We start from the raw sequence: 57,671 nt of genomic DNA, 5'->3' as shown, positions 1-57,671 counted from the left end.
AGAAAAAGAATATGTCGGTGTATGCGTTGATTCACATGAAGTCGATTCAATTGCTGAAGGTGTAAACTATCTTTTAGATCACCCAGAAAAAAGAGATAAAATGAGTGTTAATTGTTTAGAAGCACGTCACCATTACAATTGGAATAATGAGAAAAAGATTTTTATCGATATATATGACAAAGTATTAAATGGTCAAAAGCTAGCGACTAATGTAGGATAAAAACTATTTACTTCCTAATACGGGGTGTAATTTAATGACAGTTTACAGTCTAAGCGTAATCTTAATTAATTTTAATAACGAAATGTTTATTAAAGATACAATTGAATCAGTAATAAATCAACGAATGAATAATTTAGAGTTGATTATAGTAGATGATGGTTCGACAGATGGTAGTTTAGAAATAAGTAGAAACTTTACTGAAAGACACTCTAATGTCAAACTCATTTCTCAAAAAAATAGCGGACCTAGTGCTGCTAGAAATACGGGAATCCAAGAAGCAACTGGAAAGTACATTACTTTTCTAGATAGTGATGACCTGGCAATTAAAGGTGCTTATGAAAAATTACTGGCAATAGCAAATGAAAATGATGCTGATACAGCAATCGGAAATTTTATTTGCTTTAATGATTTGAAAAAGTGGCGCCTAGCATATATGGGGAAGGTATTTAAGAAGAATCTACCTTCCATTAGACATGTAAGAAAAAATAGCGAACTACATTTTACACCTGCTGTTTGGAATAAACTTTATAAAAGAGAGTTTATTTTACAAAAAAATATTCAATTTGATGAATCATTAAGAATAGGCGAAGATTTACTCTTTACAGAGAAAAGCTTATTGCTTTCGAATAAAACAGTTGTGAAGGATATTGACATGATTCAATATCGGGTAAATGATTTAGATAGTAGTTTAGTAAAAAAAGTAAGTCTTAGCTTTTTCGAACAATTATTAAAAACCCAAAAAGAACTAACTAATCTTTATAATGAATTAGAGTTAATGCAAGAAATAAAAACAATAGAAAATAGACAATTTAGATTCTTTTTTGATTCAATTTATATGAAGGCTTCTAAATTAAGTAAAGAAGAACAATTTTCTTTATATAATATTTGTGTTGATTTTATTAACACAATTAACAATAAAGAGTTTTTTACAAATTTAAAAAATCGGGATTTGTTATTACTTCAATTAATATTAGATGAAAACAAAGATGGCTTTTTGAAGTTTTTAAATGTATTAACAAATAGTGAAGTCCCAAAAGACCAAATAAGAATGAATAGTGAGTATCATAAATACTTGTTAGAGCATTTTCCAGATTATGCTGTTGATTCATCGAAAAATACTTTTCTTATTGGTCAAACTATCAAAAATATTAGTTTAGAAAAAGGAATCTTTACAATTGGTGGTTCCATTTATTATGCGAATAGCCCATCAGCGATTAAAAGTATGGAAATGGTTTTTACCAATAACAAAAGTAGAGAAATAATCAACGTTAAATTAGTAGATCATGCAACGAATGAACGGAAAGAAACGCATTCCAAACAATACAAATACGTTGATTTTAATACAGTAGCGATTCCGATTCTATCGTATTTGTCATCAGGTGATTGGAAAGTCTCATTTAAGACGCAAGTCGAAGGTTTATTCTATCAGACTGATCTTCAAATTTTTAAAAGCGATAGGGGACACTTAAAGTCGTCAATTATAGGAAAACAACAAATTACACCTGTTTATGTAAATCATGAGTTAACTTTATCTATTAAAGAAGTAAGTACGAGAGGTAGAATTAAATTTTTAGGTAATAAGCTTAAAAATTTTACGAAAAGATTTGTATAAAGATATAAAATCTATTTAAATGATAGGGACCAAATAATTTGTATTAAAGATTTTATAAAAGTTTTATTAAGTGGATATAAAATTGTAAAATTTATATTATATTTCGTATTTGGGTAATACTGAAAATATTAATTTATTGTATTATTATTGTTACGGTGTATATCTATTTTAGAAAAAAATTATAAAATAGCATTAATGTAATTAATACAAATTAAGTGATTTTATTGAAAGAGGTAATCTAAATGAAAATTTGTACAATTGGTCTAGGATATATTGGTTTACCAACATCAGCAATGTTCGCGAAACATGGGGTAGAAGTAGTTGGTGTAGATATACATCAAAGTGTTGTTGATAAGCTTAATGCAGGGGAAATTCATATTGAAGAACCAGGATTAGCAGATGTAGTGAAAGATGTAGTGTCTAAAGGTTTATTTAAAGCTTCTTTAACACCTGAAGCTGCTGATGCGTTTATTATCGCAGTACCAACACCAAATAATGATGATGAGCATAAATCTTGTGATTTAACTTACGTATTAAGTGCAGTTAAATCGACGATTCCTTATTTACAAAAAGGAAATGTATTAATTGTAGAATCAACAATTGCTCCACGTAGTATGGATGACTTTGTAAAACCATTAGTAGAAGCATCAGGTTTTACAGTTGGAGAAGATTTATTTTTAGTACATTGTCCAGAACGAGTATTACCTGGTCAAATTATGCACGAATTAATATATAATAATCGTATTGTTGGTGGAATTACACCTCAATGTTCTGAAGCAGGAGCAAAAGTATATAGTACTTTCGTACAAGGTGAAATTATTCGTACTGATGCAAAAACTGCGGAAATGTCTAAGTTAATGGAAAACACATTCCGTGATGTTAATATCGCACTAGCAAATGAACTGACAAAAGTATGTAATACGCTTGATATCAATGTACTAGATGTAATTGAAATGGCAAATAAACACCCACGAGTTAATATACATTCACCTGGTCCAGGGGTTGGAGGGCATTGTTTAGCAGTAGACCCTTACTTTATTGTGGCAAAAGCACCTGATCTTGCTAAAATAATCAATCTTTCTCGTGAAACAAATTCATCTATGCCTAGCTATGTTGTTGAGAATGTTAAGAAAATTATTGGAAATGTTGACCATCCGAAAGTTGCTGCTTTCGGTGTAACGTATAAAGGTAATGTTGATGATATGCGCGAAAGTCCAGCAATGGATATCATTGAACTATTAAAAAATGAAGGCATTACTGTAGCAGCTCATGATCCACACGTTGCTAGTACAGAAACATTTACACTTCTATCTGCAGAAGATGCAGTAAAAGATGCTCATTTAATTTTAGTACTAACTGATCATAATGAATTCAAAAACATGAATTATGATGAATTAGCACCTTTAATGAAAAACCCAATCGTTTTTGATACTAAAAACTGTGTTAATTCTTCAAATAGTTCAAAAATGAATTTTGTAAACTATGGTAATATAAATAAAGTAATTAAAGAGAATGTGGTAAATCTATGAATAGTATAAAAACAGTTTTGCAAGAACAGATTAATAATCTATCACTCATATTCCGATTATCGTCATATGAGACGCGTAAAGAGTATGCTGATAGCCAACTTGGCGTTATCTGGGTTTTCTTAAACCCACTATTTCAAATTGCAGTATATTGGATAACTTTCGGTACAGGTATACGAGGCGGAGCTCCAGTTAATGGTATTCCATTTCTAATTTGGATGCTTTGTGGACTTATTCCTTGGTTCTTTATTAGTAACTCAATCATGCAGGGATCAAGTTCTATTTTCAATCGTATTGGGACCGTTTCAAAAATGAATTTCCCATTAAGTATCATTCCTACTTATGTGGTACTTTCAAGATTTAATACCCATGTATTTATGATGGGAGTACTATTTATTGGGGTTGTTATCAGTCAAGGTTTTGATCAAATGAATATTATTGCTCTGATTTATTTTATGATTGCAGGCTTAATATTTAATATTGTATTAGGGCTATTTACTTCTACACTTTCAACAATGATTAGGGATATTCATCTTTTTATTCAGTCCTTTACTAGAATGCTCTTGTATTTAACTCCTATTCTGTGGGAGCCATCTAGAGGTTCTGGTGCATCAAAAATTTTATTTTTTATAATGAAATTAAATCCTTTTTATTATATTGTAGAAGGTTATCGTGGAGCTCTTTTATATGGTCATTCTGATATTATCTTCTCAAAATATACAGTTTATTTTTGGGCAGTGTTAATAATCATCTTTACAATTGGCTCTATTTTCCATATCAAGTTCAGAAAGCAATTTGTTGATTTCCTATAGAAGGTGAACACAATGACAAAAAAAGTTATTTTTAAAAATGTTACAAAAAAGTTTAAAATGTATAGTAAGCCGACCGACAAGCTAAAGGATTTATTCTTTGGCGGTAAAGGTGGCGAATTCTTTCATGCCCTTAAAGATGTATCCTTCGAGGTTGAACAAGGTGAAATCGTAGGGATCATTGGATTAAATGGATCTGGTAAAAGTACCATGTCAAACTTAATTGCGGGTGTGACAATGCCAAATGAAGGTGAAGTAGAAGTAAATGGTGTTGCTTCACTAATTGCCATTCAAGCTGGTTTAGATAATCGACTAACTGGTTTAGAAAATATTAGACTTAAAGGTTTAATGATGGGTCTTACGGTAAAACAAATTGAAAAAATTACGCCTGATATTATTGAGTTTGCTGAAATTGGTAAGTTTATTAACCAACCAGTTAAATCCTATTCAAGCGGTATGAGATCAAGATTAGGATTCGCAATTTCCGTTAATATTGATCCAGACATTATGGTAATTGACGAAGCATTATCTGTTGGTGACCCAACATTTACAAAACGTTGCTTAGATAAAATGAATGATTTTAAAGAACAAGGAAAAACAATATTCTTTATTAGTCACTCATTAGGTCAAGTAAGGGATTTTTGTACAAAAGGATTATGGATTCATTACGGAAAAGTGGTAGAGTATGGAGACATTAGTCCTGTATGCGATAACTATCAAAAGTTCCTTACTGAGTACAATAAATTATCTACTGAAGAACGTACAAAAGATCGTGAAAAAAATATGCATTATAATTAATTAAATAGTTTATGGGACACCTAAGTTTGAAAAAGCTTAGGTTTCCTTGCATTATATATGTGAAATACTTTATTATTCAGTTGAGTGATGATTAAAAGCTTAATCTTTATTAATATAGACTATAAAAAATATTAGGTGATTATTGTGGAAAATAATAACAAAGTAAAAAAAGTACGTAAAGCCATTATCCCAGCAGCGGGATTAGGTACTCGTTTCTTACCGGCTACAAAAGCAATGCCAAAAGAAATGTTACCAATCGTAGACAAACCGACAATTCAATATATTATTGAAGAAGCAATTGAAGCAGGAATTGAAGACATTATTATCGTAACTGGTAAAGGTAAACGTGCAATCGAGGACCATTTTGATATTTCATTCGAATTAGAACAAAATCTATTAGAAAAAAAGAAATATGACATACTTGAAAGAGTACAAGAGTCTTCAAAAGTAGAGATTCATTATATTAGACAAAAAGAGCCAAGAGGATTAGGACATGCTGTATGGTGCGCTCGTAAATTTATTGGAGATGAGCCATTTGCTGTACTACTTGGTGATGATATTATTCAAGCAGAAGTACCAGGTGTTGAACAATTAATTCAGCAGTACGAGTTAACTCATTCATCAGTGATCGGTGTGCAAGAAGTTCCTGAAGATGAAGCGTATCGTTATGGTATTGTTGACCCAGTTGAAAAAGATGGACGACGTTACCAAGTACGCAATTTTGTTGAAAAACCAGCAAAAGGAACTCAACCATCAAACTTAGCAATTATGGGACGTTATTTATTAACTCCTGAAATTTTTGAATTCCTAGAAGAGCAAGAAGTTGGAGCTGGTGGTGAAATCCAATTAACAGACGCAATTCAAAAGCTGAATAAAATTCAACGAGTATTTGCATACGACTTTGAAGGTAAGCGCTACGATGTTGGTGAAAAATTAGGATTTATTACAACATCGATCGATTTTGCACTTCAACGTGAGGATTTAAGAGATGACTTATTAGACTTTTTAAAGCAAAAAGTTAATGAATTAGGCTAATAGATCAATTAGAATGAAAAAATCTATTTCTTTTAAAACATTTATTAAATACTGGATACCTGTGATCCTTATAGCCGGCATTATCTTTTATTCATCAGCAACACCGTATGAAAAACAAGATATAAGACCAGAAATAAGCCACATTACATTTTTATATGATTTAATGAAGCATTTTACCTTTGTCCACTTTAACTACGCTGGACATGAAGTAAGTATAAAAGAGCTTGGAGTGGCAGGATTTACAGAGTTCTTTATTCGTAAACTATCCCATTTTTCAATCTATCTTTTACTTGCCTTTTTTGCTACAAGATTAGCAAAGCTTTATGTGAACAGAGCCTTTTTAGTAGGCATATTTTTTTCAATCCTTTATGCAGCTTCTGATGAATTTCACCAATCCTTCACTGCAAACCGAACTCCGTTAGTTCAAGACGTAGTAATCGATTCAATCGGAGCACTAATAGGAGCATCTATATTTTTATTAATAAGTAAGAAGCTTAAAGCAAAAGTTCAAAAATCCATTCGAGTTTAATCGAATGGATTTTTTTTGTATGAGATAATAACGATAGAAAGAAGTTATAAAGACGAACCATTTCCAAAGTGTGAAATATTAACGTCAATAGACAAGACGTAAGTTAAGTGAACATTATTGATGATTAAAAAATGATTTTAAATATTTGTATGTTTAAGAAATTTTATTATAAACAATCTCTAGTAATTGTTTATAGTTTCGGAATTTAAAATATTAAGGTCTAATTTTTAGAAGAAAATTTCAAATGATTAGTTTATAAGTTATTGTTAGACTTACTTGAAATAAAAGCTAGTCAATGATCTATTATTACTCTAAGTAAAGGATATTAAAGTAGTTTTTTTATGCAGACTTATTTTGATGAATAAGTTGATTGGAACTAAAGGGATGCTCGACTCCTATGGGATAAGCGGGAAGGCTGAGAGCGCAGGCTTGCCGAGGAGGCTAAAGAATCCCGCCCCATGGAAAGCGAGCATACCGTAGTGGAAATCAACATCACTATACTCCTTTTACGAAAATTTGAGTTCTTTATTCACCAAAAAAATCTTACCTAAATTCAATTAGATAAGATTTCATTTTTCAAAGCTTTATAAAAGTAGGCTCTGTACCTGCTTTCTCTACATAACCGATCTTAACCGGATTCATTTGAATCAATACATAATTAGGATCCTCGGGACCTTCAAGCCATCTAGACAATTCCTCAGTCCATACTTTCTCCTCAGGACCTGCATTTTCAATTACTTCAGCTCTTGCAAACATCTCTACAAAGTTATCATCTAATCGGTCACCATCATGACCAAGTAGTATATGTACGTTTGGATTATTTTTTATATCTTCTACTTTTTGTGAATTCTTATTTGTAGCGATATAAGGTGTTAGGCCTTTAAAGAAAAATACCATATAACAACTATGCGGAAAGTCTTCACGAATGGTCGTAAATAGACCTAATTGTTTCGCCTTAAGCGCATTCATAATATTTTCTTGAATCATTTTTATTAACTCCCTCCTAGTTCAGAAGAAGGGAAGGTAGAAATCTATTCTACCAACCGAATCTCCAACATAAGTAATTCTAGTTCTCGAGGTCATAATCCTTTGAGCAATATAGGTATAATCGAAACTCTTATCCAAGTGATTGATGAACTTTGCCATCAACACTTTAAGTGTTTGTTAATTGTTTTACATTTAAACCTATTTTTTTAAGTCTTTTGCATATGATATTTATAAGGAATTTTATTTAGGAGGTAATTATGGCTCATCGTTTATTTTTTATTGTTACATTTATCGGTGTACCATTATCGGTAATTGGGGGCTTAATGCATTGGAGCGAGATTTTATTATTTATCATTTACTGTTTAACGATTATTGCATTAGCTGGCATTATGGGAAGAGCTACTGAAAGTTTAGCGATTGCAGCTGGCCCGAGAATTGGGGGACTTTTAAATGCAACATTCGGGAATGCGGTAGAGTTAATTATCGCGATTTTTGCATTGCAAAATGGTTTATCGGAAGTAGTATTAGCATCATTAACAGGTTCTGTAATAGGAAATTTACTTCTTGTAGGTGGACTATCCTTTTTTATTGGTGGATTAAAATATAAACGTCAAAGCTTTAATGTTTACGATGCAAGACATAATTCAGGCTTGTTGATTTTTGCAGTGGTACTAGCCTTTGTCATTCCTGAGATTTTTTCAGTTAAAATGACTGCAAATGATAAAATGACACTTAGTGTAGGCGTTTCGATTGTTTTAATGGTTTTATACTTAGCTGCACTTTACTTCAAATTAGTTACACATCGTGGGGTGTACGTAGCTAAAAATCAAGAGATCGTAGAAGAGCATGAAGAGGCTGAGTGGAAAACAGGGAAAGCCATGATTATTTTAGCGTTAGCTACTGTAGCAGTTGGATATGTTTCAGAGAAGCTAGTTCACACGTTTACGACAGTGGGTGATAAGTTTGGCTGGACTGAATTATTTATCGGTATAATCGTTGTTGCAATCGTTGGTAACGCGGCTGAACATGCTTCTGCAATTGTGATGGCATATAAAAATAAAGTAGGGGTTTCGGTAGAAATTGCTGTTGGTTCATCATTACAAATTGCTATGTTCGTAGCGCCAGTGTTAGTGATTTGTTCATTGTTTATTGGGGAAAGAATGCCACTAATATTTTCCATGCCGGAATTAATTTCGATGATTACTTCTGTATTTTTAACAATTGCGATTATGAATGACGGAGATACAAACTGGTTTGAAGGGTTAACCTTATTGGCTGCTTATTTGATTATGGGGATTGGTTTCTACTTACTATAAAAAAATTGAAGGTGGTAATACTTGAAAATAATAATAAGAATTCTATTTTATTTAATTGGATTACTATTTTTAACTTTAGGAATTAGTTTAGCGATTAAAGCTGGACTAGGAGCTAGTGCATGGGATGCATTAGCTGTTGGTGAGTCGAAAACCTTTGGCTTATCTGTTGGAAATTGGATTATCATTAACTCATCAATACTATTGTTTGTAAATGCTTTTTTACAAAAGAAAAGACCGGATTGGCTTGCTGCGATTACGTTTATTTTAATTGGACGATTTCTTGATTTTTGGCTAACTGTAGAGTCGGAGCATTTATTTGATTCAAATATGGTCACTAGATATATTCAATTAGTACTAGCTATTTTAAGTATGACTATAGGTATTGCGATTTATTTGCAAGCGAAGTTTCCGTTAAGTCCAATAGATGATTTAATGATCTCGCTAAACAAACGGTTCGGGGTAAGTTTAGGAGTGGCAAAAACGATCGGTGAAGTGTTTGCTTTAGTATTGGCATTTCTTCTAAAAGGTCCAATTGGAATCGGAACCGTCTTAATTACATTCAGTATTGGACCTATTTTACAGAAATTAAGAGGTCCTATCGAGAAACTATATATTAAGCTGACTTCATAGTAAAAATTTTTCATTTTAAGGAATACATATATTTAAATAAATTGTTCATGCTAAGAGTAATAATTTCCTTATTTGTGAAAGGGGCATGAATATGTCTAAATGGTTTAAGCCATTGGTTCTTGTTAATATAGCTATTTTAATTATTTCCTTAAATAATGGACAAACAACTTTTGCAGCTAATTCAGATATTAAAGTCCCACGTTCGGCTGCAAATGTGACAAAAGAGAATACTTACCCTAATCCAACTCAAGACCTGCCGGAACTTCAACCAGGGGGATTAGCTAAGCAGTTATTAGATTCGTCAAATGTAAAAATTGAGAATCCAAATCTAATTCGTATGTTTAATGAATCCTCTGTCAGCAAAGCACCATTTGCAGTAGGCTATAATGCGAAAATTTTCTTAGGGGTTTTTCCTTTAAATTACGAATCAAACGAGACAACAATCAATTGGCAATATAAAAAAATTAATACAAACTTTTTGGATAATAGAGGAGAAAAAGCGTACAGACGAATGAAATACTACCAAAATTCGCAACAGATTGTTAAAGGTGGATTAACTGCTAAAGTAAGGAATGCGGATGATGTGATTAATTTAATGATGCACGATGCATCAGAGAAAACAACTCTTCCACTTGCATTCCAAACAGTGGTTGGAGCTGGAACTAAAAACGAGAGAGTATATAATGTACCACCCAAGCAACTCGGCTATTTATATGCTTATGCTCCTGCAGTTAATGAAAAAGGAAAAGTTACATTTGGAGAAGTGTACTTAATCTTAAAAGGTAATAAAAGAAGCCTACAAGTTAAAAATATAGTATCACAAGGTGTAGGTGCATGGATTCCTGTTCAGGATTATGTTTCGTTTGGTTATTTCGCTTCACCACACCCTAGATAATAGAGAAATCCACAAGGTAAATCATTTTCCTTGTGGTTTTTTGTTTTTGAACAAACACTTAGCTATTTTTGTACAAAAAAACATGCCATAAATATGACATGCTCTTTTTTAAGTGTTTAATTTCCCTTTAAAATCTTAGTACTTTTATTCGAAAAATCAGTTTCAGGATAATAGCTGTTTTTTACAAGAATATTTGGACCTAAGCATTTAACTGCTGGACAATGACAGCTTAGTTCATTTGCAGTTTTTGATAATGTCCAAGTATCATATGCTTCTTGTAATGTATGGGTTTGAATATTTCCTAGATGAGGTACATCACCAAAGTCAGTAACGATGATGCTACCATCAAATACATTTACATTTAAGCGAGAACGACCATCAGGGTCATTTCGTAATGTTACATTTTTACTATTATATAATCTCTGAATGATGTCTAAATCGTTTTGATCATCACTACATGGATAAAATGGCAGAGTACCAAATAACATCCAAATATTTTCATCACGTACGTCAAGTAAAGTTGAAATTGCTTCGCGTAGCTCTGATTTTGTCAGGACTTCTAATGTACTAGCGAAATCGCTGGCATACATAGGGTGAACTTCGTGCCTCTGACATTTCATTTCGTCTATAATTTGACGATGGATTTTTTCTAAGTATGGAAGAGTACGTTTGTTTAACATTGTTTCAGCGGAAACCATAACTCCAGCATCAGCAAGTCTTCGGCTATTTTCAATCATGTTTTCGAATAATTTAGCACGCTGCGCATATGTCGGCTTACGTTCCATCATCGCAAATCCTGCTTCTACAAATTCATCAACAGTTCCCCAGTTATGAGAGATATGTAGTACGTCTAAATAAGGAATTATTTTTTCGTATCTTTCAAAATCTAATGTTAGATTTGAATTAATTTGAGTACGTACGCCACGTTCATGTGCATACTTCAATAAAGGCACAACGTATCCGTTCAACATTTTATTTGAAAGCATCGGTTCTCCACCAGTGATACTAATACAACGAAGCTTCTCAATCTCTTCTAAGCGATTTAATACTAGCTCAATAGGTAGTGGATTTGGATCCTTAGGTTGTAAAGTATATCCGACAGCACAATGCTCACAGCGCATATTACAAATCGTTGTAGTCGTAAACTCTACATTTGTAAGCATGTTCTTACCATATTCTTCAACATCTAAATATGCTTCCCAAGGATCATATGTAGGTGTTATTTGTTGTAATAATTTTTTCATGTGATTACTCCTTTAGGTACAAAACTGTACCCATAAGTATTAGACTAATTTAATTTTCCTCAACTATTATAAGAAAGAAAGTGAAACCTTGTATAGGAATAACTTCCTAAAATTTAAAAAAATGTCGAAAGTTTACGATATATAGGAGAATAAGGGTATAATATAAGTAGCAATTGTATTAGAAAGGACGATCATTTCATGTCAAACACAGAACAATTATCCTATATTAAAGAACGTTTTAATTCAGTAATGGAAACAATCGAATCATTAGAAGCTGAAGAAGTAAGCTTAGAAGAGCTAGATCAATTATTATCAGTTCTAGATGACTTAGAAAGTAAATGTCGTGAAGTAAATCGCCTAGATTGAGTCCATTGTAATGGGCTTTTTTTATTAGATCGTAATTGTTAACAATAAAAGTAGCTAAATATTTGCCCAAATCAGAAACTAATTCTGAAGGGCTTTTTTTATTCCGTTTATTAAAAATTGTATTATAATGAAGAGGGGAACATTCAGTATTTTTATAAAGGGTTTTAAGGGGGAGCATGAATGCAACACATACAGGAAAGTATTTATCAATTAATTGTCGAAACATCAACAAATCTACCAAAAGACGTACGTAAAGCAATCAGACAAGCTAAAGCAAGTGAAACTGCAGGTACAAGAAGCGCCATCGCATTGGAAACGATTACAAACAATATTATGATGGCTGAAGGCGATGTTTCTCCAATTTGCCAAGATACGGGTATGCCAACTTTTAAAGTGAAAACACCTGTTGGGGTTAACCAACTTGTGATAAAAGAAGCAATTTATGCTGCAATTGAACAAGCTACAAAAGATGGTAAGCTTCGTTCTAACTCTGTAGATTCTTTATTTGGTAAAAACAGCGGAAATAACTTAGGACCAGGTACTCCAGTTGTTAAATTTGAGCAACATGAGAGTGACTATATCGATATTCGCCTAATCTTAAAAGGTGGCGGATGTGAAAATAAAAACATTCAATACAGCTTACCATGCGAACTTGAAGGACTTGGAAAAGCAGGTCGTGATTTAGACGGTATCCGTAAATGTATTTTACACAGCGTATACCAAGCACAAGGACAAGGCTGTAGCGCAGGCTTCATCGGAGTTGGTATTGGTGGCGACCGTACTAGCGGTTATGAGCTAGCAAAGGATCAATTATTCCGTTTATCTGATGATGAAAATTCAATTCCAGAGCTTAAAGCAATGGAAGATTACATTTTGGAAAATGCGAACAAGCTTGGCGTAGGAACAATGGGCTTTGGTGGAGAAACAACTCTACTTGGCTGTAAAATCGGTGTAATGAACCGTCTACCTGCGAGCTTCTTCGTATCAGTAGCATATAACTGCTGGGCATTCCGCCGTTTAGGAATGAAAATCAATCCTGAAACTGGTAATATTTCAGAATGGCTATACCGCGAAGGCGAAGAAATTAGTTTTACAAATGAAACTGATGAAACGACAGAAGCACCACGCGAAGTAAAATTAGTAGCTCCAATTACAGAAGAACAAATCCGTGATTTAAAAGTTGGAGATGTAGTTTCAATTAGTGGCATGATGTACACTGGACGCGACGCAATCCACCATCATTTAAAAGATCATGATTGCCCAGTCGATTTAAATGGACAAATTATTTACCACTGTGGACCTGTAGTATTAAAAGATGAAGAAGGCAAATATCACATTAAAGCAGCTGGTCCAACAACAAGTATTCGTGAGGAGCCATACCAAGGCGACATCATGAAAAAATTCGGCATTCGCGCTGTAATCGGTAAAGGCGGAATGGGTGCAAAAACATTAAAAGCTCTAGAAGAACACGGCGGTGTTTATTTAAATGCAATTGGTGGAGCAGCACAATACTACTCACAATGTATTAAAGAAGTAAAAGACGTAAACTACCTAGAGTTTGGTATTCCTGAAGCTATGTGGCACTTACAAGTTGAAGACTTCAAAGCAGTTGTAACAATGGATTCTCATGGTAATTCATTGCATAAAGATGTAGATAAGAGTTCACTTGAGAAATTGGCTACTATGGCTGAGAAGGTATTTTAATAATTGGGTTTTAAGGGCAATGTCATTTTTTTGGCATTGCTTTTTTTTGTTTTGTGAAGAGAATTGCAGCTATTCGAACAGAGCTGCAAATAAAACATGGTAAGTGCAAATACCGGAATGAGAACTGCAAATAAAATTGTGGATAGTGCAAATAAAAAATACATATCTGCAATTAAAAATACGAAAACTGCAAATAAGCCCCGTCAAGAGTGCAAATAAGTAGTTAAATCATGAAGAAAAAGTCTAATTTTAGGGCAAATTAATGGTCAAACCAAAAAACCAATCCGCATCTCCTTTTCATCAAAAATCCTGGTTAGAAAAATTTAGTTTTATATCAAAAATACATGAATTCTTTTCATATTTCTAATTTATTTACAGATACTATTTTTAAGTGAGGTGAATGAGTTGAAAAAAATTATTGTATATATTCTTACTTTCTTCTTAGTATTTCCTAGTACAACATTTGCTTATAGTAATGCGCCACACGGCTGGGGGATTGTTCCTGCGAAAAATGAGACTCCACCTGATGCTGGTGAAAAACTTAATAAATTATTATCAAATACAGGTTCAGTTTATTTAGGAGATACTACAAAAAAAGATGTTTATTTAACTTTTGACAATGGTTATGAAAATGGCTTTACACCTAAGTTTTTGGATGTTTTAAAGAAGCATGGTGTTCATGGGACCTTTTTTATAACCGGGCATTATATTAAGGAAAATCCTGAATTAGTGAAACGAATGGTTAATGAGGGGCATATAGTCGGAAATCATTCGTGGAGTCATCCTGATATGACAACGATTGGTGATCAAAAGATTATTGAGGAATTAGAACAAGTTAAAATGGCATACCAGGAATTGACCGGCAAATCAGAAATGAAATATTTCAGACCTGCCAGAGGTGTTTTTAGCGAACGTACATTGAAACTAGTTAATAAGCAGGGATATGAAAATATTTTCTGGTCATTGGCATATGTTGATTGGAAGGTTGATCAACAAAGAGGTTGGAAATATGCTTATGATAATGTGATGAAAATGATTCATCCTGGAGCAGTTATATTAATGCATACTGTATCGAAGGATAATGCAGAAGCGATGGATGCAATTATTACTGGCTTACATAAACGAGGGTATCAATTTAAAAGTTTAGATGACTTAATGATGGAGAGAAGCGGATTTGATCCGAGCTTTTATCTACCTAAAAAATAAAAAGCTAATGATTAAGTAGTTTTATGAACTGCTTTAATCATTAGCTTTTTTACTCTTTAAGGACGAGTTTTTTAACGGTTTGCGATTGCTTCGTAGTTTAGTTTAGCATGTTGCTTAGGTGTTTTGATGACAAATGGATTTTCAACTGTATTTTCTAGGAACTGTTTATCTTTATTAGCGAATTTTTTTATTCCGTTAAGAACTTGCTCTTCTTCAGATACAACTTCTCCAAAAAGTAAGTCTTGTGTAATTGGTCCTTGGTTGTAATGCTCATAATAAAATCGCTTATAGTCAAACTGATAGAAAATAACTGGTTTTTCCATATATGAAAAATCAAATGAAACTGTTGAGTAATCAGTGATTAATAAATCTGATCTTTTTAATAGAGATTGGACAGTCTCTTCACCTTGACGGATCGTTTTTATTCTTTTATGGAAATCCGGAACATCCTTCATATAAATTTGAGTCTGGTAGTGCGGATAGAAAATAATATTTAAATCATTCTTTTCTAAGATTTGATGTAATTCGGGATTACTAAGTAAAGAAAAATAACGGTTAAAGTATTCAGAGTTCATTAATTGCTGAGTACTTTTATTCCAGTTTCTCCATGTTGGCATGATTAAAATGGTTTTGCCATTTCCTGTATTTTCAAGCGCATCCCATCTAGCCAATCCAGTAACGGCCACTTCATTTTCAGCATAACCGAATTCGTTAACAATATGATCCTTTTCAAAATCAGATGAAACGATAAACAGTGAATAGCCCATTCGATTTTTATTCAGTACATGATTTACACGACTTACTCCAATAACGCCATGTTGAATAAGAATTTTTTGATTTTGCTGCCACTCAGGATGACACTTTAAAACTTGTAAGTACTCGTGTGTGTACATGTTGGCACGCTCTGAATAGGCATTAATTGTTTTATCACAAGTTAATAAATAAAGTGTGTGCTTTAAGCTTCCATATTGTACAATGTTTCCGAATTCTTTTATATATTCGTAATCCTTTGCCTTTTTATCAATCAAGTAATAACAGTTATCTCTTATTTTATTTTTTTGAATGTACTTGAATAAATGGTATGAATTATCTTGTGCCGTATCTTTTCGTTCTCCAATTAACCAAATATGCTTATTTCGATAGTATCTTTGTGTTAAACGGTAAAGATAAAAAATAAGGAATGACTTCCATTCTCTTCTTAGTACAAGTAACCCAAATTCATAAACGATATCACGGAATGATTTTTGGATTTTTGTTTTTAATTTTCCAAATAGACCTGTTTTTTTGATCCGAATGTGTAAATTTTTCTTTGGAAAATAGGGTACGATACTATGTGTTTTAGTTGTTGCTGGTTTTGAATTTGCCTTTGTTGAAAAATAGAAAATATGAAGTGGTTTTTTTAATGAAATATCTCCAACTTTTACTGAAATAAACACTTCATAATCGCCATCAGGTAAAATTTTACTTAACTCAATTGTAGTTGTTTTATAGCCACCATCGCTATAATTAATACTATTTTTTGAGAAAAGATAGGACAAATCAGAACGCTCAAGAGTTTCAAGTGTAACTGTAATTAGCTGACCATTTGATTTATTTTTAAACTGTAATTCCTTAATAGAATCTAAATTATTAATTTCCTCGATAAATGCGAAGCCACCAACTTGCAAACGGTCACCTCGTAACGAAAGAATTTCAATTTTTTGATGTAAATTAAATTCCTTAATTTCTAGGTATTCTTTATATTTCGGAAAATACTTTGCAAAATAATGATAATATTTTCCCTCTATCATCACTGCTCCTTTTTGTAAAGTACGATCTGATAATAGAGTCATCAATAAATGAAATTCTTCTGGATTTTGATTAAGAAAAATAGTATAAAATACTTTACTAATTTTAGAAGTATTATTTTCCATTAGATTTTCAGATAAGTTTTTAGCAAAATCCGATGAAATCCTTAAAAGTTCATTGTACTGTTCTTTAGGGAAATAATATGCCTTTGTCAGTAAAGACGTTAAATAATAATCCCATAATTTTTTCTCAACATGTGAGTAATGAGAGGTGATATCTTTCAGATTATAATAGTTTATTAATTCAGTTTGAGTAACGAGAAGGTTATCAAAAAATTCTAACGTACTAGTTTGTTTAATAACATCACTGTTTGTTAAATCTCTCACTTTTATGACGATATCTGAGGTCACATAAACTTTATTTGAACAAATAAAAGATTGTTGAGTAAATAATAAATCTTGTTGTTCTGTTAAAAGCTCATTGAATTGCAATTCATTGTCGAGTATCAAACTTCTTTTAATAATCATATTTTTAATAGAAGGATTTAACAAAAGCTCTGGATGTTTATGAAACTCACGTAATGTTGGTAAATCTTTTTTTATGATTGATTTTAATTCATGGTGCTCCCATTTTCTTGTACCATTGAATAATTGTATATTTCCTAAAGCAATATCAGTATGATCCTTTATTGCACTGTTATATAAATTTTCATAGGCTGAAGGATTAACAAGATCATCCGCATCGATAAATGCCACAAATTCTCCAGTAGCTTCATGTAATCCAATGTTACGAGCTTTGTTTTTTGTCATTAGTTCTAATGATATGAAGCGGATATTTTTATGTGAATTTGAATATTTCTCAATTATTTCTTTACTATTATCAGATGAACCGTTGTCTATAATAATCGTTTCAATATCAGTTAATGATTGACCTTGTATACTGTTTAGGCAATCTTTTAAGACATCTTCATGATTATGTGCAACAACGACTACACTAACTTTTGCTTTTTCCATAATAGTCTTACCTCACTAGTCTCTACTTTCAATTAAATAGTTTATCATAAATTATAACCTAATGCGTCTTCGAAAGAACATAATTTACGAATGGTAAGTAGGTATCGTACTTGTATTATTTCCAATTATTAATAGAGATATTTTGGAAGAAGAGAGTAGATGTGAATAGTTTTGAGAGAGTAGCTGTATAAAGAATAGAAAAAAGAATCAAATTATTTTTATTCAAGACTTTACTTTGATAATGATAATCGTTATCATTTAAGTATAGCAAATATCAACACCGCTGTAGTGATATTTGATCAGTTTTGAAACCTGATTAGACTTGAAAGTTTCCCCATTCCCTTAAAATTTAATATGTCAAAGAAAGCTTGACTAGTCCCCAAGCTTTTTTTGCGTTTCAGACTGTTGACAAGCGCCCGCTTTCTTCGTTGCTTCGCCTGTCTGCGTTGCTCATTACCGGGCTTCGCGCCTCGGAAGACAAGCACTTGCAATCAGTCTGATAATCAAATTTTTAAAACTTTTTGCACACCTTAACTAGAGTACATTCTCTAGTTTTTTTGCGTTTGTCACAAATTTTCTTAAGAGGTACTTGTTATGCTATAATACACTTCAGAGTAATTAAGGAGGATCAGGTGAATGTGGAAGGAAGAGGTTGCTTTAGAAACACCATATCAATGGGAAGAAGTGTTAAAGAGATTAGAGCATGAGCCTACATTTACAGTGCATTCTGCTGAAAAGCGGTTAAGCATTCCACTGTATATTGATGGGGATCAAGCAGTTGTAAAGGTTAAAAAAATAAATGATGTTCCGGTTCAGTTTGAAGTCATTAGTGATCATGAAAATAAAGAGAAAATTCTCGAAGAAGTTGCGACTATTTTGCAATGGCAAACAGAATTTGATGAGCTACATCATCATTTAAGACAAACTACAATTTCTCCTCTAATTGACCTTTTTGGACATACACCAATTACCGTTTCAAATGATCCTTTTGCCTGTTTAATTACATGTATTATTCATCAACAAATACAGCGTACATTTGCAATCCAAGTAACAAAACGATTTGTTCGAATGTACGGTGAAAGAATTGGTAATTCGTGGTTTTTTCCATCTCCTGAAATAATTGCTAAATTAACAATAGATGAGTTAAGAGATTTGCAGCTTAGTACGAGAAAAGCTGAATATATGATTGGAATTGCTAAAGCTTGGAGTGAGGGAGATTTAAGTCATCAAGATTATCGGACATTATCATCAGAGGAAATTTCAAAAGAGTTAATCAAGCTTAAGGGAGTCGGTCCTTGGACAGTTGAAAACTTCTTATTATTTGGTCTAGGTCGAAAAGATATTTTCCCAGTTGGTGATGTTGGAATTCAAATCGCACTTCAAAAGCTTTTAAATTTAGATGAAAAGCCTTCAAAAGAAATAATGGATTATGTAAAAGAGCAGGTTTCTCCGTTTGGAAGCTACGCGGCCCTTTATCTTTGGAAGAGCATAGAATAATGGAGTTGTATATATGAGCAATCAGTTAGAAAATAAATTAGAAGTAGGACAATCCTTTCCTTTAACAATTAAACGAATTGGGATAAATGGTGAGGGGGTAGGTTACTTCAAAAGACAAGTAGTCTTCATTAAGGGAGCATTACCTGGTGAGGAAGTAGTAGCAGAGGTAACGAATGTTCGTGACGGCTTTGCTGAAGGGAAAATTCAGCGCATTCGAAAAGCATCACCAGATCGCGTAGAGCCGACTTGTAAAATCTACGAAAAATGTGGTGGTTGTCAAATTCAACATGCATCTTATGAAGGACAACTTCGATATAAACGCGACATTGTCATCCAAGCAATGGAAAAGTATGCGAAAGATTTACTAGAAAAAACACCAATTAAAGAAACGATCGGTATGGAAAATCCTTGGAATTACCGCAACAAAAGTCAGCTACAAGCAGGGCTAGAAAAAAATAAAATCATCGCTGGACTATATACACAAAACTCTCACAATGTTGTCGATATCGGCCATTGCCCGATCCAACATGAGGATTTAAATAAAATTACAGGAAAAGTGAAGAAAATTTTAACTCGTTTAAATATCCCTGTTTATAATGAACGAAAGAATAAAGGGGTAATCCGAACAATCGTAGCGCGAGTTGGTTTACGTACAGGCCAAATCCAATTAGTACTTGTAACTGGAACGAAAGATTTTCCTCAGAAAGATGAACTAATCAGTGAAATTAAAAAACGAATTCCTGAAGTGACAAGCTTAATGCAAAACATTAATAATCAAATGACTTCAGTGATTTTTGGTCGTGAAACGGTCTATTTATCAGGTGAAGAAGTAATTGAAGAAAAGCTTGGGGACTTATCATTCGAACTATCGGCGAGAGCGTTTTTCCAATTAAATCCCGAACAAACAGTTAAACTATATGATGAAGTCAAAAAAGCAGCGGCACTTACCGGAACAGAAAAAGTCGTAGATGCTTATTGTGGAGTAGGGACAATCGGACTATGGCTAGCAAAAGACGCAAAAGAAGTTCGAGGCATGGACGTAACGAAAGAAGCAATCATCGATGCGAAAACAAATGCCCTAAGCCATGGCTTTACAAATACTCATTACGAAGCAGGTAAAGCAGAACAAGTATTACCGAAATGGTTACAAGAAGGTTGGAAACCAGATGTTATTATTACTGATCCACCGAGAACTGGTTGTGATGAGGAGTTTTTGAATACGGTATTAAAGATTAAACCGAAGAAATTAGTATATGTTTCTTGTAATCCTTCTACTTTAGCTAGGGATTTAAAGGTATTGAGTAAGAGTTATGATGTGAAGTATTTGCAACCTGTTGATATGTTTCCGCATACTGCACATGTAGAGTGCGTTACACAACTCGTTATAAAAACTAAATAATACCAAATAAAAGGCAGCGGAAATTAATCCGTTGCCTTTTTCTTCTTTTAAGAGATTTGCCAAACTTAAGTGTTTTAGGGTCAGTTTTTTAGATTTTCAGATTCAAAAATTTTTACTCCTTCTATCCTTTCAAAATTCATCCTTCTAGCTCCAAAAAGTTTAATCTTCATAAATAAAAAAAAAGGATTTAGGGGATATTTACCACTATGGACTATTTTTCGGGTTACATAGGAGGTTTATATGATACTTAGTAATGAACAATTAAAAGAAAGAGGACGTGAGTTTGCTTTAACTCAGGAAATTTTTGTGAACAATTTTTTAATTGTTCGTTATTGGCCAGGATTTCGAAAAGATATGGCTAATCTACATACGTTTGCAGAAAAACTGAGTAACAATAAAGTGCATTGTAGGCAACCAGCGGAAGACTGGCTCCTAGATCACATTAATTTTATAGAGACTCAAGCTCAAGAAGTGTTAAGTAAGCTGCCACGGGAAACTCTACATAAACTACCAAAATTAAATTCTACTGGGATGCCAAGAATATATGCACTTTGCAATGATTACTTAGAGCATGTGGGTGGTCGATTTGAGGTCGACTCATTTGAAGGGTATATAAAGGCCTATCAAGAGGTATCTGTTCTAAAAGATCTAGAATGCTGGGCTTTGCCAAGTGCTATGCGAGTTACTTTAATACGCCGTTTGTCTGGAGCGATGGTTGAAGTACAACGTCGTCACGAAATATGTGATTCTATTACTTCAATTCTTGAAAAAATAACAAAGTTATCAGACGATAAAATTCGAATTTTATTGGATAGAGAAGCACGTAAAAAACCGTTTGGGCCAATTGAGATTGTACATTTAATAAGACATTTGAGCGAATTGGAACCAAATATGCATATCGTTCATGACTGGCTTGCAGCTCACATAGAGAATAGTGAATCTAGCCTGGAGCAGATTGTTTCGTTTGAGAACCAATTGCAAGCGGACTTGCAGGTAAGGTGTGGGAATCTAGTTCAAAGCTTACATAAGTTAGAGCGACAGCCATGGAGATTAACATTTACAAAAATTTCACATCTAGAACAATTTTTACTAACTGATCCATCAACTATCAATTATAAAAGTTTAGATTTAGACAGTCGAGACATAATTCGTGGACGTGTTGCAGAGATTGCAAACCAGTTAAAAGTACCAGAAATGTTAGTAGCTGAGACAGCACTACATCTGGCCAAATCGAAAATAGTAGAGCCAGATCAAACAAATGTAATGCCGAGAAAGGCTTATATTGATTATTATTTATTTGATGCCCAAGGAAACATAGAAATACGTAAAGCACTTTTGAAGAAAACTAGACCACGTATTCTTCCACAAATATCTTTACGAAAACAACCATTGTATTTGTATTTATCAACTGTAGCTTTATTGTTTATAGGAATATTGTTTCTCTCTGGTGGATGGATAACAGCTGGGGCATTCTTTCGACCTTTATCGTGGATAGCGATAATAGTAGCTCTTATATTACCTGTTAGTGAGTGGGCTATAACGATTGCCCATAAATTAATTTGTCGATATAGTCGCACTACAAAACTTTTAAGGTTTGATTATTCAGAAGAACTTCCGGAAGATGCGAGTACAATGGTCGTTATTCCAGTTATATGGTCAAGCACCAAAGATGTAGATGAAGTAGTGGATCAACTTTTAGTTCATTATCTTGCAAATCGTCAAAAAAATATTTATTTCGGTATTTTAGGTGATTTTACGGATGCGTTGACTGAATCAAAAGCTGAAGATCATGAACTATTGACACATGTTACTTCAAGGATCGATGCATTGTGTAAGGAATATGGGGAAGATAAATTTTTCTTATTTCACAGATCCCGCCTTTACAATCCAACAGACAATCTTTATATGGGATGGGAGAGGAAACGTGGAAAAATAGTAGAGTTTGTTGAGTTATTGTCTGGTAGTGATAATTCTAGTTTTACAACAATTCATGGAGATAAAGATATATTAAGGAAGATTCGATATGTATTTACAATAGACCAAGATACCCAATTACCAATTGGTGTTGTTGGCCGAATGGCTGGTACCATTCATTACCCGTATAATCGACCTCGATTAAATGCAGATGAAACACGCGTAATTGAAGGTTTCGGATTATTACAACCACGAGTAGGCGTGAGTTTTGACTCAACACAAAAGTCTCGCTTTACTTCTTTATGGGCAGGGGAGCCAGGAATTGACCCGTATTCTTTTGCCGTATCAAACGTATACCAAGATTTGTTTGGTCATGCAATTTTTGTGGGTAAAGGTATTTTTGATGTAGAATCATTTCAAAAAACCTTGGTAAATCGAATACCGGATAATCATGTACTTAGTCATGATCTACTAGAGGGTGGGTTTCTTCGAGCAGGACTAACTTCTGATATTGAAGTTGTTGAGTCGTATCCGAGTTCCTTTTATTCATTCCAACGTCGAGAGCATAGATGGATCCGAGGAGATTGGCAACTTATCAAATGGTTAGGAAATAATTGTGTAGATCGTAATGGTGAGAATAAACGAGTTGATTTATGTGGATTAACACGATGGCAAATTATTGATAATTTGCGCCGCAGTCTACTTGCACCAGCTCTTTTACTAATAGCCTTACTAGGATTTAGTGTATTACCGGGTAAAGCTTGGGTTTGGGAAACAATCGTACTTTTAACTATTTTTCTTCCCTTTCTTTTTTCACTTTTACAAGGTGCGATTGGGAGAGGAAGCATTCGTGCAATAAAGATTAATTTTATGCAGAATCTGGTTAAATTTGTAACATTGCCGTTTACATCGGTTCTTGTAGTAGATGCTACTTTACGAACTCTTTACCGGCTATACATTAGCCGACGTAATTTGCTAGAGTGGGTTACGTTTGCTAAGACTAGTAACAATCCTGCTACAAAAAGAGTCTTTATGTACGAGTCTATTGGATATGCAGTAATTATATTGTTTGGTATATTGGTATGGTTTTCCAAAGGTACTTTAAATCACATATTTGGTACTGTGGAACTAATTATGTGGTTTTTAGCAAGGCCAATCATACAGCAATTTAATCGACCGTTAAAAGTTGAAAGTAGAGTTTGGTTGGATAAAGCACGTGATGAATTAAAGGAATTAGCATTTCAAATTTGGTCGTTCTATGAAAAATATGTCACGTCAGAAGAATCTTGGTTACCACCTGATAATGTACAGTATCTATCGAATGAAACCGTTGCCCATCGAACATCGCCAACAAATATTGGACTATATTTAACTTGTGTTGTAGCTGCTCGTGATTTAGATTTTATTGATACATCTAAAATGCTTGATCGAATCGAATTATCAATGAAAACCATTTCTAATATGGAAAAATGGAATGGACATCTACTCAACTGGTATGATACATGCTCTGCAAAGCCGCTTTCTCCTCGATATGTTTCCACTGTCGATTCAGGAAACTTTATTGCTTATATGATGGTAGTAAGACAGGGACTAATAGAATGGAAAAAGAGAGAAGAAGAATTTCAATCTCGTATTGAAAATATTATTATTGAAATTAATCAACTCATTGAACTGACAGATTTCAGATCCCTATATAACAATGATGAACGCTTGTTTAGCCTTGGATATCACGTTGACTCAAATCATAAAGATACGATTCTATACGATTTACTTGCTTCAGAAGCTAGGCAAGCAAGTTTCGTAGGAATTGCACTTGGCCAGATTCCCGTTTCTCACTGGTTTACACTTGCTCGTACTATGACAATTTTTAATAAGAAAAAGACACTTTTGTCATGGTCGGGAACAATGTTTGAGTACATGATGCCAAGCTTGATTATGCGGACATTTAAAAATACCATTTGGGAATCAACTTATCGAGGAGCTATTGATCGTCAACGTCAATATGCAGATAAATATCAACTCCCGTTTGGTATATCAGAAAGCGGATATTACGCGTTTGATTATCAATTAAATTATCAATATCGTGCATTCGGTGTTCCAGGGCTTGGACTTGAACGAGGTTTAGAGCGAAATCTGGTGTTAGCACCTTATGCAACCATTATGGCTATTCCATATGCAGGTGATGATGCTCTTTTGGCCCTTCAAAAATTTAAAGAATATGGTGCAAAAGGTGAATATGGATTTTATGAAGCTGTTGATTTTACAAAAGCTAGAATGCCTAAGGGGCAAGAATATAAAGTAATACAAAGCTTTATGGCACACCATCAAGGTATGAGCATGTTAACCCTTGTCAATTTATTGACTGATGATATTATGGTAAACCGATTCCACCATGATCCACGAGTTTGTGCAGCGGACTTGCTACTCCAAGAAAGAGTGCCAGTAAAAGCAGCATTAATTGAAAAACCAATAGGAATTGATGCAAAAGCTCCTGAATTTGATGGTAATTTGGATGACACTGAACGTACCTTTACGGGGCCGAGCTCCATTCCAGAGGTTAATGTTTTGTCAAATGGACAATTAACTAGTGTAAACGCGAACGATGGAACAGGCATGATTTTATGGAATGGGTTAGCTGTCACAAGATGGAAAGAAGATCCTGTATCAGGAACTTCTGGGCCAATTATTTTTATTCATGATGTCAACTCTGAAGAAACTTGGAGTACATCAGGTTTCCCATATGAGACAACGATGGATATGAAAACACAATTTCGTTTTGACAAAACTACTTATGAAGGAACAAAAGAAGGGATATCTTATAAACTTGATTTGACGATATCTTCTGAGATTGACGCAGAAATACGACGACTTCAAATAGTTAACAACAGTAGTGAAAATCGTACATTAGAAGTAACATCTTTCTTAGAATTAGCGCTAGCAAGTCAGTCTGCAGATAGTGCACACCCAGCATTTAGTAAGCTTTTTATTGAAACTAGCTTCGATAAAAATGCACAATGTTTGCTAGCTAAGCGTCGTCCACGAGAGGATGAGGAGGATGAAATCTGGGCAGTTCACACAATTTTTGTAGATGGACGTGAGAAAGGAGATTACGAATTTGAAACAGATCGGGCAGAATTTATAGGTCGTGGTAATACGCTTGAAACACCAAAAGGTATTTACTCACATCTAAAGGGTTCAACTGGTTCCGTTGTTGATCCGGCGTTTTCAATGAGGCGTTCATTACAATTGGGAACTAATGAGACCGCTACTATTTATTTTGTTACTGGTGTTACAAAAAGTCATGAACAAGCGCTTGAAATTGTACAGCGCTTTAGTGATTCTAAACAAGTTGATCGAGCATTCCACTTGGCTTGGGTACGATCACAAATTGATCTTAGACATTTGAATTTAACACCTAAGCAAGCTACTGATGCAAATGTGTTGGCGGGAAGACTTCTATTTAACCCACCGTTAACAAAAATTCGTAGTGAGGCAATTTCACACAATACATTGGGACAATCTTCCTTATGGCCTCTTGGTATTAGTGGGGACACGCCAATTATTTTAGTTTCCATCAAAAAAGAGTCTGATTTGCCTTTTGTTACTCTTTTAGCTTGTCAGCATCAATATTTAGTGAAGATGGGGTTAGCTATTGATTTTGTGGTATTAGATGAGACAATTGGCAATTATCAAGATCAGTTCATGAGGACTTTAAATGAAAATCTTATTTCTCGTGGAATCTATCACATGAATCGAATTGTTGTATTGAAGTCAACCCAGTTGTCAGAGGATGAAAGAAATTTACTCTTAGCTGTTGCCCGAGTAGTATTGAAAGCTGGAGGGCCAAGTTTACGTGCACAATTACGTCTATTAGAAAAAGATTTACATCCATTACGGAAAATCAAGGTTTCAAAACAAATACAACACGAGAAGCAAGCGATTAGTATCCCTATTGGTGAATTTTTTAATGGTAGGGGTAGTTTTATCGATGATGGCCATGCGTATCAAATGATTGTAAAAAACGGAGAGCATTTACCTAGACCATGGAGTAATGTAATTTCTAATCCAAGATTTGGATGCTTATTAACTGAATTAGGTACTGGATATAGTTGGTGGCGAAATTCCCGTGAATGTAAACTTACGCCTTGGAATAATGATCCGGTCCTCGATCCTCCTGGTGAATGTCTTTATATAAGAGATCTTGGAACAAATCAAGTTTGGTCAGCTACTCAAAAACCTGCGGGTGGTGATCGAACATATAAGGTTATACATGGTAGGGGATATAGTAGTTTCGAACAACTTGATGGAGATGTAGTTTCTACTATGGATACAACAGTTCCGTTAGATGATCCGTTGAAAATTATTAGACTTCGATTATTTAATAAAAGTGATGAATTAAAGATGATAGCCATAACGTATTATGCTGAATGGGTTCTAGGGGTACTTAGAGAGGCTCAAGCACCATTCATTGTTACAGAATGGAATTTAGAAAATAGTACACTACTTGCACAAAACAAGTACCAAGAAAAGTTTCGTGACGCGATTGGTTTTATACATATTGCGCTTCCAGAAACGATAGCAAAATCTCATCATACGTATTCTTGGACGAGTGACCGTACAGAATTTATTGGGCGGGGCAATACATTAGAGTGTCCAACAGCATTATTAGAAGAAACACTTAACAAGAAAACTGGTGTGTTTTCAAATTCTTGTGGGGCCGTACAAACTGTTATCGAACTTCCAGCTAACGAAGAAGTGACGATTAGCATATTGCTTGGTTGTGCAGCTTCCAAACAAGAAGCGTGTTCACTAGTACAGCAATACGGAAGGCCTTCTGCGTATGAAGAAACAATTTCAAACGTTAAAAAGTACTGGGAGAGTACTCTTGGACAAGTGAAAGTTAAAACACCTGATCGAGCGATGGATATAATGATGAATGGGTGGCTTCTGTACCAAGCACTTAGTTGCCGATTATGGGCTCGCACTGCTTTTTATCAGGCAGGAGGCGCATTTGGTTATAGGGATCAATTGCAAGATTCACTAGCCTTTTTACATGTTGATTCGACAATATTAAAAAACCAAATACTTATAAACGCAGCGCATCAGTACCTTGAAGGTGATGTTCAACATTGGTGGCATGAAGAAACTCACAAAGGAATTCGAACGATGTTTTCTGACGATTTACTGTGGCTACCATATGCTGTTTCACGTTACATAGAACAGACAGAAGACCTAGAAATTCTCCAAAAAGAGGTACCATTTTTGTATAGTGAAGTGCTAAAAGAAGGAGAATTGGAGCGCTATGAGGATACTGTTGTGTCTGATGAGAAGGGGTCAGTGCTAGAACATTGTCTACGCGCGATTAAACATTCTTTGAAGTTTGGTGAACATGGTATTCCATTAATGGGAATAGGTGACTGGAATGATGGAATGAGTAGGATTGGTGCTAAGGGACGTGGGGAAAGTGTGTGGCTAGGTTGGTTTTTATTAGATATTTTAAAGAGGTTTTTGAAATTTGAAGAGGGTATCCTTTCACAAGATATCGTAAAGCAATTTGAACATGAAGTAGCTCAATTGGAAATAAATATGAATAAAAATGCTTGGGATGGTACTTGGTTCCGCCGTGCATTTACTGACGCAGGAACATGGCTTGGCTCAATGGAGAATACAGAGTGTCGAATTGATGCTATTGCCCAGTCTTGGTCAGTTATTGCTAACGGGACAGCAATCGATCGTCAGGAAAGAGCAATGCGCTCATTTGATCGTGAACTTGTAGATCGAGATTTGAATCTGGCACGTTTACTAACAAAAGCATTTGATAAAACATATCCAAGTCCGGGGTATATACAAGGCTACCCACCTGGAATTCGAGAAAATGGTGGGCAATATACTCATGGAGTTATTTGGGGAATTGTAGCTTGGGCAATCTTAGATCGTCGTGATAAGGCATTTGATCTGTTCTCTATTTTAAACCCAATCTCACATACAAAAAATATTCGTGATATTAAAACATATGGAAATGAACCATATGTAATGTCGGCCGATGTCTACACAGCAAATCCACATGAAGGACGTGGAGGTTGGTCATGGTATACAGGTGCTTCTGGTTGGATGTACCAAGCAGGTCTAGAATATATTCTGGGAATCAAGTGTAGAGGAAATCGTTTATATATACAACCTTGTGTTCCTATAGAGTGGGACTCATTTAGTATTGATTACAGATATGGTGATTCGGTCTATTCAATTGAGGTTTTTTGTGGCCAAAACCAAGATGGACCAACATGGTTAGTTGATGGAAAAAAACAAGAAAATAGCGAGTACTTATTTCTCGAAAATGATGGGGAAAATCATCAAGTAGTAGTTTATGTAGGTATACAATATTCTAAAGTAATATAATTGAATATAAAAAAAGGAGTGCATTTTTTGCACTCCTTTTTAGTTGTTTAAAATTTATAAGTAGATTTATTTTTTTAGAATCACTTAATTTATCATCTTTTAATACCAATTCTTTTAAATATTTTTCAAGCGGTTTTTTAAGTTCGGTTCTCTTTAAAGCAAAATCAATCGATGCTTGTAAAAAGCCAAATTTGTCACCTATATCATATCGATTTCCTTGTATTAAATAAGAAAAGACTGGTTCTTTTGTAAGTAATAAATCAATGGCTTCTGTTAATTGATATTCGCCTTTCAAATCTGGTTTGATTTGTTCTAGCATTTCAAAAATTGTAGGAGTTAAAATATACCTCCCAACAATGGCTTGTGAAGAAGGGGTAGATTCTACATTTGGTTTTTCGATAAGACCTTTAACTTTAAATATGTCTTTCTTGAACTTGGAATAATTTACGATGCCATATTTGTTTACATCTTGTAGTGGAACTTCCTTACAACCAAGTATACTTGGTTGTACTTCATTATATTTATGAATCATTTGCTTTAATGCAGGCGTTTTACTATCTATAATGTCATCGCCTAGCAACACAGCGAATGGCTCATTTCCAATAAATTTTTTTGCACATAAAATGGCGTGGCCAAGTCCGAATGGCTCTTTTTGACGAACATTGTGAATATCCGCAAGTGTTGAGATATCTTGAATAATTTTAAGTGTATTTATTTTTCCAAAGTTTTCTAATAAAAGCTCTAATTCTAATGATTTATCAAAATGATCCTCAATCGCTCGTTTATGCTGCCTTTAGTATTTTTTATTTGCAAACTATTTACCTAACCATTTAGTCTATGGAAGTACATAACTATAACAACATTTAATGGTAATTTTAAAATAAAATGGGTAAATCGAAGGGATGAGGGTCGGTTAATTAGTGTGAATGATTTTAAAGGGTTTGTGAGGATATATAATAAAAATTGATATAGAGATATGATAACGCATACTGCACACGTGGAGTGTATCTCGCAACTCATTTTAAAAGAAGGCAACTAACCCTTGTGGTTGTTGCCTATTCTTGTTCTTCGAAAGGATTTACAAAGTTGTAATAAATACGTAGATTACCTTCAATGCTACAGGTTATTTTATTCACCAAAGAGTGCAAGATTTGAGGAGTTAAATCATCTAGTAATGAAACGTCTTTAAGCTTTTTTCCTAAATCAATTGCATAGTTCTCACTTTCGCACTCTTCAAACTTTTCTTGATACTCAATCTTGGCTGTTTCGAGTTCAGCTACTTTCTGGTCTATCTGCTTTCTATATTCAACCAGTTCTTCTCGAGATATAATTTGGTCAGCGTACATATCAAGGTAATCTCTCTTTCTAGAACGTAATTTATTTGCTTTATTTTTGATTTTTGTTAGTTCGTTTGAAATCGAAACCTTCTTTTGATCCAATCTTTTGTGTAAACTCTTTATAAACTCATCATCTTGAATGGAATGGAATAACTCCTGTAGATCCTCTAGGATAATGTGTTTTAGTTCTTTCTCACGGATAACAACTCTATTTAAACAGAAAGGATCACCGTACTTAATATTACCTCCGCAACTATACCCTTTTTGATTTGCCTTGTACCACATTCCTTTTTGGCAATTTTCACAGAACAATACATTAGTGAACAAATGGCTTTTTGGAGCAGTACTTGTACGTGTTCTAGTTTGAAGCATTTTTTTAACTGCCTGAAAAGTCTCCTTTGAGATGATCGGCTCGTGAGTGTTTTCTTGAATTGAAGCTTGGGCTACATACATCAAGAGTTCTTCGTTTTGTTGTCGTTACTGAGATTGTTTCTGTTCTGTTTTGAACAAGGTCACCACAGTAATGTTGATTGTTTAAGATATTCTTAATAGTAGTAGCGTGCCATAAAGGTGATGCATTAGACTTATTAGCAATTTGTGAAGGTGTAGGAACTTTTTCTGCTGTGAATCTTTTTGCTATTGAATCCATTCCTTTTCCATCCAAGTATTCTCTAAAGATTCGTCTAACAATTTCTGGTGTGTTATCTTCACGAATTTTTAGCTTACCGTTGTCAGAATAGTATCCATAAGGTGGATTAGAACCTACAAATAACCCTCTGTTAGCTTTTGTGCGTTTGGCTACCTTATTTCTTTTACTGCTGTTATCTGACTCGATTTCATAAAGCCAAGCATACAATCCAAAGTTTTGAACGTCCCCGGTAATGGTATTGATTGACTTATCTAGGCATACAATATGAATATTATTTTGCAAGCAGATGTCCCGTAACTCATATGATAACTTGCCGTTACGAGCTAATCTAGAAAAGGATGGCATATTAGTTTTATAATCTTGTAGGATTACTTCTACAAATATTTTTATCCATCAGGATTTGAATAATTAATATCAAGTTTATTAATCTTTGCAACATAATCTCAACCAGAATTAATCATCTGTCTAGATGCAGAGTGCCGAAAAAAAGTGAAGAAAACAAAAAATAACTCTAAAATCAACTTTTATTGTATATTTTGGAGTTACTTGACGTTTATGATCATCATAAGGATTTGCCTCTTTCCCTACATTCCTTATCTCCGAATTTGTCCATTTCCACGAATCACGTATTTTGTAGAAGTCAATGCAGGAAGTCCCATTGGTCCCCTTACATGTAGCTTTTGCGTACTGATGCCGATTTCTGCACCAAAGCCGAATTCAAAACCATCAGTAAAGCGAGTCGAAGCATTATGGTAGAGCGCCGCGGCATCTACGGACGTGAAAAACTTGTTCACACTTTCTTCCCTTTCTGTAATAATTGCTTCGGAATGCATGGATCCATAAGTATTGATGTGGTTAATAGCTTCTTCTACAGAGGAGACCATTTTGACTGCCAGCGTGAGAGACAAAAATTCAGTTCCCCAGTCTTCTTCTGAAGCAGGTACAATAGAAGAATCGATAGCCAGTGCCTTCTTATCTCCACGTAGCTCTACTCCTTTTTCCTTTAAGGAAGAAAAGAGCTCGGTACCAAATCGGTGCGCCCACTCCTCATGAAGTATAATTGTTTCAATTGCATTACATACAGATGGTCGCTGTGTTTTTGCATTTATAATAATATCAAATGCCATCTGTTTATCCGCTGTTTCATCAATGAAAATGTGACAATTTCCCGCACCTGTTTCCAATACAGGAACAGACGCTTCTCTCACTACAGTATCTATTAGCTGTTTGCCACCTCTTGGGATAAGAACATCCAAATACTCATTTAACGTAAACAGCTGCTTTGCACTATATCGCGACGTATCTTCAATGAGCTGTACGCTTTCTGGAGGCAAGCTCGTTTGTTTAAGAGCTCGGTGAATGACAGCTACGATGGCTTTGTTAGAATAAGTAGCGGAAGAACTGCCACGCAAGATCACTGCGTTTCCTGTTTTCAAGCAAATTGTGGCCGCATCAACAGTTACATTCGGTCGCGCTTCGTAAATCATCCCGACAACACCTAGTGGCACACGCATTTCTTGAATAGACAATCCATTCGGTCTTTCCCATGTGGTTACACATTCTCCAACAGGATCACGCAAATTAATTAGCTGCCGGATACCCTCTGTCATATCAATAATGCGCTGTTCATTCAGCGTAAGGCGGTCAAGTATAGAAGCAGACATTCCTTTTGCTTTACCTACTTCAATATCTCTTTTGTTCTCCTCCAAAATATAGGGTATTTCTATTATCAATTGATCCGCAATCGCAGCAAGTGCCTTGTTTTTTTGAACTGTGGATTTTAGAACAAGTTCTCCAGCTATCTTTTTCGCTTTTTGTCCCTTTTCTAATACTTCATTCATCTTCATTTCCTCCTTTTAAAGATTCAAAATATAAAAACTTGAGGCATGTTTAACTTTGACAACTTGGAACGATTATCCAAGACTCTTTTACATAGATATTAGGTGTATCAATCAGATTTAGGACGGAGGATTTCGCCCTCTTCACTTGAACGGATCCTCTCTATTCTTTAAATGAAACCCAATTATCCCTATGAATGACTTCATAGCTATCTCTTACGCCTTGAGCCTGAATGACGTGACTCTGCATCCCTTTTATATCCTGTAGTTCCTCTGCACTATATCTACACTGACCTTTCCCTATCAAGAGTCCTTGTTGTGTAATGACCTCCACAACTTCGCCCGCTCGAAAGAACCCAGACACATTAGTAACACCAGCAGGAAGAAGACTTTTTCCATGATGAATGATGGCAGAGGCTGCCCCAGCATCTACTTCAATTTGTCCACTAACAAGCGAATGTAGCGCGATCCATTGCTTGTTCATCTTAATCACTTTTTGAGGAGCATTACCGATATACGTTCCATCACCTTTACCCTTCAAAACATCTAAAAACTTCTCCTGTCCAGATCCTGTTCCGATAAATACACTCACTCCAAGAGATAGTGCCGTCTTTGCAGCATCGATTTTTGATCTCATACCGCCAGTTCCAAGTTTTGAGCCCGCATCTTCAGCAAGAGAAGCAATTTCTTCCGTAACCTCAGGGAGGAAATAATACTTTTTCGCATCCGCATTTTTCTGAGGGTTTTGATCATATAAACCGTTCACATCTGTAAAAATCATGAGCATATCCGCCGAAACAAGCCCACTCACTAAAGCTGACAGCATATCATTATCACCAAAAGTGAGCTCCTCTAAAGAAATTGAATCATTTTCATTGATTATTGGAAGAGAGGAACGATTTAGTAGCTCTTCTAAAGTGGCATATGCATTACTGTATTGATCTTTTCTAGAAAAATCAGTTCTCGTCAGCAAAAGCTGCGCGGTAACGATACCATATTTACGGAATTCCTCCGTATACGCCTGCATTAACAGACTTTGTCCTACAGCCGCGGCAGCCTGCTTCCCTTTAATTGTTACAGGTCGACTTGGATACCCAAGAGCAGAAAAACCTGCAGCAATTGCCCCAGATGTAACCAGCAACACTTCATGTCCTTCCTGTTTCAATTGCGCCAAAGCAGCAACATGATCAGAAAGCTGTTCCTCAGAGATACCTTCATGATTAACTGCCAAGGAACTGCTTCCAATTTTCACGACAATTCGCTGTTTTTTCACTTTTGTACCTCCTATTCTAAATGCGAATTTTTTTGTAAATTAAACTTCTAACATGCTATTTAGCAATAAAGAGCAAAATAAAAATGACCGCTTCGCCCTTAATAAAAAGGACGAAACGATCATTGTTCCGCGGTACCACCTTTATTGATATAAATATATATATCCGCTTGACACCTATAACGAAGGTATACGCCTAAACTTTCGTTTAAGACTCAGGGATAGGTTCCATATTTTCTATACGAGGAATCTTTCAGCCGGTGAATTCCACTCTCTTTCGCAAGAAGATATATGTACTAGTTCCCTTCGACGATTTTCAATTTGATTTTTATACATTATGCAATATAGTGCGTTTTTATGTCAAGAGTCATTTTTTAAATTAAATTAATTTTCTAAATATCTCTTAGCATAAAGTGAAATTCATGTCTAAACATAAGTTTTTTATATTCATTACGTTGTTAATAGTGATGTTTACTAATCTTCAACATGATTTAAAATTTGATTAGTTAATATATAACAAAGATACTAAATTATTTAGAAATTACGCGTTTCATACAGAATAAAACTGATTTCTAAATTTTTTTATATTGCAAAAAACAATGTACTCTCTTAAAATGTTTTTTTATATTGCATGGGATATTATTAGTTTTTTCAGAATAATAATTTCAAACCGATATAATTTATTTTAGAAGGAGCAAAATTGAGTAAATATGGATAAACAAATTGGATTCATTGGATGCGGAAATATGGGGATAGCTATGATTGGTGGGATGATAACCAAAAATATAGTGCCTCCGGATAAAATAATTTGTTCAGATTTAAACCATACAAATTTAAAAAATGCTAGTAAAAAATATGGTATAACTACAACTACTGACAACAATGAGGTAGCTAAAAATGCTGACATTTTAATTTTATCTATCAAACCAGACCTATACTCATCAGTAATTAACGAAATAAACGAACAGATAAAAAACGATGTTATAGTCGTAACTATCGCTGCAGGAAAAAGCATTAAAAGTACTGAGGAAGCTTTTAATAAAAAGTTAAAGGTTGTAAGAGTAATGCCTAATACACCTGCTCTTGTTGGAGAAGGAATGTCTGCGTTATGTCCTAATGAAATGGTTACAGAAAAAGATTTAGAGGATATACTGAACATTTTTAATAGTTTTGGCCAAACAGAGATAGTAAACGAAAAATTAATGGATGTTGTAACATCTGTAAGTGGTTCTTCTCCAGCATATGTATATATGTTTATAGAAGCCATGGCAGATGCTGCTGTATTAGATGGTATGCCAAGAAATCAAGCATATAAATTCGCAGCTCAAGCTGTATTAGGCTCTGCAAAAATGGTACTGGAAACGGGAATACATCCAGGTGCATTGAAAGACATGGTTTGTTCTCCAGGTGGAACGACAATAGAAGCTGTAGCAATATTAGAGGAAAAAGGCTTAAGAACAGCTATCATTTCAGCTATAAAGCGTTGTACGCAAAAGTCTGTTGAACTATCCAGTCTCATAAAACATATGTAAAACAAAAAAAGGCGATTTTTTGTTCAGTTTTGAACGAACACCAACATCTATTGTGTTGTCAATTACAGTCGACACATGTGGAGTGCGTGGCGCAACTCACTTTAAAGTTTTAACAACAAAAAAACTTTTGATAGATTAAATAATTCTTTGCTAAAATCAGAATAAACAACTGATAAAAGGAAAGAGTTGGGAAAAGGAAAAAGGATCGTACGTAGTCACCTCAATCCTTTTCCCTATTTTTTTACCAATCCTTTACTCTGAAAATTATGATGTTTTGCTAAAAAAGGTGAGAGGGTGGATAAATAGCAAGAGTTTATTATTTCTGAACAAAAAAAGGCAGCAGGCCCAAAATAAAGTATGTTGAAAAGGTAATGCTGTTCATTTTGGGTAGCAGAGTGAGAGTAATGATGTTTTGTTTAGTTATGAAGAGAAGAATACTCATCGAAAGATATGTTTTAGCCACCTAAGGAAAGGTGGTTTATTTGTTGTTTAGGACATTATAAAAAGTTGACCAAACACTATTTCAAAGGTACTTAAATTAAAGAAACAGCAAGGTTAGGTTCCTAATTTGTAGGTTAACTAACTTACTTACAGAAATACTTGAATAATTTTCTTGTGTAGGTGGGGACAATAAGAAAGATGTCTAGGGTGTATTTTCTTGTTGAAATTTTTAAAATAAATAATTTTAACTTTAAAGAGCCACCTGGAGTTGTAATCAACTAACATATTCAAAATAGCAAAATAAGAAGACATCCTTTATAAAACATATGTCTTGAGGTGGTATGATGAAAAAAAATCGTAATATAAAGCGTTTAAAAAAGGATATTCAAGAACTTGATTCCTCCGACATACTGCTCCAAAATGGTCAAGATTGTGAACTCGAACAGAATATATACGTGAATGAAGAGCTTTTGAAACAAGTTTTTGAGAATTGTTCCGATATTGTTTTTCGTCCAATTCTCGTAAATGGGCAAACCAAAATGCTTCTAATTTATATAGATGGATTAGTGGATACAAAAACATTGGATCAGGTTGTTTTAAAACCAATGATGTACGAAGGAATGCCTAATGGACTAAAGAGTGTGGACTCAATAGGGGATATCATCCATGATCGGCTTATCGCTGTTTCTCAAATAAAGACGGTTTCAAAGGTTCGTGAGGTTATAGATGAAGTAATGAAAGCTAATATCGTCATTCTAACATACGGGGAGAATCAAGCTCTAGTTGCTGATTTAAAAGGGTTTGAAAAACGTAGTATTGAAGAACCATCTGCCGAAATCTCTGTTCGTGGGCCTCGTGATGGTTTTACAGAAACGTTAAGAGTCAATACGAGCCTTCTTCGTCGAAGAATTCGGAGCCCAAGACTAAAAATGGAACCCTATACGATTGGGGATTTATCTCAGACAGATGTGGTTATTGCTTACATTGAGGGAATTGCTCCAGATTCGGTATTGGAGGAAGTACGACAACGGGTCGAGCGAATTAAAATTGATGGGGTATTAGAGTCAGCCTTCATTGAAGAGTTTATCGAGGACCAACCTTTTTCTCCCTTTCCTCAAATTCAGAATACCGAGCGGCCGGATGCAGTGTGTGCAAGCCTATTAGAAGGGAAAATCGCTATTTTAGTAGATAACACACCATTCGTTCTGATCGTTCCTATGACATTCTGGACAGGTCTACAAGCAGCGGAGGATTATTATGAACGATCCATTTACACAACCTTTGTTCGATGGATACGTTTTATTTTAATCAATGTTTCTTTATTTCTTCCTTCCCTCTACGTTGCGATTACAACCTTTCATCCGAAATTGATCCCAACAAATCTACTTATTAGTATTGCATCGGCGCGAGAAAGCATACCTTTCCCGGCTGTCATAGAAGCACTGATGATGGAATTTTTGTTTGAGGGTTTGAGGGAAGCAGGCGTTCGATTGCCAAAGCCGATTGGATCAGCAGTTAGTATCGTGGGAGCACTTGTCATCGGACAAGCTGCTGTGCAAGCAGGCATTATTTCGGCACCATTGGTCATTGTTGTGGCTACAACTGGTATTGCGTCGTTTGCTTTTCCACGCTACAACTTGGGAACAGCCTATCGTATGTTACGCTTTCCGATGTTGATATTGGCAGGGATGCTTGGGCTGTATGGCATTGCTATAAGCACCATTGCGATTGTGATCCATCTTACAAACATTCGTTCTTTTGGTATTCCTTATCTAAGTCCGGTTGCTCCTCAGATTCCTCGCGATTTGAAGGACGTTTTACTCCGAACACCTCGGTGGAATATGACTCGTCGTCCATTAATGATTTCAGGTGAGGATAAAACGCGTATTCCAGATGGACAACAACCAGGTCCGAAACGGGGGAAAGAGACAGAATGAGCAAGCACAAGTTACTTTGTATGATGTTGATCGTTTCTTTATTTTTCTTGACGGGCTGTTGGGATCGTACCGAGTTAAACGACCTGGCAATAGAGTTAGGTTTGGGGCTTGATCAAGCGAAAAATAACAAGCTTGAAGTCAGCGCTCAATTTATTATACCTTCAATGATGGGGATGGGCCAGAGTGGAAGAAGTGATTCAGGAAAACCGTTTTTTATAGAATCGGGTACTGGAAGGGACACACTTGAAGCTGTACAAAAGATGCAAACAAAATTGTCAAGAGAAGTCTTTCGAGGGCATCATCGTGTGATTTTGATTGGAGAACCATTAGCTAGACAAGGTCTTGCTAATGTATTAGATAACTATAGCCGCGATCCTGATATTAGATTACGAGCAGATGCGCTCGTAGTAAAAGGAAGTTCTGCAAAAGAGTTTCTGGAAGCATCTTCACCTTTAGAAAATATCCCGGCAATTGGGGCACAAAAAGAACATGCGCAATCGGGTGGATTAGGAGACAGTTCTTTAGTAAATTTTCTTATTGCCGGTGCTAGTGATGGAATCAACCCTATCCTACCCGTTATTAAATTGATCCCTAGTTCTAATGACCAAGATCAACCGGGTGTCAAAGAATTTCAATATGTAGGTGGAGCGGTTTTTAATAAAGACCTTAAATTGATAGGATATTTAAATAATCAGGAAGAATCAATCACACTTTGGGTGGCTAATCGTTTGAGTAAACAGACTATTACAGAAACTGTCCCACAGGGGAATGGAAATGCCAGTTTATATATGACAAAAATCGCGAGTAAAATAAAGCCCAGTATTCACGGGAACACCATCAAGTGTGACATTGTTCTTTCTGGTGAAGGAACCATTCAGGAGAACAATACGAATTTAGATATTACGCAGCCTAAAAACCTTACCTTTTTAGAACATGTACTGGAAAAAAAGGTCGAAAAACAAGCTCTCCAGACAATCGAAAAGGTTCAAAAACAATTCGGAACCGATATCTTTGGCTTGGGAGAAGCTATTCATCAAAGTAATCCATCCAAATGGAAAGTACTAAAGAAGGAGTGGGACAAACAGTTTTCAAAAGTACAGGTCTCTGTCCATGCAAAACTGACTATTCGGCGAGTAGGTCTGACCGGACCATCTTTGCAGGTAAAGCAAAATGAAATAAAAAAATAAGGAGGCAAATGGATTGTGAGAAATTCAATGAAAATCTCTGGCACGCAAATCTTTTGGATGATGTTCACATTAGAAGTGGGACAAACAATTCTTCTGATCATCCCATCTACGATTCGTACTGTCAAACAAGATGCGTGGATCTCGATGGTGATTGCAGGGCTTGCTGGGATTGCCATTACTTTTCTGGCAACCAAACTCAGTTCGCTTTATCCGAATCAAACCATGATTGAATTTAGTCAAACACTTCTCGGCAAATGGCTAGGAAAGCTGATGGTGATTCCCTATTTACTTACATGGTACTGGATTAATGGGATAACAGTCCGTGAATTTGGTGATTTTATTATTACATCTTTGTTTCATAATACACCTCTGTGGGTCATTGTCTTTCCTGCCATGTTACTGCTTATTTTTATCATATACCAAGGTGGTGTGGAAGGCATTGGACGCTTAAGTGAAATCTTTGGACCGATGGTGCTTTTAATGATATTGTCTGTAATCATTTTGAATCTTAGCAATATGAATTGGCATTATATGCTACCCATTTATCAAGATTCTGGATGGCTTCCAATCCTTAAAGGATCCTATACCCCTGTAGCCGCTTTTTTTGGAGAGTCTGTCATGATGACAATGTTCGTCTTCTTTATGGACAAACCGGACAAAGCGTCATCAAGGGCGATGTGGGGAGTAGGACTGGCTGTTTTCATTGTATCAATCGGAACATTAGCGGTGATTTTAACATTCGGTCCGAATTTGCCTTCAAGGTTTCTTTATCCAGTTTACGATTTGAGTCGGTACATATCTGTAATGGGATTCATTCAAAATGTGGATATTCTGATTGTTATTATTTGGTTCTTCAGTATTTTTGTTAAACTGGCGTTATATATGTTTCTCGCTTGTTATGGAACAGCACAAATGTTTCACCTAAAGGATTGGCGAAAAGTAGCTTGGTTTGTTGCTCCTATTTCGTTAATCATGGCTGTGTCGATTAAAAATATCCAGATATTTACCCATTATTATTACATGTTTTTCGTGATCCCAATTGCATTTCCCGTCTATGAGCTAGGGATTCCCTTGCTGTTGTTGGTGGTTGACATGATTCGAAGAAAAATTGCTTAGCCCAATGGGTAACTTGATTAAATGTAATGGCAAAAGGCTTATAAACCTTTGAAAAAAATAAAACCTCCTTGATCTAATTAAACCCGGTCGGTCAACCAAGTTTAATTAGTCAAAGAGGTATGATATGTATGGATAACAATAGCTTAGCAACCTGTAAATGGAATTGTAAATACCAACCACACAGTCTTTGCTCCAAAATATACAAGACAAGTGAACTATGGAAAACTAAAAGGAAGATTGGTTAGTTTTTAAGAAAGTTATGAGAAATCCATATTGCATCAGAATCAGTAATGTTCCAATTACCTCCTTTATAATAATAGTTTATATATCTTCCTCGGGCGACCCTTTGTACTTGGATTTTCCTCAGCTATAACTTGAGCAAGTCCATTTACTTCTAACCTACTTAATATACGTCGAGCACTGCGTGTTGTAATTTGCATATATTGGGCAAGTTCATTAGCACTCATTTCTTCATTTAAACGTTTTTTTATAATCGATTTCAATTTATGAAGCGTTGCTACACTGAGAGAGGTTTTTTCTCTTATCGATTCTATTTGTTCTGATGTATAAGAAAAAGTAAGTTGTTCTTCTTGGCCAAGTGGGCCTGCAATTCTCTTATCATCAAAGCAAACAGCCCATGAACCTTTTCCCCATTTTCTGCTTTGTAATAAAGCGTTCCATGCATTGATTTCTGCCTCGTATGCTGAATGACCAATTCCAATACCGCAAGTCTCTGCTTCTACCTTCAAGTCTTTAAACGATTCGATCTCTGCTATACGTGTGAAGCCATCGGTAATATCTTGTAAAAAACCTCTTGTTGAAAAGATTACATAACGTCCTGGACCACTATTAAGAATTGATCCTTGAATTTTTTTCGCATATGCACGTAACTTCTTAATAAATTCAACTTCAATTTCATGAAGCTTGTCAGTTGTAAATGCTGTATTGGCCATACTTGCAAAAGCGGCATCATACTCAATAATTTGTACAGCAATTTGAGCTCTTTTAAAATGTAGCATTTCATATTCTCTGCGAATTTCATATACAGCAGAGATAACAGAAGTCTCTGTTGGGAATATTCGATAGGCTGGTACGCCAAGATTCTGTAATTGTTCTTGAATTGGATGACCTGTCATTACTGCTTTTGTATAGCCTTTTTTGTAGCAATGATAATGAAAGTTGATTAACGACTGTAATTCTATCGATTCTGATTCAACATATTGTACGGATGTTTTAATACCAGCTTCTTGTAACATTCGTTCAATCGCGTCACGAGAGAAAGAATCGTAACTGATTTCATCAACTTTCAATTGTTGATCATGAGATAGTTTCAGGAATACGCTATATATAGTAGTACCGTGGTATCGGATGTGAAAAATAGGATCGGATATTTTCCCCCATTTTTGAACTCTATCATATGTAATTGGACCCGTACAAAGCCACATTGTTATTTCACTCTTACGTGGTAAAACACGTTGATTTAAATCTTCCTCAGTTAAGAACTCTATTGGAATACAAATTATGTCGTTGAATTTCTTCAAAAATTGTTGAACTACTTCAACTGAATCACTTGGTCCAAGTAAACCTAGTATTATACTCAATGTCTTTCGCTCCTTCCATTATATAGTGTAACAGAAAGTAGGCTATTAAAACCTAAAACAGAAACTTAGTTCTTTTTCAGAATATTGTGTCTAAATTTAAAAGGTATGCTATAATTTAGGAAAAGTCCGAAAATAGTCCTAAAATGAAATTATAGGAGGGAAAATCTTTTATAGGTTACGTGATTGTTCTTAAAAGGATGATTATTAAGCGGGACAACCATGGAAAAAGTACAAATGAGCAAATAGACACGTCATTTTATCTTTTCAATACTATTCTTAGGATGGATTATAGATTCTTTGGCGTTGTTTGGTATGAATATTGCGATGATACCGATTAATTAAGAATTGCACTTTTCCAAAAAAAGAGTGGTATGGTGATTAGCAGCTTCTGGTTAAGTAGTGGGTGTATGACACTTTTTGCAGAGGGGTTCAGGAAAGTTTGGTTCGAGTAATGTGATCCAATCCGCCACAAGTGTTACAGATAATATAATAGTGTAATAACATTCCCAAAATAACAATGAAGGGGATTTTATGTAAAATCAAAAGATACTATGGTAACCATAACATTAATTTATTGATATTCCGCACTTTACTAATATGCAACAGTTAAAAAATTGGAAAGATGGAGAGCAGCTATTATGGAATTAAGACATCTAAAAACTTTCAAATTTGCAGCAGATTACTTAAATTTTACAAAGGTTGCACAACAGTTAAACTTCACGCAACCTGCTGTAACCGCACAAATTCAGACGCTCGAAAAAGAATTGGAACAGCAGCTATTTATACGGATTGGAAATAAGATCTTTTTGACACCTGCAGGTGAAATTCTTAAAACATATACGGATCAGCTTTTTCCCATAGTAGAGGAGATTGAATCATCATTCGCCGAACTTTCAAATTCGTACGGCAATGTAACGATTGCCGCTACTGAAGGCTTTTGGACGTATTATTTTCCTAATATCATACCTGAGTTACTGAAGCAATATCCCCAGGTACAGCTTAAGTTGATTTCCTGTAATAGGGATGAAATTATAAAAGGGATAGAATCAAATAAATACGATATAGGGATTATTTCGGGCGAGTTATATAAAAATGGAATGACAAATATAGTGATTTCAGAGGACGACGAATTGGTTACAGTGGTTTCTAAAGAGTTATATGCTAAGTACCCGGTAGACCAATTACTGACGAAATTTCCTTTTTTACAACTCCAAGCTGATGGATGTTATGATACGAGGATCAGTAAATATTTCAGACAAATGAAACTCTTATCACAAAACGTAATAGAATTTGGAAGTTTAGAAGGAATCAAAATGGCAGTATTAAATAATATTGGGGTAGGCATGGGAGCCAGTGTCAGCCTAAAAGAAGAAATTAACAATGGTGATTTAGTCCCAATCCTAGTTACTGAGAACATAAAAATAAAAACCTCTATCATTACGTTGAAGGAAAAAGAAAACCTAGAAACAATTCAATCTTTTATTAATGTAATCCAAAAAAATTGGAATAGCATTTCTACTATGGCGTAAAAAAGCCGAACGATATTCTTTTAGTAGTGATATAACAGCGAGATTAGTAGGGAAGTAGTTACATTATGACAGGTGGAACGGTTCCGATGCAATAACTTTAGACCAATTGCTATGAATCTCTAACTCTTGGACATACTGATACAATTATTCTAAAAAACTGTGTTCGGTATGAAAAAACAAAATTTGTTCAAATGGAAGTATGGAGTCATATGATACGATTATTTTATTGTAAAATAGCCTTTAATTAGAGAGTCAATCAATTGATTAATGTATCCGCATCTGCAATAATTGCTATTAAAGAACAAATGATAAATGACTCTTGAATAATGTTAATAACCAATAATATACAGACCACTTTGATGTTGAGAATGGAACACATTTAAACAATTGGAAAAGTATAGATTTTTATCTCCACTTAGCAAATAGCCTATCCATCATTTACAGATGGATAGGCTATTAAACTTATTTCAAGCTATAAGCCTTAATGATTCTTAAGAAATCTTGTTTCCTTGATAATCCAAAGAAGCTGCTCGTAATGATACATATTCAGCATTCTTCGGATTGTTGATCTTGGTTACCCACTTGTTATCGGATGTACGCTCTAGTTCCACAGTCTCCCACGACTCACCTTCATTAAAGGAAACCTCTAATGTCGCTCCTTCTAGCTTACCGTAATCTGCTACACCTTCAAGTTTTGCAACAGATAGTTCGAGTGGAGTGGAAGGTGCCGCAAGTGCGTTACTGTTCATATCGGTCACAATCTTATAATCCAGTGAATAGAATGGGAGTAAAGTTTGGCCTATTTGAGACCAGAATGTCCATTCTGTATGCGTACTTAATGATGTTTTCCAGCGATTCGGGTCTCGCTTCGCATCACTTACTAGACGGTATTATGTTTTTTCTTCTGGGACTGGATTATTTAAAATAGTTTGTCCTTTTCCTTCTATAAGAAGAGTATTTCCTTGGTACAATTTAAGTGTTTGAAATTTTTTACGATTCCGCAGATGTGACCTGACCTGTAGAGCCTATTCCTGAATCTACCCAATCAGGAATATCAAATTGTAAATTGTTCCCTTGGCGGTTAGGTGTCCAATAACCTTGACCCAAACGCGGACGAGCTATTGGAGAAACCAGTCTTCCTGAAGTTTTTGTCCTTTTTCATAAGTAACAAAAGGCTGAACTTTCCATGGATGGGATGGTACTCCTACTACTCTGCCTTGGTGAGACCAGCGAGTATCTTTCACTGCTGAAACCCACTCTGTTCGAGCAGAAGGCAACTGCAGTGGTTCCCAATTCATTAAATTAAAAGTGTCATTTTGATACGGACGTAAATCATATCGGACATCTTCACCAACTGCTTCACCATCTGATTTGTAACTCGTGTCGATCTTAACGAGTTCATTGTTAGATGGTTTATATTTTAAATTCTCTGGAATCTGGCCTTGGTGAACATCCACCAAATCATATACATACGGTGTATATGGTACACCTTCAACTAGCAGGTGCAGGTTACCGGAATGTGCTGCTGTAATCAATTTATCGCCTACAACCTTACTGATTCCAGTAACGGTAAGTGGGATGTTCGTGCCTCTTGGATTTCCTATTTCATTTCCCATCAACGGAATGAATTCCTCTTCATTATAGTTTACGATAATCATCAGTTTTGCACCCGCGGCAAGTGCCGTAGTGGCCTGTGCACGTGTCCCATCGAGTGTCTCTCTAAACGTACCTTGGATACGATCGACGACAACTACTTTGCCATTTGCATCCAGACCCTCATAGTCAGCTGGTGTTCCTTTTCCTACATAAACCGTGTCTAAGTTATATTTACCATCAAAAGGTGTAGTTCCATACTCAAGTATATCATCCAACACTGTTTCTTTAAACTGGATCTCAAGTCGAGGTTTTACTAAATGCCAGCGAGTCAGAAATTCGAATTCTCCTGTCTTAACTTTCTCTGTTGGTTGTGCATATATTTTATCGGTGTCTGCAGACATAAAATACGCAGCGGTTACTTCATTGTCACCAAAGGAACGGTGGAATTGCAAGCGACTATATTGTGATTCTGTCTTCTTTGGCACTTCAACTGTAATTTCTTTTGCATTTCGTGCATCAAGTTCCACGGTTTGAGGACCGTCTACCTTGAATTCAGGATTACCGACTATTGCATTACTACCATGATCGGTGTCAAAGTCCGATTCTATACGAGTCATGGCTGAATACGTACCAGGTGCTACACGAATTGTTTTTGTTCCCACTATCGGAATAAATGTAGGTTTCATATTATCGCCAACGATTGCGACTATCGCAGGAACCTTATCTCCAATAAGGTCTGTAGCGTTTAACGTTAGCGGATACCTCTCATCTTCTTTCTCTATGCCCATTGAAGTATGAGCCACTTGCTTGCCTTCAGAATCAGTTGCTGTGAGGTGACCCTCATAACGACCCCAGTTACCAAGCTTCGGATCTACTGTAACTGTTATTGTCTTTGTACCATTAGCTGGAACCGAGATCTTGCTCTCAGAAATGGTTAACATACCATTTGGTACAGCATCACCTTTTGTACTCTTAAATTCCGCTTGAAGATCTAGAGTGACAGCGGAGTCACTGTCGTTTGTATACGTGACTATTTTTTGTATAGGCTGCGCATGATCGTATGGCCACTGAAGAAAGCCGAACGACAGAGAACCCGTTGCACGAACGGTGCTGTTTAGAGCTGCAGGTACATCCAATCGGCCCGTACCGATATAATAAGGCGAGTAATCTAATCTTTTAGCGGTATTCATCAACGCTTCTTTTAGCTGAGTGCCATTCCACTCAGGATGCTTCTGCAGAAGGATCGCAGCAGCACCCGCCACATGTGGGGTTGCCATGGATGTACCGCTCATACTCAGGTAAGATCCGCTTCCTAGTCTTGATAGTGCAGATCGAGCAGCAACAATCCCAGTACCCGGTGCAGACAGGTCAGGTTTCAATCCCCCATCTCCAAGACGAGGTCCTCTTGATGAGTAAGGAGCAAGGTTGTCTGCCTTATCCACAGCACCGATCGTTAAAGCAGCATCTGCAGCTCCTGGTGAACCGATGGCTCCTTCTCTACCATCGTTACCGGCAGCAATAACAAATAGTGCACCTGTTTCTTCACTTAGGTTATTTACGGCTTGGGACATCGGGTCTGTTCCGTCACTTTTCCCGCCTCCCAAACTCATGCTTACAATCTTGGCGTTGTGTGCAGCCCATTCCATACCATCAAGAATCCAAGATTCGAAACCGTGTCCTCCTTTGTCTAACACTTTACCTACAAGTAAACGTGCTTCAGGAGCAACTCCTTTGTACTTACCATCAGAAGCAGCACCTGTCCCTAATACCGTTGAAGCAACGTGTGTACCATGCCCGTGAAAATCATCAACCGTTTCTCCAGGTACAAAGCTTTTTGCCTCTTCTATTTGATTTACAAGATCGGGATGATTAGGATCGATGCCTGAATCAAGTACCGCTACCTTAACCCCCTTACCTGTAAAACCAGATTCCCAAGCCGTTGGGGCACCAATCTGAGGTACGCTTTGGTCTAATGTGGCTTCCACACGACCATCAAGCCAGATCTTTTCAATACCCTCGTCGAATAATACTGATTTAGAATTGGGGTTCTGGGAAGCCTCATGTGTGATATCCTTCCAGAACGTCTCCGCTTCTTTTTTAGATGTTGCAAGAGCGGCACCATTAATACTTTCTAACACACGAACCTTTTTTGCTCCTTTTGGGGCCTTCTTTGTTTGGACGGAGCTTGCTTTGGACTCTGTGTATTCCTTCTTTGTTTGGAAGGAGCTCGCTTTGGAATCTGTGTATTCTACGATAACTGGCAGGGAAGAGAGACTTTTATCATCATAGCCGTCCGCTATTAATTTCGTTACATTAAACAAATCCTCGTCCAGTTTGTCAGCAGCCAGATAAGGTATAGCTGAACTTGGTATGACATAAGTTTCTTCACCAATTGTATACATTTGTACGCCTGCATTGTTCGGATCAGCAGGTTCCACGTTTATGACACTTTTACCGTTTTCAATCTTTTTAACCTTAACGACGTCACCCGTAATTAAGGTAATGGTTTGTTCGTTGGAACCACTCAAAGCGTTAACAACGGCAGCACTATTAAGTGTTTTGTCTAATGACGATTTATCATAGGCTTTTACGTTATAAGACGAAGAAGCAAAAACAACCGTAGATAAAGAGGCAGCTAAAAACGTATTCAATTTCATTTTTTTCATCATACATCCTCCTAGTAGATATGAATAAGTTACAAATGTTGAGAAATATCTTAAAGTAGAATTGAATAGTGTACATTAAGAGATTCCTAACAGGTTAAAAGAAACACCTTCTGGACCAATTACCGATTCTGTATCAGAGATATGTAGTTTCTAGCTGTATATGAAATAAATTGGAACATCGAATTTAATAGATTTGTATATCTTTTTGCTCTTTTGCTATTACTTTATTGGAAAGTATCGAATGAATATTGAGGCTGCTGAAAAATGCCATAGAAGTTTCTTTATTAATTAATGAATTAAATTCCATAAGACCCCCCTTTTCTAATTTTAACAGAATTTTCAGAATACTAGTGATAAACTGTTCCTTTCTTCTAATTTTGAATTTCCCATACTGATTTTGCCTCTTATTAGAGTAATAGTTTCAGTATGTCTAAGATTTAGAGATTCATTGCAAGTGGTGATAAGCTGCTTTAGTTCGAGTTCTTGGCTACTGCATCTTATATTAAAAACTTTAAGGTTTTACGAGTTTATTGTAAAATCATGAAATATTATGGTAACCATAACAATATTTTATTGATATTCGACAAAATACTAATATGCAAAATCCAAAAAATCTGCTTCTGGTGAAAAGGTAATGCAAATGAATTGATGGTTAAATGGGTGAAAAAGGAAAAATATGAAGTTAATGAAGTTGAGTTATGGAGAGATAATAGTTGATTAGTGGAGAAGTAGTTGCGTTATGACAAGTGGAAAGGTTCCGATGCAACAACTTTAGGACAATTGCTATGGATCTCTAACTCTTGAACATACTGATACAATTATTCTAAAAAGCTGCGTAATCGGTATGGAAAAACAAAATTTTTTTCAAATGGAAGTATTCAAGCTGACATTATTTTGTTAACGGTGAGATGCTATCTACGGTACGCAATTAGTTTCCGCGATTAGGTGGAAATGATGGGGAACGAGGCTTATCCATTACTCACACAATCATTTTGTGATGGGAACATCAATACGGTCCTTAATTGAATAAGAGAATCTTTCCTCAACTCAAACAAACCAATGACTCATGGGCAGTGAATAAACGTACATCAAAGTAAAAGAATAATGGATGTATTTACATCGTGTAGTCGGATCAAAAGGAAATACCATTGACTTTTTCCTTAGTGAGGGATGCCAAATCAGCCAAGCGCTTTTTGAAAAAAGCCTTGGCTTTTTCGTATGTTGCCAGACCACTTGTAATATAACCAGATTTTTTGGATTGTGCAGATTAGTATAGTGCTGAATATCAATAAAATAATGTTATGGTTACCATAATATTTCATGATTTTACAATAAACGCGTAAAAATTTAAAGTTTTAATATAAGATGCAGTAGCCAAGAACACTAACTGAAGCAGCTTATATTATTTATTTGGTTCTTGTGCAAGAACTTCAAAGCACTTGCAATGAATCTCTAACTCTTGGACATATGGATAATATTACTCTAAAAATGAGGTATGGTCGGTATGGGAAATTCAGAATTTTAAGAAAGGAGCAGTTGGTACAGAAGGTATAGAAATAGTAACTGGCTTCCAGAATGCTCCTGTAGCAGCAAAGTCCGCTTCAGCTGTCGGCGAAAAACAAACTCTGTTGGTTGATGTTGCAGAATCAGGGAAAGACAACAAATTCTGGAATTTAGAAAAAAATGAATACATTGATATTTCGTTTGGCGTAAAGCATGATGAGTCAGCAACAAATGATTATCAAGGTGTAACATACTCTGCTAATCTATCTGTAATAGCTAAACAAAAAGACGATGGTGCTTTATACAAGTAATGTAATGATCATAAGCAGGTACAGCAAATGGTACGTTAAAACCTCTCTTGTGCAAACTATAGTTAGATTCTAGATAATTTCATGATTCCCAAGAACCGGTGACGCTTCATTATGACGTTGCTGGTTTTTTACTCTTTATATTTCTATTCTTTAGGAATAAGCGGAGAAAAGGGGTTACAGATGGTACTTTGGATTTGAGCGTCGACCAGCCAGTTGTAATGAGAGTTGACGAAATTAAGCGAAGTGGCACAATGGAGCGCGGCTTCCAATTAATCATAAAATTACTTTAAAAATAAAGGACGTTCATCTACTTGCTAATTAAACTGTAACATATGCAAAAGATAATAACGGGGCAGCTAAATTCGGCAGTCATATCAAGATAGAATTCTTACTGGAGAGTTATTTGGATGGAGGGGTATAGGTGTGGCTACTTTATTACAACAGATAACAAAAGAGATAGAAGAAAAGAGATATGAATTATTTGATATTAATAAGCGGTATGGATTACTTCATTCCAAAACCATTCAATGTAGTCAAGAGCTAGACAAGTTATTAAATCAGTTATTCAAAGAAAGGTATGTTGGGATGTGGTTTTAAGCCAGCCTATATACAAAATTAACAATTGTAAAGACTTCTTTTGATGTTTTTCTTACAAATTGAAGGAACTTTATTCTGTAGTATTTAGTGATTATACGTAAACTCATCATCATCTCATGTAGTGCCATTTGCAGACTATACATGTTGAGTGCGTGGCGCAACTCATTTAAAAGTAAGGCAGCAAGCCCATTTGGGCGCTGCCTTTTTATTTATAATTAAGGACTGGAAAAATTATATTGAATTGTAACTTTGCCACTAATATTACAAGTGATGCGATTAATTAGAACGTCCAAAACCTTAGGAACAATTTCGTTCAGTTTGATAATGTCTTTTATCGAATTATTTACGTAACTTTCATCATTACGAGTATACAGTTTATATTCTAATTCAACTAATTCTTCTTGCAATTTATTTTTCTTTCCATCGGTTATTTCACGGCTGGTTTAGTTATATAAGTAGCAAAAAAGGATCTTCAAAAAAATCGAAGAACCTTTTTTATTGGCTAAAAACGTTTAAATTACACAATCGCTTAATGGTCAATAGATTAATTTAAAAACCCAAGTCAAAATATATATTAATAGTACGATTGATAGAGATTTTCCATGCATTTTTAGTTAAAATCATTTGAATTATACCAAAAATAGGTCTTAAGCCCCGTAAAAAAAACCATTTGTCACACCATTCTAGCAGATATACAATTCTATTAAATTCAGTGTTACCTATTCACTTCTTTACAGCTAGAAACTACATGCCTCTGATACAAAATCGATAATTCGTCCAGGTGATGTCGCTTATAATCTATTAGCAATCTCTTAATTTACCCTAATCAACAATGAACCCTAATTTATTCATATCTACTAGGAGGATGTATGGTGAATAAAAGGAAATTGAAGACGCTTTTAGCTACCTCTTTATCTACGGTTTTTCTAGCTTCCTCGTATTGTCTAAATAGACTTCGATAGAAGATGGAACAAAAGTATAAAGTGTACATAAGACAGCATGGTTAGAAAAAGAGTGTAATAGTTTACGAGTGTAAAATTACAATACATTCTAACAATATGTATATGAAATAGTCTTAGAGTATTTCCTTCGTTTGATTGATCATACAATGACAGCAACTTGTACGTTATGACATCACAAGTGCAAACTTTGTATAGATCCTAGCTTATTAATGTTAACAAGAACCGGTGACGCTTCGTAATGACGTTGTCGGTTTTTTAAGATTAATTTCTCTATTCTGTAGAAAAAGCAGTGAAAAAGGGTTGAAGAAAGAATTTTGGATTTGAGCATTCACCAGCCGTTTCTCACTAGTGTCAAAATGGAATGCAGCTTTTTAGTTAATCGATTAAATTATTCTAATTTTACTGTAACAAGTGCAAAAGATAACAACTGAGTAGCAAATTTAGCAAGTCACATCAATATAAAAATCTTTATAAGAGATTTATTCGAATGGGGGCATATAGGAATGGTTACTTTATTACAACAACAAGCAACACTAGCAATAGAGGAAAAGAGAAATGAATTATATGATATTAATAAAAGGTATGGATTTCTTCATTATAATACCATTCAATGTAGTCAAGAGTTAGACCAGTTAATAAATCAGTTATTCAAAGGATATACTGCTTTGAAGGATGAGCGTTATGAATACTTGATGAATTAGACATCGATATTCTAAACTTATAGTGCTTGGCATCAATTGCTGTTCATACCAAGATTTAGGATTAGATGGAAACTTAACATCATCTCATTTATGATTATCTGATAAAATGCATGAGTAGAGAAAAGGAAAAAGGGACAATCGCAGTCACCTCAAGCCTTTTCTCTCTTTTTTTATCAAGACTTTATTTGATGAATAATAATGATTTGCTAAAAAAGTTAGAATGAAAAATGTGAAAAAACGGATTTTATAGCGAGGGTTTATTATGAATGGGAAAAAATAGGAACGTAGGAATGTGGGTTTGAGCCCGAATAGAAGTAAGAAACAGCTGATATAACAATGTTTGAAGGAAAGAGAGAGGATTCTAAGAACCTGCTTTAATTTCAATCCTTTCAATTATTCGATGTAATAATTCAGGCGTTAATATATCAACTTAGTAAATCAAGAAAGAACCTTTTGAAGAGTGTGGATTTGTTCACGTTTATTTGAATCAAAAAAATTCTTTTCCTGCAACTTGCACTTATCGAATGGTTGTTTTTTTAGGTGGAATATTGAATGTAAATGAAGTAGCTGGCTTCGGATTAACAAGTTTGTCATTTATTTTCCATATTTCTAAAATGGCATGAATTGTATATGTTCCTGCAGGTACGCTCCCTCCATCATTCGTTTTGTAATTCCACGTACTTTTCCATTGGATTTGTTCGCCACTGTTTAACGACTCATTTTGAATCACCTGTAAAAAAAATTTCCTTTTACTAAAATGATACACCTGTTTTCCTTGTGCATTATACACCTTATAATCATAAAACTGGCTTGTTGGAAACTCTATTAGCATTGGCTGATCACTATTATTTTTATATGTAAAAATAAGCGTGGCTTTTTCCACGTCTGCAATGACATCTCCATTCCATATCCAATCTGTCATGCCTTTATCCTCCTTAGCTAAGATTAATTGATTCCCGCAAACAAAAATCATCTTATATACCCATTATCACAAAAATTCTTGATTGTCAATATATTCATTTATAAACCCAAGTCAAAATCTATATTAATAGTACGATTGATAGAATTACAATGTTATAATATTCAAAATTATTAAAAATGTAAAAAAGTGTAAAAAAATATAAAAAAATGTAAAAAAATGTAAAAAAATAGGTCGTCCCCCCCCTTACGAAACCCCATTTGTCATCCTATTCTGACAAATATATAATTCTATTAAAATTCAATGTTACCCATTCATTTCATATACAGCTAGAAACTACATAATTCTGATACAGAATCGGTAATTGGTTTAGGAGGTGGCCCTTTCATCTTGTTACCAATCTCTTAATTTAAACTATTCAACTATGAATCCTGCTTCAAGATATTTTTTAACATTTGAACATGCAGTCAATGTTGTAAGTCTCATCGCAAAACCTATTTTATAAGTTAATGGGTTCAAGCATAAGGGAAGGGAGGGAAAAAGTTAGGTAATTTCAATCTAAATATGGAGGTATAAACATGATAAAAATCAACAAAAAATTACTTGCATCGTCAGCAGCTTTCCTACTTACCATAAGCTCACTTGTTGCACCAGTTGGAAATTATGGTAAGGCTTATGCAAGTAAAAATAATATGAATAGTAATAACCTTGAATCTAATGAAGTAATAGAGAATAAAATAAGTCCAGAACTTAAAAAAGAATTTGACAACAAGTCTCAAAATAGCTTTCTTGTTAAATTTAAGGATCAGGTAGATACAGTAAAGGTTGCTAATGAAGCCAAGGCTAAGAATAAGCAGCTATCAAATGTAAAAAAAGAGTTAGTAGTTCGTTCATCAATCGTTTCTGAATTGAGAATTAAAGCAGATTCATCACAGAGTAATTTGAAGAAGTATTTAGTAAAAGAAAAAAATAACGGAAATGTAAAGGATATTAAATCTTTTTACATAGTAAATGGTATGGCAGTTACAGCAACAGAGGAAGTTATGAAAAACATAGCAGCTATGCCTGAGGTTGAAAGTATTAAACCTAATGGAATTACAAAGTTAATCGAGCCTGAAAAAACTATTGGAGCCGCTGTTCAAGCGGATGATAATACAGAATGGGGTCTTAAAAAAATTGGGGCGCCTGACGTTTGGACCTTGGGAATAGATGGAACAGGGATAGTCGTTGGTAGCATAGATACAGGAGTTCAGTGGGATCACCCGGCATTAAAGACAAAATATAGAGGATATGACCCAAATAATCCAGATAATCCAAATAATGAATTCAATTGGTTTGATGCAACTGAAAAAAACGGGTCAGTACCGTACGATGATGTTGGTCATGGAACCCATACAGTGGGTACTATGGTTGGTTCAGAACCAAATGGAACAAATAAGATAGGTGTTGCGCCTGGAGCAAAGTGGATAGCTGCTAAGGCATTTACAAAAGATGGCGGAAATGATGCTGATTTAATAGCGGCTGGTGAATGGATGCTTGCACCTAAGGATAGAAATGGAGTACCACATCCAGAAATGGCTCCTAATGTTATTAATAACTCATGGGGAGGCGGTCCTGGAGTAGATGATTGGTATAGAACAATTATAAGAAACTGGAGAGCAGCAAATATAGTCCCAGTATTTGCAGCAGGAAATACAACCCCTTACAATGCTGGTGGGCCAGGATCAGTTGCTAATCCTGGAAATTATCCAGAATCCTTTACAGTAGGAGCAATTGACATAAACAACAATTTAGCCGGCTTCTCATTAAGGGGGCCATCACCATATGGTGGCATTATTAAGCCAAATATTTCAGCACCTGGAGTTAATATAAGATCCTCAGTTCCAGGAAGTGTATATGAGGGTGGGTGGAATGGAACCTCGATGGCAACTCCACATACATCAGGACTTGTAGCATTACTTCTACAGGCCAATTCATCTTTAAAAGTTGACGATATTGAAAGAATAATAGAGAATACAGCAACTCCTTGTACTAACGCTGAATATCCTGAAACTCCTAACAATGGATATGGACATGGTGTTATAAATGCATTTAAGGCTGTAACATCAGTTATGCAAGGAATTTCTGAGATTAAAGGCCAAGTATCAACAGATGCCAAGGATACAGTTCCACCAACATTTAAACATATACCTGTTAAAGAGACATACCAAGGATTGAAACAAGATTTAAAAATAGATGTACAGGATAATGTAAGCGTCGAGACAGTTGAGCTGCAATATAGAAATAATTCATCGGATGAGTGGACAACGGTTGCAGCTGTAAGGAAGAGTGGGGACTACAAGTCAGGAAGCTATGAAGCTGTAATTCCAGCTGATAAAGTAGTGGCAGGATCAAATCTATCTTACAGATGGAGAATAGTTGACAATGGAAAGAACGAGGTTACAAGTGATATCTATACAATACTTGTTAAAACTCCAATTACAATAGGATACTTTAATGATTTTGAAACAGACATGACAGGATGGGAAAGCGATCCTCGCGGGACGGATCAATGGAAGTGGGGAAAACCAACAACAGGACCTAAGGCAGCAGCCTCGGGAGAAAAGGTTTTAGCTACTAATCTTGAAGGAACGTACTCAGGAAATCAAGCTATGCTATTAAAAATGCCTGCTATTGTCCTACCGGAAGGAAAGGCTTATTTACAGTTTAAAGATTGGTATGATATAGGAAAAAATGACCGTGGATTTGTTGCGGTTAAACCTGACGGCGATGAGAATTTTTATATAGAAGCAGAATATGTAGGCACTACGTCAGGAGGATATTCAAATGAGGAAGTAGATCTAAGCAAATATGCAGGAAAGAAAATAGATGTCGCATTTTACTTTATATCTACTGACTCCAATAATAATCAAGGATGGTTTATAGATGCTGTTAGATTAACAAACAAATCTGCAGCATCAGGCAGCACATCAGCAGCTTTAAGCAACATCCCTAAAGAACTGATGAGTAGATTAACAAACCTATTTGCAGCATCAGGTGGCACATCAACTTTAAACAGCCCAAAAGAACAAATAATAAATTCTGCGGAGACCAATGCTGACATAGCAAAAATTCCATTATCAGCTACAGTATCTATTGTTGAAAATGGTCGTTCAACAAAAACAAATCCGCAAGACGGGTCATATAGTTTTAAAGTTAAAGCAGGAGATTATACATTAAGAGCTGAAACCTATGGATACTATCCACAGGATCAGAGGGTTACAGTAGCAGCTGACCAAGTTCTTGAAAATACAAACATTACATTGGCTCCAATACCTAAGGGAACATTTACAGGTAAAATCATTAATGCCCAAACAGGAAAACCTGTGAAAGGCGCTAAAGTTTACGTAATTGAGGATGCAGCAGTAGCACCAGTTACAACTGATGCAGAGGGGAATTACTCAATAACTGCATATGAAGGTAAATATACAGTACAGGTTACAGCAGAGAACTATTTTGATGAGAAATTTACTGTAGATATTACGGGGAATGGAAATGTCTCACATGATCTTCAGCTAAAACCATTTATAAATTTTTCAGGAGAGATAGGCTATGATGATGGAACACCAGAATATTCAGTGGGTCAATGGGAAGCAGGAGGCGGCTATGCAGTAAGAATGTCACTTCCGGAGGGACAAACCTCGGCAATTGTAACCTCTGGAAAATTTATGTTTGATCCAAAATCAGGTGGAACTACATTTAAGGTGGCAGTTTATGATGCAAGTGGAAAAGATGGAGCCCCTGGAAAAATGATAGCAGGGCCATTCAATGGAAATGCTATTAGAGAGGAAGGGAAATGGACAGTCGTTGATTTATCTGCGCAACAAATTGTTGTAACAGGCGATTTTTATATGGTTTTAATACAGGATAAGATGGCTCCTGTAAGTCCACTAATTTCATTGGATAAAAATTCAATAGCAGCACAAAGATCATGGCAGTTTGTAAAAGGAGGCCCATTCACTTTAGCAAATAAAGATTTTGGAAACATGATGATTAGAGCTACAGTTAAAGAGGAGGCACTAGCTCCAGTTATAACTTCACCAGTGGACAACCCATATTTAAATAATGAAAACGTAACAATAAAAGGTATGGCGGCTCCAGGAATGGACGTTCATATATTTAGCAAAGATGAAGATATAGCAAATGGAAAGACAAACGATGATGGAAGCTTTTCAATTGATACTGTACTTCAAGAGGGAGTTAATATTTTAAAGGCAAAAACTATTACAGAAATCGGATCTACTCCTTATTCGAAGGAAATAAAGGTTATAGTAGACAAGACGACACCAGTTTTAGAAATTACAAGCCCACAAAATAACGCAAATAAAAATGATCAAGTTATAACTGTAACGGGAACAGCTAAAGATGATTATTTAGAATATGTTGATGTTAACGGAACAAAGGCAGACATAGATTCAAATGGAAACTGGACAGTAAAGCTTATGTCCAAGGAAGGGCAAAATGGAATAAATGTTGTTGCTAGAGACAAGGCAGGAAATGAAACAGTTAAGAGCGTAACTGTAAATGTGAAATATTCAATAAAAGGTATTACTAATTTGAAACCAGATCAAGATTTAAAATTAAATTCTGGTGATGCAGTTAAGGTTGAATTTGATTCAGAAGTAGGATTAAAGAAAGCAGCATTTAGAATTATTTCTCCTATAGGTAATGTAAATAAGACTAATAGTATACAAACAGTTAATGAATCTGCCATTGAAATGCCAATGAAAGAGGTAGTAGATAAAGACGGAAAAGGTATAGGGCATTATGTTGGAAAATGGATTGTTTCAAAAGACATTGTGTTAAACGGTGGACAGATAGAGGTTACAGTTGAGGACAATTATGGAAATAAATTGACCAAGATGACTGAGGGAAGATTGTATGTTAATACAAAAGTTGTAAAACCGACACCAGTAGTAAAAACAGCACCAACATTAACTGCAGACAAAAAAGATAACAGAGTAGGAAAAACAATCAACATAACCTTCAAAGACGATGCAAAATGGAGAGGCTCAATAACAAGCATAACAGTAAACGGAAAATCAATAAAAGGAAA

General features: G+C 35.2%; 37 protein-coding genes, 2 pseudogenes and 1 other annotated feature (1 of these 40 running past the window's edge). Of the genes and pseudogenes, 26 read left to right on the top strand and 13 right to left on the bottom strand.

Annotated features, from left to right (window positions below; all coding sequences use genetic code 11):
• From COJ46_RS15605 to COJ46_RS15575, 7 genes and pseudogenes are all read left to right on the top strand, one after another.
• Positions 1–220, top strand: the 3' end of a protein-coding gene (locus tag COJ46_RS15605; RefSeq protein WP_098566063.1) for a glycosyltransferase. Its footprint begins 1,109 nt before the window's first position; 220 of the gene's 1,329 nt are visible here — the last part of the coding sequence; its start codon lies off the left edge, out of view; it ends in the stop codon at positions 218–220.
• Between the two features lie 34 nt (positions 221–254).
• Positions 255–1,832 (top strand): glycosyltransferase, encoded by a 1,578-nt coding sequence (locus COJ46_RS15600; RefSeq protein ID WP_098566062.1) that lies wholly within the window; start codon positions 255–257, stop codon positions 1,830–1,832.
• A 242-nt stretch (positions 1,833–2,074) separates the two neighbouring features.
• Positions 2,075–3,361 (top strand): nucleotide sugar dehydrogenase, encoded by a 1,287-nt coding sequence (locus COJ46_RS15595; protein WP_098566061.1) that lies wholly within the window; start codon positions 2,075–2,077, stop codon positions 3,359–3,361.
• Positions 3,358–4,170: an ABC transporter permease gene (locus COJ46_RS15590; protein WP_097973322.1), complete on the top strand. Its 813-nt coding sequence runs from the start codon at positions 3,358–3,360 to the stop codon at positions 4,168–4,170. Before COJ46_RS15595 ends, COJ46_RS15590 begins: the two co-directional genes overlap by 4 nt.
• Before the next feature lie 12 nt (positions 4,171–4,182).
• Positions 4,183–4,947, top strand: a pseudogene (tagH, locus tag COJ46_RS15585) (teichoic acids export ABC transporter ATP-binding subunit TagH); the annotation flags it as partial.
• A gap of 162 nt (positions 4,948–5,109) precedes the next feature.
• Positions 5,110–6,000, top strand: coding sequence for a UTP--glucose-1-phosphate uridylyltransferase GalU (gene galU / locus COJ46_RS15580; RefSeq protein ID WP_097973323.1), 891 nt, complete (start codon positions 5,110–5,112; stop codon positions 5,998–6,000).
• A gap of 13 nt (positions 6,001–6,013) precedes the next feature.
• Positions 6,014–6,529: a VanZ family protein gene (locus tag COJ46_RS15575; protein WP_097973325.1), complete on the top strand. Its 516-nt coding sequence runs from the start codon at positions 6,014–6,016 to the stop codon at positions 6,527–6,529.
• 576 nt (positions 6,530–7,105) lie between these two features.
• Here the strand turns inward: COJ46_RS15575 and COJ46_RS15570 are convergent.
• Positions 7,106–7,516, bottom strand: a complete 411-nt coding sequence (locus tag COJ46_RS15570; RefSeq protein ID WP_098566060.1) for a pyridoxamine 5'-phosphate oxidase family protein — start codon at positions 7,514–7,516, stop codon at positions 7,106–7,108.
• A gap of 257 nt (positions 7,517–7,773) precedes the next feature.
• Here COJ46_RS15570 and cax point away from each other — a divergent pair, with 257 nt between their 5' ends.
• The 3 genes from cax (at position 7,774) to COJ46_RS15555 (ending at position 10,357) form a co-directional block, all read left to right on the top strand.
• A complete protein-coding gene (gene cax, locus COJ46_RS15565) occupies positions 7,774–8,832 on the top strand; it encodes a calcium/proton exchanger (protein ID WP_098566059.1) in 1,059 nt (352 codons plus the stop codon).
• A gap of 21 nt (positions 8,833–8,853) precedes the next feature.
• Entirely contained in the window at positions 8,854–9,462 is a 609-nt protein-coding gene (locus COJ46_RS15560) for a YczE/YyaS/YitT family protein (RefSeq protein ID WP_335448446.1), read from the top strand.
• Between the two features lie 91 nt (positions 9,463–9,553).
• Positions 9,554–10,357, top strand: coding sequence for a YfkD famly protein (locus COJ46_RS15555; protein ID WP_097973328.1), 804 nt, complete (start codon positions 9,554–9,556; stop codon positions 10,355–10,357).
• Positions 10,358–10,473: 116 nt separating this feature from the next.
• Here the strand turns inward: COJ46_RS15555 and yfkAB are convergent, their stop codons facing one another.
• Complete coding sequence (yfkAB, locus tag COJ46_RS15550; RefSeq protein ID WP_097973330.1) at positions 10,474–11,601, bottom strand: radical SAM/CxCxxxxC motif protein YfkAB; 1,128 nt, start codon at positions 11,599–11,601, stop codon at positions 10,474–10,476.
• Positions 11,602–11,799: 198 nt separating this feature from the next.
• Between yfkAB and COJ46_RS24530 the strand changes: the two genes are divergently transcribed.
• The 3 genes from COJ46_RS24530 (at position 11,800) to pdaA (ending at position 14,877) form a co-directional block, all read left to right on the top strand.
• Positions 11,800–11,967: an SE1561 family protein gene (locus COJ46_RS24530; protein ID WP_097973332.1), complete on the top strand. Its 168-nt coding sequence runs from the start codon at positions 11,800–11,802 to the stop codon at positions 11,965–11,967.
• A 180-nt stretch (positions 11,968–12,147) separates the two neighbouring features.
• Positions 12,148–13,671: a fumarate hydratase gene (locus COJ46_RS15540; protein ID WP_098566058.1), complete on the top strand. Its 1,524-nt coding sequence runs from the start codon at positions 12,148–12,150 to the stop codon at positions 13,669–13,671.
• A 396-nt stretch (positions 13,672–14,067) separates the two neighbouring features.
• On the top strand, positions 14,068–14,877 hold the full coding sequence (gene pdaA, locus COJ46_RS15535; RefSeq protein WP_420488143.1) for a delta-lactam-biosynthetic de-N-acetylase: 810 nt from the start codon (positions 14,068–14,070) through the stop codon (positions 14,875–14,877).
• A gap of 71 nt (positions 14,878–14,948) precedes the next feature.
• Here the strand turns inward: pdaA and COJ46_RS15530 are convergent, their stop codons facing one another.
• Positions 14,949–17,678 (bottom strand): bifunctional glycosyltransferase/CDP-glycerol:glycerophosphate glycerophosphotransferase, encoded by a 2,730-nt coding sequence (locus COJ46_RS15530; RefSeq protein ID WP_098566056.1) that lies wholly within the window; start codon positions 17,676–17,678, stop codon positions 14,949–14,951.
• A gap of 636 nt (positions 17,679–18,314) precedes the next feature.
• Here COJ46_RS15530 and COJ46_RS15525 point away from each other — a divergent pair.
• The 3 genes from COJ46_RS15525 (at position 18,315) to COJ46_RS15515 (ending at position 28,884) form a co-directional block, all read left to right on the top strand.
• A complete protein-coding gene (locus COJ46_RS15525) occupies positions 18,315–19,175 on the top strand; it encodes a DNA-3-methyladenine glycosylase family protein (RefSeq protein WP_098566055.1) in 861 nt (286 codons plus the stop codon).
• A 13-nt stretch (positions 19,176–19,188) separates the two neighbouring features.
• On the top strand, positions 19,189–20,574 hold the full coding sequence (rlmD, locus tag COJ46_RS15520) for a 23S rRNA (uracil(1939)-C(5))-methyltransferase RlmD (RefSeq protein ID WP_098566054.1): 1,386 nt from the start codon (positions 19,189–19,191) through the stop codon (positions 20,572–20,574).
• Between the two features lie 240 nt (positions 20,575–20,814).
• Positions 20,815–28,884, top strand: a complete 8,070-nt coding sequence (locus COJ46_RS15515) for a glycoside hydrolase family 94 protein (RefSeq protein ID WP_098566053.1) — start codon at positions 20,815–20,817, stop codon at positions 28,882–28,884.
• Here COJ46_RS15515 and COJ46_RS15510 read toward each other — a convergent pair.
• From COJ46_RS15510 to proB, 5 genes are all read right to left on the bottom strand, one after another.
• Positions 28,871–29,572 (bottom strand): UTP--glucose-1-phosphate uridylyltransferase, encoded by a 702-nt coding sequence (locus tag COJ46_RS15510; RefSeq protein ID WP_286133399.1) that lies wholly within the window; start codon positions 29,570–29,572, stop codon positions 28,871–28,873. The genes COJ46_RS15515 and COJ46_RS15510 overlap by 14 nt on opposite strands.
• Positions 29,573–29,939: 367 nt before the next feature.
• Positions 29,940–30,674 (bottom strand): recombinase zinc beta ribbon domain-containing protein, encoded by a 735-nt coding sequence (locus COJ46_RS15505; RefSeq protein WP_098566052.1) that lies wholly within the window; start codon positions 30,672–30,674, stop codon positions 29,940–29,942.
• Positions 30,598–31,215, bottom strand: coding sequence for a recombinase family protein (locus COJ46_RS15500; RefSeq protein ID WP_098566051.1), 618 nt, complete (start codon positions 31,213–31,215; stop codon positions 30,598–30,600). Before COJ46_RS15500 ends, COJ46_RS15505 begins: the two co-directional genes overlap by 77 nt.
• Positions 31,216–31,463: 248 nt before the next feature.
• Complete coding sequence (locus COJ46_RS15495) at positions 31,464–32,711, bottom strand: glutamate-5-semialdehyde dehydrogenase (RefSeq protein WP_097973351.1); 1,248 nt, start codon at positions 32,709–32,711, stop codon at positions 31,464–31,466.
• Between the two features lie 160 nt (positions 32,712–32,871).
• Positions 32,872–33,981, bottom strand: a complete 1,110-nt coding sequence (gene proB / locus COJ46_RS15490) for a glutamate 5-kinase (protein ID WP_098566050.1) — start codon at positions 33,979–33,981, stop codon at positions 32,872–32,874.
• Positions 33,982–34,084: 103 nt separating this feature from the next.
• Positions 34,085–34,297: a binding site (T-box leader), on the bottom strand.
• Between the two features lie 391 nt (positions 34,298–34,688).
• On the opposite strand from proB, the gene proC reads away from it, so the two are divergent.
• The 4 genes from proC to COJ46_RS15470 all read left to right on the top strand — a co-directional run bounded on the left by proC (position 34,689) and on the right by COJ46_RS15470 (position 40,191).
• Positions 34,689–35,510: a pyrroline-5-carboxylate reductase gene (gene proC, locus COJ46_RS15485; RefSeq protein ID WP_097973354.1), complete on the top strand. Its 822-nt coding sequence runs from the start codon at positions 34,689–34,691 to the stop codon at positions 35,508–35,510.
• Between the two features lie 782 nt (positions 35,511–36,292).
• Positions 36,293–37,888 carry a spore germination protein gene (locus tag COJ46_RS15480; RefSeq protein WP_098566049.1) on the top strand — a complete coding sequence of 532 codons (1,596 nt, stop codon included), beginning with the start codon at positions 36,293–36,295 and terminating at the stop codon, positions 37,886–37,888.
• A complete protein-coding gene (locus COJ46_RS15475; RefSeq protein ID WP_098566048.1) occupies positions 37,885–39,075 on the top strand; it encodes a Ger(x)C family spore germination protein in 1,191 nt (396 codons plus the stop codon). The genes COJ46_RS15480 and COJ46_RS15475 overlap by 4 nt, the downstream gene beginning before the upstream one ends.
• A 27-nt stretch (positions 39,076–39,102) precedes the next feature.
• Complete coding sequence (locus COJ46_RS15470; protein WP_098566123.1) at positions 39,103–40,191, top strand: GerAB/ArcD/ProY family transporter; 1,089 nt, start codon at positions 39,103–39,105, stop codon at positions 40,189–40,191.
• A gap of 308 nt (positions 40,192–40,499) precedes the next feature.
• On the opposite strand, the gene COJ46_RS15465 is transcribed toward COJ46_RS15470, so the two are convergent.
• Positions 40,500–41,792, bottom strand: coding sequence for a helix-turn-helix domain-containing protein (locus COJ46_RS15465; RefSeq protein WP_098566047.1), 1,293 nt, complete (start codon positions 41,790–41,792; stop codon positions 40,500–40,502).
• 638 nt (positions 41,793–42,430) lie between these two features.
• Between COJ46_RS15465 and COJ46_RS15460 the strand changes: the two genes are divergently transcribed.
• Entirely contained in the window at positions 42,431–43,321 is an 891-nt protein-coding gene (locus tag COJ46_RS15460; RefSeq protein ID WP_098566046.1) for a LysR family transcriptional regulator, read from the top strand.
• A gap of 491 nt (positions 43,322–43,812) precedes the next feature.
• On the opposite strand, the gene COJ46_RS15455 is transcribed toward COJ46_RS15460, so the two are convergent.
• From COJ46_RS15455 to COJ46_RS25060, 3 genes are all read right to left on the bottom strand, one after another.
• Positions 43,813–44,079 carry a hypothetical protein gene (locus COJ46_RS15455; protein WP_098566045.1) on the bottom strand — a complete coding sequence of 89 codons (267 nt, stop codon included), beginning with the start codon at positions 44,077–44,079 and terminating at the stop codon, positions 43,813–43,815.
• A gap of 360 nt (positions 44,080–44,439) precedes the next feature.
• Positions 44,440–47,583, bottom strand: a complete 3,144-nt coding sequence (locus COJ46_RS15450) for a S8 family peptidase (protein ID WP_286145515.1) — start codon at positions 47,581–47,583, stop codon at positions 44,440–44,442.
• A 184-nt stretch (positions 47,584–47,767) separates the two neighbouring features.
• Positions 47,768–47,890 (bottom strand): hypothetical protein, encoded by a 123-nt coding sequence (locus tag COJ46_RS25060; RefSeq protein ID WP_286133393.1) that lies wholly within the window; start codon positions 47,888–47,890, stop codon positions 47,768–47,770.
• A 550-nt stretch (positions 47,891–48,440) separates the two neighbouring features.
• Between COJ46_RS25060 and COJ46_RS25055 the strand changes: the two are divergent.
• The 4 genes and pseudogenes from COJ46_RS25055 to COJ46_RS15435 form a co-directional block, all read left to right on the top strand.
• Positions 48,441–48,824 (top strand): annotated as a pseudogene (locus tag COJ46_RS25055) (DDE-type integrase/transposase/recombinase); the annotation flags it as partial.
• A 387-nt stretch (positions 48,825–49,211) separates the two neighbouring features.
• Positions 49,212–49,397: a hypothetical protein gene (locus COJ46_RS15445; protein ID WP_098566044.1), complete on the top strand. Its 186-nt coding sequence runs from the start codon at positions 49,212–49,214 to the stop codon at positions 49,395–49,397.
• A 423-nt stretch (positions 49,398–49,820) separates the two neighbouring features.
• Entirely contained in the window at positions 49,821–49,994 is a 174-nt protein-coding gene (locus COJ46_RS15440) for an aspartyl-phosphate phosphatase Spo0E family protein (RefSeq protein ID WP_286141504.1), read from the top strand.
• 1,465 nt (positions 49,995–51,459) lie between these two features.
• Complete coding sequence (locus COJ46_RS15435; protein ID WP_098566042.1) at positions 51,460–51,657, top strand: aspartyl-phosphate phosphatase Spo0E family protein; 198 nt, start codon at positions 51,460–51,462, stop codon at positions 51,655–51,657.
• A 517-nt stretch (positions 51,658–52,174) separates the two neighbouring features.
• Here the strand turns inward: COJ46_RS15435 and COJ46_RS15430 are convergent.
• Positions 52,175–52,579: a BsuPI-related putative proteinase inhibitor gene (locus COJ46_RS15430; protein WP_176527944.1), complete on the bottom strand. Its 405-nt coding sequence runs from the start codon at positions 52,577–52,579 to the stop codon at positions 52,175–52,177.
• A 575-nt stretch (positions 52,580–53,154) separates the two neighbouring features.
• On the opposite strand from COJ46_RS15430, the gene COJ46_RS15425 reads away from it, so the two are divergent.
• A partial coding sequence (locus COJ46_RS15425; RefSeq protein ID WP_098566040.1) for a S8 family peptidase occupies positions 53,155–57,671 on the top strand: 4,517 nt, incomplete at its 3' end.

Source organism: Bacillus sp. AFS077874 (assembly GCF_002566505.1).
Classification (GTDB): Bacteria; Bacillota; Bacilli; order Bacillales; family Bacillaceae_G; genus Gottfriedia.
Note: the sequence above shows the minus strand (reverse complement) of the source record. Positions and strands in the feature narration are given on the sequence as shown.

Coding starts and splice junctions, on each gene's coding strand:
- COJ46_RS15540 (WP_098566058.1), top strand. CDS start 12,148: ATGCAACACATACAGGAAAGTATTTATCAATTAATTGTCGAAACATCA.
- COJ46_RS15525 (WP_098566055.1), top strand. CDS start 18,315: ATGTGGAAGGAAGAGGTTGCTTTAGAAACACCATATCAATGGGAAGAA.
- COJ46_RS15575 (WP_097973325.1), top strand. CDS start 6,014: ATGAAAAAATCTATTTCTTTTAAAACATTTATTAAATACTGGATACCT.
- proC (WP_097973354.1), top strand. CDS start 34,689: ATGGATAAACAAATTGGATTCATTGGATGCGGAAATATGGGGATAGCT.
- COJ46_RS15495 (WP_097973351.1), bottom strand. CDS start 32,711: ATGAATGAAGTATTAGAAAAGGGACAAAAAGCGAAAAAGATAGCTGGA.
- COJ46_RS15450 (WP_286145515.1), bottom strand. CDS start 47,583: ATGAAAAAAATGAAATTGAATACGTTTTTAGCTGCCTCTTTATCTACG.
- COJ46_RS15570 (WP_098566060.1), bottom strand. CDS start 7,516: ATGATTCAAGAAAATATTATGAATGCGCTTAAGGCGAAACAATTAGGT.
- COJ46_RS15590 (WP_097973322.1), top strand. CDS start 3,358: ATGAATAGTATAAAAACAGTTTTGCAAGAACAGATTAATAATCTATCA.
- COJ46_RS15555 (WP_097973328.1), top strand. CDS start 9,554: ATGTCTAAATGGTTTAAGCCATTGGTTCTTGTTAATATAGCTATTTTA.
- COJ46_RS15470 (WP_098566123.1), top strand. CDS start 39,103: ATGAAAATCTCTGGCACGCAAATCTTTTGGATGATGTTCACATTAGAA.
- COJ46_RS15530 (WP_098566056.1), bottom strand. CDS start 17,678: ATGGAAAAAGCAAAAGTTAGTGTAGTCGTTGTTGCACATAATCATGAA.
- COJ46_RS15460 (WP_098566046.1), top strand. CDS start 42,431: ATGGAATTAAGACATCTAAAAACTTTCAAATTTGCAGCAGATTACTTA.
- COJ46_RS15500 (WP_098566051.1), bottom strand. CDS start 31,215: ATGCCATCCTTTTCTAGATTAGCTCGTAACGGCAAGTTATCATATGAG.
- COJ46_RS15475 (WP_098566048.1), top strand. CDS start 37,885: ATGAGCAAGCACAAGTTACTTTGTATGATGTTGATCGTTTCTTTATTT.
- rlmD (WP_098566054.1), top strand. CDS start 19,189: ATGAGCAATCAGTTAGAAAATAAATTAGAAGTAGGACAATCCTTTCCT.
- COJ46_RS15600 (WP_098566062.1), top strand. CDS start 255: ATGACAGTTTACAGTCTAAGCGTAATCTTAATTAATTTTAATAACGAA.
- COJ46_RS15505 (WP_098566052.1), bottom strand. CDS start 30,674: ATGTATGTAGCCCAAGCTTCAATTCAAGAAAACACTCACGAGCCGATC.
- COJ46_RS15480 (WP_098566049.1), top strand. CDS start 36,293: ATGATGAAAAAAAATCGTAATATAAAGCGTTTAAAAAAGGATATTCAA.
- COJ46_RS25060 (WP_286133393.1), bottom strand. CDS start 47,890: ATGGAATTTAATTCATTAATTAATAAAGAAACTTCTATGGCATTTTTC.
- COJ46_RS24530 (WP_097973332.1), top strand. CDS start 11,800: ATGTCAAACACAGAACAATTATCCTATATTAAAGAACGTTTTAATTCA.
- COJ46_RS15430 (WP_176527944.1), bottom strand. CDS start 52,579: ATGACAGATTGGATATGGAATGGAGATGTCATTGCAGACGTGGAAAAA.
- COJ46_RS15515 (WP_098566053.1), top strand. CDS start 20,815: ATGATACTTAGTAATGAACAATTAAAAGAAAGAGGACGTGAGTTTGCT.
- yfkAB (WP_097973330.1), bottom strand. CDS start 11,601: ATGAAAAAATTATTACAACAAATAACACCTACATATGATCCTTGGGAA.
- cax (WP_098566059.1), top strand. CDS start 7,774: ATGGCTCATCGTTTATTTTTTATTGTTACATTTATCGGTGTACCATTA.
- COJ46_RS15435 (WP_098566042.1), top strand. CDS start 51,460: ATGGTTACTTTATTACAACAACAAGCAACACTAGCAATAGAGGAAAAG.
- COJ46_RS15595 (WP_098566061.1), top strand. CDS start 2,075: ATGAAAATTTGTACAATTGGTCTAGGATATATTGGTTTACCAACATCA.